General features: G+C 37.7%; 48 protein-coding genes and 1 other RNA gene (2 of these 49 cut by a window edge). 35 read left to right on the top strand and 14 right to left on the bottom strand.

Features of this window, described 5'->3' with window-relative positions; genetic code table 11:
- From ACFIKU_RS03125 to gshB, 7 genes are all read right to left on the bottom strand, one after another.
- Nucleotides 1-784, bottom strand: partial view of a cell wall hydrolase gene (locus ACFIKU_RS03125; protein ID WP_375641596.1) — the 5' portion only. The gene continues 53 nt to the left of window position 1, outside the view; 784 of the gene's 837 nt are visible here — the first part of the coding sequence; its start codon is at nucleotides 782-784; its stop codon lies off the left edge, out of view.
- A gap of 588 nt (nucleotides 785-1,372) precedes the next feature.
- Nucleotides 1,373-2,095 (bottom strand): phosphate signaling complex protein PhoU, encoded by a 723-nt coding sequence (gene phoU / locus ACFIKU_RS03120; protein ID WP_375656651.1) that lies wholly within the window; start codon nucleotides 2,093-2,095, stop codon nucleotides 1,373-1,375.
- A gap of 21 nt (nucleotides 2,096-2,116) precedes the next feature.
- Complete coding sequence (gene pstB / locus ACFIKU_RS03115; protein WP_375625677.1) at nucleotides 2,117-2,875, bottom strand: phosphate ABC transporter ATP-binding protein PstB; 759 nt, start codon at nucleotides 2,873-2,875, stop codon at nucleotides 2,117-2,119.
- 50 nt (nucleotides 2,876-2,925) lie between these two features.
- The gene (gene pstA / locus ACFIKU_RS03110; RefSeq protein ID WP_375641598.1) at nucleotides 2,926-4,215 is read right to left on the bottom strand and encodes a phosphate ABC transporter permease PstA; all 1,290 of its coding nucleotides are present in this window, start codon (nucleotides 4,213-4,215) and stop codon (nucleotides 2,926-2,928) included.
- A complete protein-coding gene (gene pstC / locus ACFIKU_RS03105; RefSeq protein ID WP_375656650.1) occupies nucleotides 4,212-5,672 on the bottom strand; it encodes a phosphate ABC transporter permease subunit PstC in 1,461 nt (486 codons plus the stop codon). The genes pstA and pstC overlap by 4 nt, the downstream gene beginning before the upstream one ends.
- A gap of 75 nt (nucleotides 5,673-5,747) precedes the next feature.
- Nucleotides 5,748-6,794 (bottom strand): PstS family phosphate ABC transporter substrate-binding protein, encoded by a 1,047-nt coding sequence (locus ACFIKU_RS03100; protein WP_375641600.1) that lies wholly within the window; start codon nucleotides 6,792-6,794, stop codon nucleotides 5,748-5,750.
- A gap of 143 nt (nucleotides 6,795-6,937) precedes the next feature.
- A complete protein-coding gene (gshB, locus tag ACFIKU_RS03095) occupies nucleotides 6,938-7,876 on the bottom strand; it encodes a glutathione synthase (RefSeq protein ID WP_375641601.1) in 939 nt (312 codons plus the stop codon).
- Between the two features lie 87 nt (nucleotides 7,877-7,963).
- Between gshB and ACFIKU_RS03090 the strand changes: the two genes are divergently transcribed.
- Nucleotides 7,964-8,719 (top strand): molybdopterin-synthase adenylyltransferase MoeB, encoded by a 756-nt coding sequence (locus ACFIKU_RS03090; protein ID WP_375641602.1) that lies wholly within the window; start codon nucleotides 7,964-7,966, stop codon nucleotides 8,717-8,719.
- A gap of 945 nt (nucleotides 8,720-9,664) precedes the next feature.
- Here ACFIKU_RS03090 and ACFIKU_RS03085 read toward each other — a convergent pair.
- Nucleotides 9,665-10,228, bottom strand: coding sequence for a c-type cytochrome (locus ACFIKU_RS03085; protein ID WP_375641603.1), 564 nt, complete (start codon nucleotides 10,226-10,228; stop codon nucleotides 9,665-9,667).
- Nucleotides 10,229-10,332: 104 nt separating this feature from the next.
- Here ACFIKU_RS03085 and ACFIKU_RS03080 point away from each other — a divergent pair, with 104 nt between their 5' ends.
- From ACFIKU_RS03080 to truB, 24 genes are all read left to right on the top strand, one after another.
- The gene (locus ACFIKU_RS03080; protein WP_375656649.1) at nucleotides 10,333-11,064 is read left to right on the top strand and encodes a 3-deoxy-manno-octulosonate cytidylyltransferase; all 732 of its coding nucleotides are present in this window, start codon (nucleotides 10,333-10,335) and stop codon (nucleotides 11,062-11,064) included.
- Nucleotides 11,061-11,924: a prephenate dehydratase gene (locus ACFIKU_RS03075; RefSeq protein WP_375656648.1), complete on the top strand. Its 864-nt coding sequence runs from the start codon at nucleotides 11,061-11,063 to the stop codon at nucleotides 11,922-11,924. Before ACFIKU_RS03080 ends, ACFIKU_RS03075 begins: the two co-directional genes overlap by 4 nt.
- A 537-nt stretch (nucleotides 11,925-12,461) precedes the next feature.
- Complete coding sequence (locus ACFIKU_RS03070) at nucleotides 12,462-12,869, top strand: hypothetical protein (protein ID WP_375656647.1); 408 nt, start codon at nucleotides 12,462-12,464, stop codon at nucleotides 12,867-12,869.
- 1,602 nt (nucleotides 12,870-14,471) lie between these two features.
- Nucleotides 14,472-14,569, top strand: an RNA gene (gene ffs / locus ACFIKU_RS03065) — signal recognition particle sRNA small type.
- A gap of 222 nt (nucleotides 14,570-14,791) precedes the next feature.
- Nucleotides 14,792-16,720 carry a DNA polymerase III subunit gamma/tau gene (locus ACFIKU_RS03060; protein ID WP_375656646.1) on the top strand — a complete coding sequence of 643 codons (1,929 nt, stop codon included), beginning with the start codon at nucleotides 14,792-14,794 and terminating at the stop codon, nucleotides 16,718-16,720.
- A 14-nt stretch (nucleotides 16,721-16,734) separates the two neighbouring features.
- Complete coding sequence (locus tag ACFIKU_RS03055) at nucleotides 16,735-17,058, top strand: YbaB/EbfC family nucleoid-associated protein (RefSeq protein WP_375656645.1); 324 nt, start codon at nucleotides 16,735-16,737, stop codon at nucleotides 17,056-17,058.
- A 29-nt stretch (nucleotides 17,059-17,087) separates the two neighbouring features.
- Nucleotides 17,088-17,693, top strand: coding sequence for a recombination mediator RecR (gene recR, locus ACFIKU_RS03050; protein ID WP_375656644.1), 606 nt, complete (start codon nucleotides 17,088-17,090; stop codon nucleotides 17,691-17,693).
- 49 nt (nucleotides 17,694-17,742) lie between these two features.
- Entirely contained in the window at nucleotides 17,743-18,771 is a 1,029-nt protein-coding gene (locus tag ACFIKU_RS03045) for a YeiH family protein (protein WP_375656643.1), read from the top strand.
- A gap of 547 nt (nucleotides 18,772-19,318) precedes the next feature.
- Entirely contained in the window at nucleotides 19,319-20,005 is a 687-nt protein-coding gene (gene tsaB / locus ACFIKU_RS03040) for a tRNA (adenosine(37)-N6)-threonylcarbamoyltransferase complex dimerization subunit type 1 TsaB (RefSeq protein ID WP_375641676.1), read from the top strand.
- Nucleotides 20,005-20,487 (top strand): ribosomal protein S18-alanine N-acetyltransferase, encoded by a 483-nt coding sequence (gene rimI / locus ACFIKU_RS03035; protein WP_375656642.1) that lies wholly within the window; start codon nucleotides 20,005-20,007, stop codon nucleotides 20,485-20,487. Before tsaB ends, rimI begins: the two co-directional genes overlap by 1 nt.
- 40 nt (nucleotides 20,488-20,527) lie before the next feature.
- Nucleotides 20,528-21,904: a tRNA (N6-isopentenyl adenosine(37)-C2)-methylthiotransferase MiaB gene (miaB, locus tag ACFIKU_RS03030; protein WP_375656641.1), complete on the top strand. Its 1,377-nt coding sequence runs from the start codon at nucleotides 20,528-20,530 to the stop codon at nucleotides 21,902-21,904.
- A 158-nt stretch (nucleotides 21,905-22,062) separates the two neighbouring features.
- Nucleotides 22,063-23,199: a PhoH family protein gene (locus tag ACFIKU_RS03025; protein ID WP_375656682.1), complete on the top strand. Its 1,137-nt coding sequence runs from the start codon at nucleotides 22,063-22,065 to the stop codon at nucleotides 23,197-23,199.
- Nucleotides 23,196-23,687: an rRNA maturation RNase YbeY gene (gene ybeY / locus ACFIKU_RS03020; RefSeq protein ID WP_375656640.1), complete on the top strand. Its 492-nt coding sequence runs from the start codon at nucleotides 23,196-23,198 to the stop codon at nucleotides 23,685-23,687. Before ACFIKU_RS03025 ends, ybeY begins: the two co-directional genes overlap by 4 nt.
- Nucleotides 23,688-23,771: 84 nt before the next feature.
- The gene (locus ACFIKU_RS03015; protein ID WP_375632292.1) at nucleotides 23,772-24,797 is read left to right on the top strand and encodes a hemolysin family protein; all 1,026 of its coding nucleotides are present in this window, start codon (nucleotides 23,772-23,774) and stop codon (nucleotides 24,795-24,797) included.
- Nucleotides 24,760-26,394: an apolipoprotein N-acyltransferase gene (gene lnt, locus ACFIKU_RS03010; protein ID WP_375656639.1), complete on the top strand. Its 1,635-nt coding sequence runs from the start codon at nucleotides 24,760-24,762 to the stop codon at nucleotides 26,392-26,394. Before ACFIKU_RS03015 ends, lnt begins: the two co-directional genes overlap by 38 nt.
- 148 nt (nucleotides 26,395-26,542) lie before the next feature.
- Nucleotides 26,543-26,956 (top strand): helix-turn-helix domain-containing protein, encoded by a 414-nt coding sequence (locus ACFIKU_RS03005; protein ID WP_012754634.1) that lies wholly within the window; start codon nucleotides 26,543-26,545, stop codon nucleotides 26,954-26,956.
- Nucleotides 26,957-27,085: 129 nt separating this feature from the next.
- Nucleotides 27,086-28,354 carry a methionine adenosyltransferase gene (metK, locus tag ACFIKU_RS03000; protein ID WP_375656638.1) on the top strand — a complete coding sequence of 423 codons (1,269 nt, stop codon included), beginning with the start codon at nucleotides 27,086-27,088 and terminating at the stop codon, nucleotides 28,352-28,354.
- Nucleotides 28,351-29,052 carry a tRNA (guanine(46)-N(7))-methyltransferase TrmB gene (locus tag ACFIKU_RS02995; RefSeq protein WP_375656637.1) on the top strand — a complete coding sequence of 234 codons (702 nt, stop codon included), beginning with the start codon at nucleotides 28,351-28,353 and terminating at the stop codon, nucleotides 29,050-29,052. The genes metK and ACFIKU_RS02995 overlap by 4 nt, the downstream gene beginning before the upstream one ends.
- A 127-nt stretch (nucleotides 29,053-29,179) precedes the next feature.
- Nucleotides 29,180-29,830: a ribosome maturation factor RimP gene (rimP, locus tag ACFIKU_RS02990; protein WP_375656681.1), complete on the top strand. Its 651-nt coding sequence runs from the start codon at nucleotides 29,180-29,182 to the stop codon at nucleotides 29,828-29,830.
- Between the two features lie 47 nt (nucleotides 29,831-29,877).
- A complete protein-coding gene (nusA, locus tag ACFIKU_RS02985; protein ID WP_375656636.1) occupies nucleotides 29,878-31,509 on the top strand; it encodes a transcription termination factor NusA in 1,632 nt (543 codons plus the stop codon).
- Complete coding sequence (locus ACFIKU_RS02980) at nucleotides 31,510-32,145, top strand: RNA-binding protein (RefSeq protein ID WP_375641620.1); 636 nt, start codon at nucleotides 31,510-31,512, stop codon at nucleotides 32,143-32,145.
- Entirely contained in the window at nucleotides 32,142-34,661 is a 2,520-nt protein-coding gene (gene infB / locus ACFIKU_RS02975; protein WP_375641621.1) for a translation initiation factor IF-2, read from the top strand. Before ACFIKU_RS02980 ends, infB begins: the two co-directional genes overlap by 4 nt.
- A gap of 121 nt (nucleotides 34,662-34,782) precedes the next feature.
- A complete protein-coding gene (gene rbfA / locus ACFIKU_RS02970; protein ID WP_375656635.1) occupies nucleotides 34,783-35,190 on the top strand; it encodes a 30S ribosome-binding factor RbfA in 408 nt (135 codons plus the stop codon).
- Nucleotides 35,191-35,194: 4 nt separating this feature from the next.
- Nucleotides 35,195-36,157, top strand: coding sequence for a tRNA pseudouridine(55) synthase TruB (truB, locus tag ACFIKU_RS02965; RefSeq protein ID WP_375656634.1), 963 nt, complete (start codon nucleotides 35,195-35,197; stop codon nucleotides 36,155-36,157).
- 456 nt (nucleotides 36,158-36,613) lie between these two features.
- Here truB and ACFIKU_RS02960 read toward each other — a convergent pair whose 3' ends face one another.
- Complete coding sequence (locus ACFIKU_RS02960; protein ID WP_375656633.1) at nucleotides 36,614-38,242, bottom strand: MFS transporter; 1,629 nt, start codon at nucleotides 38,240-38,242, stop codon at nucleotides 36,614-36,616.
- Nucleotides 38,243-38,560: 318 nt separating this feature from the next.
- Here ACFIKU_RS02960 and rpsO point away from each other — a divergent pair, with 318 nt between their 5' ends.
- The 3 genes from rpsO to ACFIKU_RS02945 all read left to right on the top strand — a co-directional run bounded on the left by rpsO (nucleotide 38,561) and on the right by ACFIKU_RS02945 (nucleotide 42,343).
- A complete protein-coding gene (gene rpsO, locus ACFIKU_RS02955) occupies nucleotides 38,561-38,830 on the top strand; it encodes a 30S ribosomal protein S15 (protein WP_005774142.1) in 270 nt (89 codons plus the stop codon).
- A gap of 249 nt (nucleotides 38,831-39,079) precedes the next feature.
- On the top strand, nucleotides 39,080-41,275 hold the full coding sequence (pnp, locus tag ACFIKU_RS02950; protein WP_375656632.1) for a polyribonucleotide nucleotidyltransferase: 2,196 nt from the start codon (nucleotides 39,080-39,082) through the stop codon (nucleotides 41,273-41,275).
- A 72-nt stretch (nucleotides 41,276-41,347) separates the two neighbouring features.
- Entirely contained in the window at nucleotides 41,348-42,343 is a 996-nt protein-coding gene (locus tag ACFIKU_RS02945; RefSeq protein ID WP_375641626.1) for a class I SAM-dependent methyltransferase, read from the top strand.
- Between the two features lie 19 nt (nucleotides 42,344-42,362).
- Here the strand turns inward: ACFIKU_RS02945 and hslU are convergent, their stop codons facing one another.
- The gene (gene hslU, locus ACFIKU_RS02940) at nucleotides 42,363-43,673 is read right to left on the bottom strand and encodes an ATP-dependent protease ATPase subunit HslU (RefSeq protein ID WP_375656631.1); all 1,311 of its coding nucleotides are present in this window, start codon (nucleotides 43,671-43,673) and stop codon (nucleotides 42,363-42,365) included.
- Nucleotides 43,674-44,255 (bottom strand): ATP-dependent protease subunit HslV, encoded by a 582-nt coding sequence (gene hslV / locus ACFIKU_RS02935; RefSeq protein WP_375641628.1) that lies wholly within the window; start codon nucleotides 44,253-44,255, stop codon nucleotides 43,674-43,676. It abuts the gene before it with no gap.
- A 220-nt stretch (nucleotides 44,256-44,475) separates the two neighbouring features.
- Here hslV and ACFIKU_RS02930 point away from each other — a divergent pair, with 220 nt between their 5' ends.
- The 4 genes from ACFIKU_RS02930 (at nucleotide 44,476) to ACFIKU_RS02915 (ending at nucleotide 48,995) form a co-directional block, all read left to right on the top strand.
- Nucleotides 44,476-45,465, top strand: a complete 990-nt coding sequence (locus ACFIKU_RS02930) for an asparaginase (RefSeq protein ID WP_375656630.1) — start codon at nucleotides 44,476-44,478, stop codon at nucleotides 45,463-45,465.
- Nucleotides 45,466-45,586: 121 nt separating this feature from the next.
- Entirely contained in the window at nucleotides 45,587-46,585 is a 999-nt protein-coding gene (gene coaA / locus ACFIKU_RS02925; protein ID WP_273722543.1) for a type I pantothenate kinase, read from the top strand.
- Nucleotides 46,586-46,598: 13 nt separating this feature from the next.
- Entirely contained in the window at nucleotides 46,599-47,972 is a 1,374-nt protein-coding gene (locus ACFIKU_RS02920) for a M17 family metallopeptidase (protein WP_375641631.1), read from the top strand.
- A 159-nt stretch (nucleotides 47,973-48,131) separates the two neighbouring features.
- Entirely contained in the window at nucleotides 48,132-48,995 is an 864-nt protein-coding gene (locus ACFIKU_RS02915) for an NlpC/P60 family protein (RefSeq protein WP_375641632.1), read from the top strand.
- A gap of 1,592 nt (nucleotides 48,996-50,587) precedes the next feature.
- Here the strand turns inward: ACFIKU_RS02915 and mutT are convergent.
- The 3 genes from mutT to ACFIKU_RS02900 form a co-directional block, all read right to left on the bottom strand.
- Nucleotides 50,588-51,001: an 8-oxo-dGTP diphosphatase MutT gene (mutT, locus tag ACFIKU_RS02910; protein WP_375656629.1), complete on the bottom strand. Its 414-nt coding sequence runs from the start codon at nucleotides 50,999-51,001 to the stop codon at nucleotides 50,588-50,590.
- A 125-nt stretch (nucleotides 51,002-51,126) separates the two neighbouring features.
- The gene (argJ, locus tag ACFIKU_RS02905) at nucleotides 51,127-52,359 is read right to left on the bottom strand and encodes a bifunctional glutamate N-acetyltransferase/amino-acid acetyltransferase ArgJ (protein ID WP_375656628.1); all 1,233 of its coding nucleotides are present in this window, start codon (nucleotides 52,357-52,359) and stop codon (nucleotides 51,127-51,129) included.
- Between the two features lie 131 nt (nucleotides 52,360-52,490).
- The gene (locus tag ACFIKU_RS02900; protein ID WP_375641635.1) at nucleotides 52,491-53,444 is read right to left on the bottom strand and encodes a peptidylprolyl isomerase; all 954 of its coding nucleotides are present in this window, start codon (nucleotides 53,442-53,444) and stop codon (nucleotides 52,491-52,493) included.
- 442 nt (nucleotides 53,445-53,886) lie between these two features.
- Here ACFIKU_RS02900 and secA point away from each other — a divergent pair, with 442 nt between their 5' ends.
- The 3 genes from secA to prfA form a co-directional block, all read left to right on the top strand.
- Nucleotides 53,887-56,604: a preprotein translocase subunit SecA gene (gene secA, locus ACFIKU_RS02895; protein ID WP_375656627.1), complete on the top strand. Its 2,718-nt coding sequence runs from the start codon at nucleotides 53,887-53,889 to the stop codon at nucleotides 56,602-56,604.
- Nucleotides 56,543-57,034, top strand: coding sequence for a Fur family transcriptional regulator (locus ACFIKU_RS02890; RefSeq protein ID WP_375641637.1), 492 nt, complete (start codon nucleotides 56,543-56,545; stop codon nucleotides 57,032-57,034). Before secA ends, ACFIKU_RS02890 begins: the two co-directional genes overlap by 62 nt.
- Before the next feature lie 222 nt (nucleotides 57,035-57,256).
- Nucleotides 57,257-57,671, top strand: the beginning of a protein-coding gene (gene prfA, locus ACFIKU_RS02885; protein ID WP_375656626.1) for a peptide chain release factor 1. 662 nt of this gene lie beyond the right edge of the window; only the first 415 of its 1,077 coding nucleotides appear in the window; the start codon lies at nucleotides 57,257-57,259; its stop codon lies beyond the right edge, outside the window.

Genomic DNA, 57,671 nt, shown 5'->3' with positions numbered 1-57,671 from the left:
CTGATGAAGGCAAAGTCATAATCGTTTTATTTTCCTCTTTCCTAGCTAGATTTTGAGGTGCATAGGCAGGGATAGGAACTTTATCAAGCTGTACCATAGCAAAAGACGCAGGATATGCCGTCTTGGACTGTGCTACTTCTATCGAAGGAGATGCACTTTTCTCTGCCTTTGCTCCTCTACTTTCTAAGCCTTCATCTATAAAGCTTGGCGCATGACCAGAACGTTCTTGAGCAAAAGCATAAGCAACATCATAAGGGCGATTATTTGTAGGAACTTGAAGTTCTCCATCACGTGATCGTTTTTCATAAAAAGCATTTCCCCCTGCAACCTGCACATAATGCATGTTTTTATACGGAAAAGACAAACCAGCGGTATGAAAAAACTTAGCGTGTCTAACTTTCTTATCTCGCTCACCCCGCAAAACAGCATCAGCCGCCTCTCTTACACGAGCAACAGATGCTTTCTCCGTCATAGGACGCGTTAAAACGCCAGGAGCAAATTGCCTATATTGACCAACAACACCACAAATCGTCTTAGGATAAGCGGTTGAATTAACACGATTCATAACAACCGTCCCAACAGCAATCATTCCTTCACGGCTTGTGCGATTTGATTCAAAATACATCGCTCGCATAAGACATTGACGCTCTGTCAATGGATACGTAACTGTTTTTGTCTTATTATTACTTACTTTTCCAGTCTCTAAATGATTTGAAGCACATCCCACAACAACTAACGGCGCTACACAACAGGTAACAAAAACATTCCAACGATTTTTTTTCATCTTATGCAACACATTCCTATAATCTCTGAGCTACTCAAATTTTGAAATGAGCTTTAACTGTATCTCTCAATAAAGTACATAGCTAACTGTTACCACTTAGTAAAATTTTAATACAAGAGGTAATCAAAAAGTATTTATGCAAAATAAAAAATAAAAAACTCTTAATTTACAGATCAATATTGTTATTCTTCATGGTCCAATATAGGCCATAATAACCCACACATTCCAATGACAATAAAGTAACACTATCCACTTCTTCTACATACGAAAAAATTTGGATACCAAAACTCTTTGCATCGATATTGAAAAAAACAATACAGATATCCCCTTTAATATAAAATTTTAACAAAATGATCTGAAAGGAAATTCCCCTAGAAAACTCCCCTCCGTCCAAAATGTGAGCAATGATATCATCCAATATACAAATATGTCAAACTAAGAGTTAGCAATCTTCCATGCTTCTCTGAAAAAACTCTTCGTTGCTTCTTTGTGCTTTTCCATAAGATGGTTATCTTATTCTTTCTATAGCTGCACTGTAAGAAAATACTCATATATCTACAAACTGATTTTATATATATAAGAAAAATTTTAATCTATTTTCTTCTCACCTACCCCAACTTTATAAGTAAGGTCATCGCGAGGACGATCAGAAGACATATGGTAACCCGTTATGATATAATGCAGCATTTCAGCAATATTCGTAACATGATCACCAATTCGTTCAATATTCTTTAAACAAAACAGTAAGTGCGTACAAGCCGTAATATTGCGCATATCTTCCATCATATACGTCAAAAGTTCACGAAAAAGAGAAGTATACAAAGCGTCAATCTTCTCATCACGCTCACGCACAGCGTCAACACGCTCTAATAGGCGACTCGTATAAGCATTTAAGACTTCTTTTAATTGATTGAGCGCTAAAGCTGTAATTGTTTCAAGCCCATGATAAAGAGAAGCAGATTGACGTATTTCTGAAAGTGCAACAGTCCTTTTAGCAATGTTTTTAGCCATATCCCCAATCCGCTCAAGATCAGAAGAAATACGAATGGCTCCAATAATTTCACGCAAATCAACAGCCATCGGTTGGCGTTTGCAAATAATAGCAACCGCTTTTTCATCAATGTCACGTTCTGCTTCATCTAAAAACACATCATCGGCAATCACTGTCGTTGCAAGTTGAAGATCACTACACACAATCGATGCGACAGAACGTTCAATCATCCTTTCTGCATGGCTCCCCATTTCTATAATCCTTGCTTTTAAATATTTTAGTTCTGCATCATAAGAACGGACAGTATGGTTCATAGACATATCTTACACTCCTCAATTCACCTATCCAAAACGCCCCGTAATATAATCTTGCGTCCGTTGCTCTTTTGGTGAGGTAAAGATCATTTCCGTCGCACCAACTTCTACTAAATGCCCTAAATGAAACATAGCCGTATATTGAGAAACACGTGCGGCCTGTTGCATGGAATGCGTTACGATAACAATTGTATAATTTTGCCGTAATGCATCGATAAGCTCTTCAATCCGTGCCGTCGCAATGGGATCAAGAGCTGAACAGGGCTCATCCATCAAAATAACTTCAGGACTCACTGCAATAGCACGCGCAATACACAAACGCTGTTGTTGCCCCCCTGATAAACTGGTTCCAAGATCATGAAGACGGTCTTTTACTTCTTCAAACAAACCTGCCTGCCTCAAACTCTTTTCAACTACATCATGCAATTCAGAGCGCGTTTTAACTAAACCATGAATGCGTGGACCATACGCAACATTCTCAAATATGGATTTTGGAAAAGGACTAGGCTTTTGAAAAACCATTCCAACACGAGCGCGCAATTCTACAACATCAATCCTCTGGTCATAAATATTCTCCCCATCTAAGGTAATAAGACCGGTTGTTTTAGCGCCTTCAATCGTATCATTCATACGGTTAAAACAACGCAAAAAAGTCGACTTTCCGCATCCTGATGGACCAATCAGAGCTGTTACTTGATGTTCAGGAATATCAAGTGTAATACCATGGAGTGCTTCTTTGTCTCCATAAGAAACCTTCACATCCTGACCTCGCATTTTAATCTTCATTACAAAAATTCACCTTACAAAAATCTTATCAAAGCTGTTGTTTATTAAAATTACTGGCGGCGTTCAAATCGTCGACGTAAAAAAACCGCAGAAACATTCATGATCGCAAGAAAAATCATTAATACAATAATAGCACCTGACGTCTTTTCAACAAAAGCGCGCTCTGCTTCACCCGCCCACATAAAAATTTGAACAGGCAAAGCTGTTGCTGGATCCATGGGGGTCGTAGGAATATTAACAACAAAAGCAACCATTCCAATCAAAAGCAAAGGCGCTGTTTCACCCAAAGCCTGTGCGACTCCAATAATTGTGCCTGTCAAAATACCAGGCGCAGCTAAAGGAACAACATGATGAAAAATCATTTGTGTTTTTGATGCTCCCAGTCCTAAAGCTGCTGCACGAATAGAGAGAGGAACAGCACGCAAAGCAGAACGTGTTGCAATAATGATCGTGGGAAGAGTCATGAGCGCTAAAACAAGACCACCAACAAAAGAGGCTGAACGTGGTAATCCTAAAAAATTAACAAAAAAAGAGAGTCCTAAAAGACCAAACACAATTGAAGGAACAGCTGCAAGATTATTGATGTTAACCTCTATAAAATCTGTAAATTTATTTTTGCGTGCATATTCTTCCAAATAAAGAGCCGTTGCTATGCCTATCGGAAGTGAAACTAATAAAACGATGCCTATCATATAAAGAGAACCAATGATCGCAACACCTAATCCTGCAGTCTCAGGACGACTTGAAGCGCCAAATGTAAAAAAACCAATATTAAATGTTTTATAAAGCGTACCATCACGCGCTAAACGCTTTATCCATTCTACTTGTCGATTAGAAACCTTACGGTTTTTTTCTGCTACGCGCAAATCAATCTGTCCCTTATAAGCAGAATCAATATCCGCAGATGCCAAAACTTTGATTTTTTGCGTTGTGCCAATCAGTTTTGGATTCTTTGTCACCATTTCACGCAGTTGAACGCGGACACCATTTGAAAACATACGATTAATGTCCAGAAGAGAGGCTCGATCATTTTGATCTATATTCAGTTTCTTTACTAAAGCATTGCGTACAAGAAGTGGATAATTCGCCGTCATGAGTATTTGCGGTTTTGTTTTACGTTGACCACTTGGATCAATGATCTTTTCATCCAAATAAATCGATAATGTCATTTCACTTTGAAAAAAAGCTGTATAGCCTTGACTAATGATAGACCATAAAAGCGTAAATAAAAAAAACAAACCAATAAAAATAGCAATCAAACCATAGGCGCGAAAACGACGTTCAGCCCAATACCGACGCTTGAGGCTAATATTGCGACGAGGAAAAAAATCTTCATTCATTCATATTGTTCCCGATATTTACGCACAATATAAAGAGCTAGAATATTCATCAAAAGTGTCATAACAAAGAGCGTCATCCCTAAAGCAAAAGCCACCAGAGTTTGTGGAGAATTAAACTCAAAATCACCGGTCAATTGATTAACAATCTTAACAGTCATCGTAGTCATTGCTTCGAAAGGATTGAGTGTTAAGTTTGCTGCAACACCTGCCGCCAAAACCACAATCATTGTTTCTCCAATTGCACGCGATGCCGTCAACAAAATGGCCCCCATAATCCCTGGAAGCGCTGCTGGTATAACAACTTTTTTAATTGTTTCAGATTGCGTTGCGCCTAAACCATAAGAACCTTCACGTAAAATGCGTGGTACAGCCGTAATAACATCATCCGATAAGGAGGAAACAAAAGGTATCAACATAATTCCCATCACAACTCCAGCGGTCAAAACACTTTGTGCCATAATAACCCCCCCCCCCTCTGAGAGAGACGCAGAGAGATCACGTAAAAATGGTCCGACAACCTTTAAAGCAAAAAAACCATAAACAATGGTTGGGATGCCAGCAAGAACTTCCAACAATGGTTTTACAATTGCTCGCAATCGCGCAGAAGCATACTCAGCCATATAAAGAGCTGAAAATAGTCCTATCGGTACAGCAAAAAGCATAGCGACAAATGCAATATAAAGCGTACCAGCAAGAAGCGGTATTAAACCAAATTGTCCTATTTCATCGCTTGAACCGCTCGCGGAAAAACGCGGATCCCAAACTGTCCCTAAAAAGAAATTTGAAAAGGATACAGACTGAAAAAAGCTTACTGCCTGAAAAAGCATAGAAAGCGCAATGGCTATTGTTGTTAAAACTGCAACAATAGATGCACAAATTAATCCAATAATAATAAAAGATTCAACCTTATTGCGCGCACGTTGATGAGGCGCAATTTGCATCATTCCACAGATAAAACCAAAGGACGCAATAGCAAAAAGGAAGCCATAACCTATAAACTTAAGCTTTTCAGAAGAGAATACCCACGACTGTGCTATTTTGAACACATCATCCGATGCTTCATGAGGTAAAATCAATCCCTTCGCGAGTAATTGTGCCTGCACTTCCTTATAGGAAGAGGTAGAAAGATTCCCCTCAAAGCGATAAATCTTTTTGACGAGACTTCGAAGTGTCTCCCAAAGTAGATCGTGATTTACAGGCCCTGTTACATGCGCACTATACGCCCCAAGTTCTCGAGAGGCATTATATTCTAAATAAATTGTACTCCCAGCATCCCAAAAAATTAAAAAAATAAAAGCTGGAATAACAGTAATCAAAAATGTCCACCAGCCATAATAATACGCACGAGAATGCATTTTATGCTGTCTATATTCAAGAGTGCGTGCTCGCATATAAGAAATACAAAAGCCACAAAATCCAAAAATCAATAATAGCAAAATAATGAAGGAAATGCGCATTTTATCTTTCAGTTTTTATAAAAAATAGCACCAAAATTTCCTATCCCAGAAATCCAACAAATTATTCCCTGCAAATTATTTCAATGTCATTATTCGACCAGCAGAAAAATCAGAACGCTGTGCTTGACGCTCCTTTTCAGGAGAAACAATCAAACCATATTCAGCCAAAGGACCCTCTGGACCAATCATTTGATCAGAAAGAAAAAAGTCAACATATTCTCGCAAACCTGAAACAATACCTAAATGTGCTTTCTTAATATAGAAAAAAAGCGGACGAGAAACTGGATATTGTCCACTAGAAATCGTCTCAACTGTTGGCGCAAAACCGTTAATATCGGCAACCTTTAGCTTATCAGCATTATTTTGATAAAAAGACAAACCAAAAATACCAACCCCTGTTTTATTAGAAGTTAGACGCGCAAATGTTTCAGAATAATCACCATCAATATCAACCGCTTTTCCATCCTTACGTACCGCAATACAAGCAGTGTGTATCTCCTTATCATCCATTCCTAAAGACTTCATCACCTCAACTGCCCCACTCTCTTTACACCCTTCAGTAAGTAATTTTTCCTCAAAAACTTCACGCGTCCCATGCTTCTCTCCAGGAATATACGCTGCTATCGTCCAATTAGGAAGATCACTATTAACTGCACTCCATTTCAAAACATTATTTGGTTGCAATTTTCCGTCTATAATAATTCGAGCAGCAAGGGCTTTATAAACATCTACTGGCTGTAATTTCCAATCAGGACCCTTAATATCTGTTGCAAAAACAATGCCATCATACCCAATACGTATTTCCTCAACATCTTTTACACCAGCATCAAAACAAGACTGTAATTCACTCGGTTTCATTGCTCGCGAAGCATTAACAATATCAACGGTGTTCTCCCCAATACCACGGCAGAATTCCTTAATACCAGCTCCTGTTCCACCCGATTCGATAACAGGAACCTTAAAATTGGGATAAATTTCTCCAAATGTCTCAGCAACAATCTTTTGATAAGGTAAAACTGTAGATGAACCAGTAATCTGTATTTGATCGCGCGCATTGCCTCCATTTGCTGACAGCAGTAGCGCAAAAATCAATCCCACTCCAATTGATAATACTCTGTTCATCTATAAACTCCCTAAAAATTGAGGACAAAGCCTCTTAATTCATATCATACAGTCATTGTAGTTCACATTTGCAACATAACAAATATAAAAAAGCAACATGGATCATTTTTTTAAAACCATGTTTTGGTCCTCTGTCAAATAAATTAATTTGAACACTTGAACTCAATAACATCCCAAAACAAATGAGCAACATCTGTACCGCAGAAGCGTTTAATTTCACGAATTCCCGTAGGAGATGTCACATTAATTTCTGTTATATAATCTCCGATCACATCAATCCCCACAAAAAGAAGACCACGTTCCTTTAAGGCTGGACCAATGCGTTCACAAATCTCATAATCACGTTTTGTTAACTCAACATTTTCCGCACGACCTCCAACATGCATATTAGAGCGCACATCTGTTTCTGTCGGAATTCGATTGATAGCTCCAACAGGTATACCATCAAGCAAAATAATCCTTTTATCTCCTTTTCGTACTGCCTCTAAATAGCGCTGAACAATAAAAGGTTCGTGATAAATTTCTGCAAACATTTCCAACAATGATGCTAAATTGCGATCATCTTGTTTTAAATAAAAAATACCAGCGCCCCCATTTCCATAAAGTGGTTTAACAATAATATCGCCAAATGTCTCTCTAAAAGCTGTTATTTCTTCAATATCTTTGGTAATTAATGTTTCTGGCATCAGATCGGAAAATTCAGTAACAAAAATTTTTTCTGGACTGTTGCGTACCCATGCTGGATCATTCACAACAAGTGTTTTAGGATGAATACGTTCTAACAAATGAGTCGTTGTGATATAATTGAGATCAAAAGGTGGATCTTGGCGTAAAAGAACCACATCCATATCTGTTAATTCCGTGCGAACAGACTTTTCTAATTGATAGTGGCTTCCCTCTTTATCATGTACAATCAATGGCTCTAGTCGTGCAATCACACAACCATCGTATAGAGATAAACGATCTGGTGTATAATGGAAGAGAGAGTGTCCACGTTCTTGTGCTGCTAAAGCGAGTGCAAATGTCGTATCTCCTTGAATCCGAACTGTTGAAATATGATCCATTTGAATGGCAATTTTCATAAATAAATCCTCCCTATCCTAAAAGCAGACTAGTCTATGCACCATAAACTTAGTAAACAATAAAAGAACTATGACAAGAGAAAATTTATGACACAAGAAACAGATATAAAATTAAACAACAAAGAAATCGAACGCTATGCACGCCACATCATTTTGCCTGAAATTGGTGGTGCAGGGCAACAAAAGCTAAAAAAAGCACGTGTTCTTGTTGTAGGCGCTGGTGGTCTTGGTACTCCTGTCTTAATCTATTTGGCTGCCGCAGGGGTTGGAACCCTTGGAATTGTCGATAACGACATCGTTTCACTTTCCAATTTACAACGCCAAGTTATTCATAAAACAAATGCAATAAACAAAAGCAAAACAGACAGTGCTGAAACCACTATAAAAGCAATAAATCCCCATGTTGTAGTTGAAAAACACACTCTACGCTTAGATAAAAGTAATGTGGATAAACTGCTCAATGCTTACCACATCATTGTTGATGGAAGTGATAATTTTACGACACGCTATCTTCTTGCTGATCACGCTGCCCAATGCAAAAAACCTTTAATAAGTGGTGCTGTAGAACGTTTTAATGGCTCATTAACCGTCCTTATGCCGTATAAAGACAATAATCCTCACTATCGCGACTTATTTCCCACCCCTCCGGCTCACGGAACTATCCCAACATGCGCTGAAACTGGAATCATCGGTGTTTTACCTGGTGTTATTGGAACCCTACAAGCAATGGAAGTTATTAAAATGATCACAAACATCGGAGAGCCATTAGTAGGAAAAATTCTTCTCTATAATGGATTATTAGCGCAATTTAATATTATTACTTATAAACGCTCAAATTATTAAAGAAATGCCATAGTTATTAAGAAGCCTGGAGAATCATGATTATGTCCCCTCTCCTAATAATTTTGGCACTCTTGCAATATGTATTGAAATAATAATATTTTATCGTAAGTCATCGAAACACTGTAACCAATGAAAATTATTTATCACAAATATGGAAAACCGTTTGTGAAAAAATAATTCTCTATAATGAATTATCAGCATAATTTCATGTCATCGTCTATAAATGGACAGAGACTCGTGCAAACTTAGCTGCTATCAGTATTCTTGTGTAAAAAATTTTCGAAGTAGATAAAAATACAATCAGCAGAACTCTATTCAACTATTTTACTATTCACACATAAAAATTGCCTCACATGAAAGTGCTTACTTAAAACCATAACCTACAAATAAATAATCCCATAACCTATAAATAAATAATCTAAGTCATATTTTAGTGATCGATACTATAAAAGGTCAATGATTCGTACTTACACCTCTAATCTCAAGAGAAAACGTCTATTCATCAAGCATCGTAAAATGCAGCTTAGGATTATTGCACGTATAAGAACAATTAATTGTCTCTTTTCATAAGAAAAATACATGGTGTATAGAGAAGGATTAAGATAAACCTCAGAGCGCTTTAATTACATAATTATTGCGTTCAGAAACAGAAAGCTGCGGCTCATGAATTGATAATCCTTCAACAATAATTTCACAGACAATCATATGTAGAAAAAGTGAAGCAAACAAATCTTAAAAACCAATCTGCAGATGATAGCGTAAGGAGTACATTTTTATAAAAGATCTCTTTAAAACAAGCGCGTAAATATGCAACGTTAAATGTGTTCTGTTTTGCGCGAGGGGCGTTTCCCTAACACAACATCAATAAGAGCTCTTTTGATAACCGTAAAACTAAAATTACAAAAAAATCAGACTTCTTTCTAAAATTAACATCTATGGTATAAGTTAATTTGGCTCTTTCGCTTTATTATTATCCATTGGTAAAGGAACGGGATGATCGGATAAACTGCGTAAATAAAGCAAAAGATCGGCACGATCTTGGTCATTTTTAATTCCACGAAAAGACATAATGGTCCCAGGAAAAGCTTCACGTGGAGAATGTAAATAACGATCTAACGTTACAAAATCCCATTTTTGATCAGAATGAGCACGCAATGCCCGTGAATAAGCAAAACCTGCTGCTGATGCCAAAGGGCGGTTAACAATCTCCCAAAGAACTGGACCAACACGCCCTGCTTCATTGCGTCCAGAAGTATGGCATATGGCACATTGGCGAAAAATTTTACGGCCATTTTCAAAATTTCCTTGTTGAAGACGGCTGTTTAGTGATAGGGAAACATCAGGTGCTTTTTGTTTTTCTTTAAATGTATCATTCTTGGCAATTGTATGATAATATTGGACTGATGTAGGATGGTCGTAAATGATATTGCTGAGTGTGAAAATCCCCACAATAATGACCAGTACACATAAACAAGCACAAATAAAATAAATAAATCTCAGGCGATTCATAAAAACTCAAATATTCACGGTTTCATTACCATTTTTAGTTTAAGCTTTTTCTTTATAACACACAACATCATAAATGCATCACAGATGACATTTGGAATCTTACAATGACTCTTGAACCAATTATTCTTATTCCTGCCCGTATAGGCTCAACCCGTCTTCCTCAAAAAGCTCTCGCTGAAATTGGCGGAAAACCGATGATTGTTCATGTCGCAGAACAAGCCAAAAAAGCTGCAATAGGGCGTACAATCGTTGCAACAGATCATAATGATATCGCTAAAGCTGTTGCAGATTATGGGCATGAATGTATCATAACACAAGGCGATCATAAATCTGGATCTGATCGTATTTATGAAGCTTTAATGCGTATTGATCCGAAACAACGTTATAATACCATTTTAAATATACAAGGTGACTTACCAACAATAATGCCTTGTGAAATCATTCATGCTTTACGCCCTTTAGAAAATAGCTTTACTGATATTGCAACCTTGGGTGCTCAAATCATTGAAGAAAATGAAAAAAGAGATCCCAATATCGTCAAAATCGTTGGTACACCGCTTTCTCAAAATCGCCTTCGTGCTCTTTATTTTACGCGCACCACAGCACCTTATGGAGATGGTCCTCTTTATCATCATATTGGAATATACGCTTATCGGCGCGAAGCACTTGAGAAATTTGTATCATTCAAACCCTCTACACTTGAGATGCGTGAAAAACTTGAACAATTACGTGCATTAGAAAACAATATGCGTATCGATGTGGAAATAGTCGATACAATTCCCTTAGGCGTAGACACACAACATGATCTCAATAGAGTTCGTGAGATTTTAGCATGAAAATACTTCAAAAAACCAATAAAATTTCTTTCCAAGGAGAATACGGCGCTAATTCCCATATTGCTTGCTCCAATATGTTCCCCAATATGGATGCTGTTCCCTCTGCTACTTTTGAAGACGCCCTTAATTTAGTGGAAAGTGGCCAAGCTGATCTTGCTATGATTCCTATTGAAAATACTCTTGCGGGACGCGTTGCAGACATTCATCATCTTTTACCGCAATCATCTCTTTATATTATTGATGAATATTTTTTACCTATCCATTTTCAATTAATGGTTTTGCCAGGCGTTACATATGACGAAATTAAAACCGTCCACAGCCATACGCATGCCCTTGCACAATGCCGAAAAATCATACGAAACAACGGTTGGAAACCTGTTGTTTCTACAGACACTGCTGGAGCTGCAAAATTTATTAAAAAAAATGCTAAACGTTCACAGGCTGCCTTAGCTCCTCTGATCGCAGCAGAACTCTATGGACTTGATATTCTTGAAAGAGATGTTGAAGATAACCCTCATAATATTACCCGTTTTGTCATCCTCTCACGCTCCAAACGACATGTTCCCAAACCTCAAAATGGCGAAAAAATCATCACCAGTCTTCTTTTTCGAGTGCGCAATGTTCCCGCTGCTCTCTATAAAGCTATGGGAGGATTTGCAACGAATGGTATCAATATGACAAAATTAGAAAGCTATCAAATTGGTGGAAATTTCAACGCAACACAATTTTTTGTTGATATTGAAGGACATCCTGAAGACCCGATGATGAAACTTGCCTTAGAAGAATTATCTTTCTTTTCTGCAGAACTGCGTATTATCGGTACTTATCCAGCACAAAACGATCGAACATCGTATATATAAAAGCAATTAAACTGCCATCATTCTTTGCTGATATCAAAGAGCATCGTAAAAATTTCATGATGCGACGCATCTTGGAAGAGCTCGTTTTTTCTACTCAACACCCTTCATAAACACTGAAGAAGAAAAAACAGCTCGTAACAGAATATATAAATTATTTTCATAATATTTTTTCACAAATTATATCATGATAAAAAGCAATTCAACTTGCATCAAAACAAATGTAAAAAACACAGTAACCCAAAATAAAGACGCTTGTACCGTCTATTTCCCTTTATATATTAAAGGGAGCTTCTTGAGAAAAGTCATTTCCTCTGATAATTTATTCCAATAAAGATAACGAATTTCTAAATTGGCTCTCAAAACAATTCAAATTATTATACATAATAGAGCATTCAAATCTCTTAGACTGATATCATTCTGAACATGGTTTAAAGCTAGAAAATGCAACTTAGTCCTGCTTTTAGCATTAAGTTTGAACTTTCATTTTTATAAAAACTGATTTATGATTCATCTCACTTTAGAAAAAAGGAAAGGATAATGAAAAAAATCTTCGCGCAAGGATTATTAGCCGCAAATATTCTCGCCTACTCTAGTGTTGCATTTGCTGGCTTTGGTGAGAAAAAGTGGAATTTTTCGCTGGATGAAAGTGTTGTGATAACCCCATCCGATATTGTCCATCAAGGAGTTGAATACTCTTGTAGTACCTTTAAACCGAATAAAGTATCCTTCACTTTATCGTACTCTACTCCTTCTGATCTAAACAAATTGAGAATTGTTGTTGATGATGAAAAGAAAATAACCCATGATAAAGAAAAGAAGGTCTTTACACTAAAAAATATAAAATCTCTTCACATAAGTTTTCCTTCGTCAGGACATTATATTTTTAAAAATATTACGAAGAAAAAAGTTGTTGGAACAAATTGTGACACAGGAGATTATGATTAATAATATTTCTATAACATCTAAACTTGAGTAGAGTTATTCTTTTTTCAGGCGTTTTTTCAAAATACGGCATGATAGGCTATTAAAACTAATCGCTGAAGAGGTGTTTTATACTAATATGGAAGAACCTTAAGCTGCTCAGAACATTAGGTATTGAAGGACTTTTGCAAAAACTAAAAGACTAAAATTCAATTGCTCTGTATTTTCTACTATCAGAGCTATTTTTAAAATAATAAAACTTTTATCTTCACAATTGCTTCATTTTAGCACTATAAAGCACATCGTGCCCAAATCACTTAGATAAACAGAAAAGTAAAATTTGCTCTATAGATGCATTATAGATGCATTATAGATCATACTCATTCAGCTTTTGTAAAAATTCATCTTGCTTTTCCCTCCTTGTTAAAGGATATAATTATTTGAAAATATAAAATGTCGTTTATATAGAATAAGAACCTTTTTATGCTTATAAAATTAGCACCGCCTTATTTCTATAGCGTTTAATGTCGCCTCTTCTCTTGCATGAGTACAGCCCCTTGAAAAATATATGAAATCTTTTCTCAAATAATGAAAATTTATATATTGATTCGTCTTGTGATGAATATCAATGCTTTTTAATTAAAAGAACAAGCACTCAAAAAAAGAGTGATAACATCTACTCAGTATTTATATTCGTATATGTTAAAAGAAAAAATATTACGTATTTGATATTCTCATTCATTATAGAAATGAGGTGCTGACCTTATAAGATATTTAAGATATTGACTTATCATTATAAGACTTTGATTTTTTGATACTGAATTACAACCGCAAATAAAGTAAGATCCTCCTAGCTTAAATCTTCATATTAAATCAATTAAAATCGTTTCCTTGAAAGTTACAAATGGGAGTGGTGTGTGAGTAAAAACAATTAAAAAAAAGGAATAAAAATGCTTCTTATAAAGCCTCTCAGGTGCAAGGGATCGCAACATTGGGATTTGTTAAATAGTATGAGGGCTCAAATGCATGCTTTTATTAAGTGTAAAGAGAGTAGTGCACAATGGATTTATACCTCAATGGAAGGGATTTATACCTCAAAGAAACCATGTATACTATTACGAGCGGGGTTTGAAATAGAGTATTGAGCAATAGCTCTTTAAAAAGCCTGTGAATGTACAACATTAAGTTATTCTGTTTGAGATGTTCTGTTTTTTTGTGAGAGAAGCAACACCATTAAAGCTATATTTATAATTATTTAAATAGCACTCTCCCCCCTAATTTTCGAATGTTAGCCAATTACATGCTCTATCTGCTTTATTTGCTTCTTTGACTGTTGTAAATTTTTGATGGTTCAATTTCGTAAGTTTTAGAACAAACGTATCTACCTTAAAACTCTTACATATTTCAGCGAATGAAAATAATTATACATTCAAATTATCCTAAGCGAAAAAATATTTTCATACCAAATAAATATAAAGAGCTACTGTTATGAAAACTGATAAATCCACAGTCTCTTTGTTGTTTATATGTCAATAAATTAAACACAAAAGAAAATTCTTCATCGTTCTTAGGATATTTTTCGTTTCTGAGCTTGATTTTTCATTCCAAATCGACAATATGAACTTGGGAGGTTGGTGGTGGACGAACTACTCGCCAACTGGGTCAGGTCTGGAAAGAAGCAGCCCCAACGAGTTCTGGTACGGGTCATCGTTCCAGCCTCCTATTTTGCTGAAGAAATTATTTTTTATGCTGTCTTTTAGCGAGGTATTTTTAATCTTCAGAGCGGCATTTGTATGCAGAAAATGAAGGGGTTTGATTATTTTTAAACAAATTATCCTATAAATAATTTGATTAAGAAAAAATCCTTTTATATGAGACTACAGTATTGATCTATGCTTTTGTATATCAAAATGTACGCATAAAAAACTTCGAAGTTGGAAATATTCATGGAAAATGTACCGGTAGAAACAGCCTATCGTGTTCTTGCTCGTAAATATCGACCTCAAAACTTCTCTGACCTCATTGGTCAGGAAGCTATGGTGCGTACTCTCACCAACGCCTTCGAAAAAGGTCGTATTGCACAGGCGTGGATGTTAACAGGGATTCGTGGCGTAGGTAAAACCACAACAGCACGTATTTTGGCACGCGCGCTTAATTATAAAACAAAAGATATCGACCAACCAACAACCGTATTGGACTCTCTTGGTGAACATTGCACACAAATTATCGAAGGACGCCATATTGATGTTATAGAAATGGATGCCGCTTCTCATACGGGCATTGATGATATTCGTGAAATTATTGAACAAATACGCTATCGTCCTGTTTCTGCACGTTATAAGGTTTATATTATCGATGAAGTACATATGCTCTCAACACAAGCCTTTAATGGTTTATTGAAAACTCTTGAAGAACCACCATCCCATGTGAAATTTATTTTTGCCACAACAGAAATTCGCAAAGTTCCTATTACAATCCTTTCGCGTTGCCAACGTTTTGATTTGCGACGGATTGAATCAAAAACTTTAAGTGCACATTTGCACCAAATTGCGAAATATGAAAAGGTAGAAGTAGAAGATCAAGCACTCTCTATGATTGCCCGTGCTGCAGAAGGATCTGCACGTGATGCATTATCCATTTTTGATCAAGCGATCGCCCATAGCAATGGCAATGTCAATGCCATTGCGGTGCGTACAATGTTAGGATTAGCGGATCAAGCACGTATTATTGATCTTTTTGAATTTATCATGAAGGGCGATGTTGTCAATGCATTACATGAATTACGCAGTCAATATGAGGCAGGTGCTGATCCTCTTACTGTATTGACAGAACTAGCCGATTTTAATCATCTGGTTACACGTTTACGTTTTACACCAGAAATAGTGGAAGATTTCTCACTGACTGAAGAACAACGTTTAAGAAGCTTAAACTTTTCAAAAAAACTTTCCGTTCCTGTTTTATCCCGAAACTGGCAAATGTTACTCAAAGGTTTACAGGAAGTTAATCAAACTTCACGCCCGCTTCAAGCCGCTGAAATGCTTTTAATTCGTCTTTCTCACACAGCTGACTTACCAACTCTTGATGAAGCTTTAAAAAAGCTTTCACAAGAAAAAACACCTCTCACACTGGTTAAAAACTCTTCTCATCAAGAATCTACAAATGCAAATAATATAACAAAAGAAACAATGGTCGAAGCCCATGCTTCCTCGAGCATTTCAAATACATTACCAGATCAATCAGATTTAAAAAACCAATTAGATCATTCCTTACAATCAGAGAAATTTGTTAAAAATAAAACGCCTGACAACACAAAAGCCCAAGAAGTAGCAGAAAGTCTTGAAACTTCTCAATCTATTGATCTTTCTGAAAAGATTGCAAATTTATCGCATGCTGTCACGCAAACAACAGAAAAGATTACTCAACCTAAAACTCTAGTGATTAATTCTTTGCACGATATTGTTCAATTAGCCGAACAGCATAATGACACTCCTTTCAAACTCCTTGTTAAAGAATTTATTCATCCTGTTTCTTTTGAAGCTGGGCATATTACCTTAAGACTTTCTGAAAATACCCCACAATTTCTTGCTCATGATATAGAAAAAAAGATATCTCAATGGACTGAGAAACGCTGGACGATAACTTTTGTTAATGAAGGAGGTGGACCAACCTTACAGGAGGAAAGTATAGCGATTCAAAAGACTCTTTTTTCCAATGCAGAAACAGATCCTGATATCGCGAAAATCCTCAACCATTTCCCAGAAGCAAAAATTGTCGATATTCGACTCAATAAAGAAGAAAATGATCTTGATTTACTCCCCAATACCTCTAAAAATGCTGATGTTTTTAAAAATAAAAATGATATCAATGATGAATAAGGATACCTATTCCTATGCGTGAAATGATGAGCATGATGAAAAAAGCCAAAGAAATGCAAGAAAAAATGCAGAAGATTCAGGACGAAATAGCTAATCTGCAAGCTACCGGTACCGCAGGGGGTGGTCTCGTCAATATCACTTTAAGTGGCAAAAATATTATAACAGCAATTCAAATTGATCCTTCATTACTCAAACCTGAGGAAGCTGAAATTCTTGAAGATCTCATTATGGCAGCTTATAATGAAGCCAGAACAAAAATCGAAGTCGCAATAGAAGAAAAAACCAAAAGTATAACGGCAGGACTACCGCTCCCATCAGGTTTAAAGCTTCCATTTTAATGAAACGGATTTTTCCGTGGGACAAAAATATGTCTAAATACATTGCAGGACCTGAGATTGAACGTCTCATTCAGATTTTATCACGTATACCAGGTCTTGGTCCACGTTCAGCGCGTCGTGCTGCGCTTCATCTTATCAAAAAAAAAGAGACATTGCTGGAGCCTTTAGGAGCAGCTATACAAGCAGCTATAGAAAAAGTCGGCATTTGTTCTGTTTGTGGAAATGTCGATACCATTGATCCTTGTTCAATTTGTACAGATCCTCGCCGCGATGATACAACAATTATTGTTGTTGAGGATATTGCTGATTTGTGGGCTCTTGAGCGTGCAAAAACTTTAGCCGCACGTTACCATGTATTGGGTGGACGACTCTCCCCCTTAGATGGAATAGGTCCTGACGAACTCAACATTGCCACCTTAATACAACGTGTTGTACAAAACCCCATTACGGAAATTATTCTTGCTGTCAATGCAACCGTCGAAGGTCAAACAACTGCTCACTATATCACCGATCAGCTTTCCAATTTTTCAGTTAAAATTACGCGACTTGCTCATGGTGTTCCTGTAGGAGGCGAACTTGATTATCTTGATGATGGAACTTTAGCAGCTGCTGTACAAGCACGAACAAATCTTTAACACTTTTTCTTCTTAACCTTTAGCTCTTTAATGACGGGGGAATATTCAAATGCTAAAGAAAAAACTCTTATTTTTCAACGACCTTGGTCCTGGTATTTTAGTATGTTTATTCATATCAGCTTTAGCGTATGGTTTAGAAGTCGTGGAAAAGCAGCTTTTTGGGCAAGCATGGCTTGAAAGTCTTGTTTTAGCAATTCTCTTAGGATCTGTTACCCGTAGTTGTTTTACTTTGCCAACATATTTTCAAAAAGGTATAACTTTTTGTGCCAAAACACTTCTTGAAATTGCTATCGTACTTCTAGGAGCAAGCATTAGCATTAACGCAGTGCTTTCAGCCGGTTGGAATTTACTTTCTAGCATCATATTCGTTATATTCGTAACGATTATCCTTAGCTTTGCCATTGGTCGAATCTGCGGGCTCTCTAAACATTTAGCAATGCTTGTTGCTTGCGGAAATGCTATTTGTGGTAACTCAGCCATCGTTGCCGTTGCACCTGTTATTAAAGCAAAACACGAAGAAGTAGCTGCATCAATTGCTTTTACTGCTCTTTTAGGAGTTGTTATTATTTTACTTCTCCCTTTTTTATATCTATTTTTGAACTTGTCATTTAGTCAATATGGTGTGCTTTCTGGCATGGTAGTTTATGCCGTACCACAGGTCTTAGCAGCAACAGCGCCAATATCTTTCGTGAGCGTTCAAATTGCAACTGTTGTTAAATTAGTACGCGTTCTCATGTTAGGCCCTGTTATTTTTACTCTATCCATCATTTATCGCCGATCAGCACAAACACGCTTACGTCTACACACCCTTGTCCCATGGTTTATCATCGGTTTTATTATCATGATGCTTATTCGTTCAAGCGGACTTATCCCTGAAGCGGCTATAAACCCGATCAGACTTATCGCTCAACTGCTCACGGTCATTTCAATGGCAGCTTTAGGATTAGGTGTTGATATCCGCTCATTGAAAAAAGCAGGATGGCGTGTTATCTTAGCTTCAACCTGCTCCATACTCACCCTTGGAGCTTGTAGTTTTATCATGATAAAATTAATCGATTTAAATCAGATAATATTTTGAAATAGCCCTTAAATACTTTTGCTTTTTTCAATGTAGAACACAATAAACCCCAATATTTGCTAGTATTGGGGTAGCCTTTTCACCAAACTAAGCTAAAATTTCAAAGAATTTGCTATCATTCTATACAAAAAATTTAATGCGCTTTAATATAGTACAGAAAGCTATCAAATTGCTTATAACTAAGTATCATAGTACTGAAATACATCATTCATTAAAAACTCTACTCTAACCAAAATCAATTTTTTACAAAAAGCTAATGAATGTGCTCTTATTGGGAAAAATAATGTGATCTCACGATTTCTTCCCTTCAAATGGTTGTTATTTACTCTGTTATACAACAAAGCATAATGAAAATTAAATCTCCCCCGCATTCAATAAGGAAAAGAATATTAAATATAGACTAGACATAATAAAAAACTTCAAAAAACAGTGTTATCTATTTGTTTTATAAGTGACTTTAACTATTGCAAAATGTACAATAAAATAAAAAAGAGTAAAAAATACAGCAGGCCTTTTGTTTATCATATTATTCAACTACAATATTTTTATGCTTATCCTTGCCATAGACACTGCTTCAATCTATTGCGCTGTTGCGCTTATTCGTCATAAATCTGTTATTGCGCGTATCAATGAGCGCATGAACAAAGGGCATGCTGAAAAACTTATTGGGCAGATTACACAAATAATGACACAAGCCAATATGACTCTTGATCAAGTTGAGCGTATTGCTGTCAATATTGGACCTGGATCATTTACTGGTGTCCGTGTCGGTGTTGCAACAGCGCGCGCTTTGGCATTAGCACTTGAGATACCAGCTATTGGAGTGAGTGCTCTTGAAGCGTTAGCAGCACAAGTAATAAACAGTAAAAGTACAGCATCAGCAATTACTGTTGTCATTGAAGCAGGGAGAGAGATGTTTTACCATCAAAATTTTCATAATGATCTCACACCTTTGGGAGCGCCGGGATTAAAAACAATTGAAAATATCCTCGACGATTTGCCAAAAAAAACCCGACTGACTGGCCCAGCTGCTGATGTCGTGGTGGAGCATATTAAAAACTATAAAATAAATGAAAAAATTGTCTTAGAAAAAATCCCCTGCGAAGCGGCTGATATTGTAAGCTATGCTTATCTTGCTGCAAACAAACAATCAAAAAATTCGCCTCGCCCACTCTATCTACGCAGCGCTGATGCAAAACAACAAACCAATTTTGCTTTACCACAAAAAAAATAATGTCCAAGTTTTCATTGACAAAAAAGAATTTTGGAATTGCTCCGCTACAAGTTAATGATAGTGCTTCTCTTCATCAAATTCATCAACATTGTTTTACCCCTTCTTGGAAAAAACAAGCTTTTGATAATTTCTTAACAGATCACTCTATCTTCGGATACAAAGTTTTTCTCATTAATCGCTCTAATCACATTTTAGGCTTTTGCCTATGCCGTCTCATCCTTGATGAAGCAGAAATCATCACAATTGCTGTTCATCCTCATTATCGTCAACAAGGAATTGGTACCTTTCTTATCGATCGTACAGTTCACCATCTTCACGACAAGGGCGCTATAAAATTATTCTTGGAAGTAGAAGCTACAAACCTTTCTGCTTTGAACCTTTATCAACGCTTTGAATTTCAAAAAATTTCTAAACGTCTTGCCTATTACCCGTCAAAAAATGGTCGTGGTGATGCAATTATCATGCAAAAAACTTTTAAGTAAATAGATTGAGATTTGTGTAAAAAACATTTACACATGCGCTATGAATAAAGTAAATCCTAAAAATACGCCTCCTGTTGCTCCAAAAAAGGTTTTTATCAAAACCTATGGATGTCAAATGAATGTTTATGATAGCCAACGGATGACTGATAGTCTCAGTTCGCAAGGCTATGTGACAACACAAATTCCCAATGATGCCGATCTTATTCTTGTGAATACCTGTCATATTCGTGAAAAAGCAGCAGAAAAACTTTATTCTGATCTCGGTCGTTTGCGCGTTATGCGTCAAGAGCGCACACCTGATAAACCCCTGATGGTTGGTGTAACGGGTTGTGTTGCACAAGCTGAGGGAAGTGAAATCTTGCGCCGTGCTCCAACAGTGGATCTTGTTATTGGTCCGCAAATGTATCATCGCTTGCCAGAATTGTTAGAGAAAGCCAAACAAGGAAAAAAAATTATCGAAACAGACTATGCTGTTGAAGATAAATTTGCTCATTTGCCGCCCCATAATAAACATGCAGTGAGAAAACGAGGTGTTAGCGCATTTTTAACAGTACAGGAAGGTTGCGATAAATTTTGCACTTTTTGTGTTGTGCCCTATACACGCGGTGCTGAAATATCACGATCCGTTGAGCAAATTACTGAAGAAGCCCTTCAACTCATCGAAGCGGGCGTCAAAGAAATTACGCTGCTTGGACAAAATGTCAATGGTTGGCATGGACAAAGTGCTGATGGCAAAACTTGGCGTCTTGGCGATCTGCTTTATCATCTTGCAAAACTCGATGGTTTAAAGCGTTTGCGTTACACAACCAGCCACCCACGTGATATGGATGATAGCCTTATTGCCGCGCATCGAGATCTTGATATGTTAATGCCTTACCTCCATCTTCCTGTTCAATCTGGTTCAGATCGCATCTTAAAAGCTATGAACCGCCAACACAAAAGCTCTCATTATCTTCATCTTATCGAAAAAATTCGAACCGCACGGCCAGATATTGCCTTTTCAGGCGATTTCATTGTAGGGTTTCCAGGAGAAACAGATGAAGACTTTGAAGAAACCATTAAACTTATTCAACAAGTACAGTACAGTTCAGCTTATTCTTTTAAATATTCCCCCCGTCCTGGAACAGTGGGAGCCACAATGAAAAATCATGTTGATGAATCTGTAAAAGATGCCCGCCTTCAACATTTACAAGTCCTTCTCCTTGAGCAACAAAATGCGTTTTTGCGTTCTAAAATTGGTCAAAAAACGAATGTTCTCATCGAAAAATCTGGACGTCACTCAGGGCAAATGGTAGGACGTTCCCCTTGGCTTTTACCTGTTGTCGTCGATACAGAAGCCTCTACAGGTAGCATGATAGAAATTCATATTAAAAATGCAAGCTCAAACAGTTTTGTTGGTGAAGTGACAAATAGATAAACATGCCTCTAAAACCTTGTTCACAATAAATATTTTGGAAAACTCTTTTATTTTAAAAGAAAATGATTACATCTAAAGCGTGCACTTTTGTAAAAAATTGTCTTTTATAAAGTTTACTTAACAAAATGTGCAATATTTATGTAGATATGGAGAATAGGCTGAAAGCTTCAACCGAAAAAATAAAGCGTATTAAAGAAAATGTAAATATGTCCCGTGAAAAGGCTGATACCTTGAAACAAACAAGCGCTTCAGATCTGAGCCAAGTTGTTTTGATTTTCGAAAATAACAAATATGCAAAAGCGGTTTTTGGTAAATTTGACGAAAATCTCGCTTATATCGAAAAAAAACTCGAACTTAGTATTCATCCGCGTGGTAATGAAGTCTTAATCCGTGGAAATATTTCTGTTATAAAACGTGCGCAATATGTATTGCAGCAACTTTATGAACGTGCCAAAACACATCAAGAGCTCACTTTATCAGATATAAAAGGAGCGCTTGCTATGGCAAATATACCAAAGAAGCAGAAAGAAGACACAATAACTCACAAATCTGCAACAAAACGTATACCAGCACGGTTAAGTACCCATAAAAAAATAATTCATGCAAGAACTCCAACACAAGATACTTACATACGCGCTATGGAGCATACTGAACTTGTGTTTGGTGTAGGACCAGCAGGAACAGGTAAAACTTATCTTGCTGTTGCTCATGCTGCTATGCTTCTAGAACGTGGTATCATTGAGCGAATTATTCTCTCGCGTCCGGCTGTTGAAGCTGGAGAACATCTTGGTTTTCTTCCCGGTGATCTCAAAGAAAAAGTCGACCCATATTTACGACCACTTTATGATGCTCTTTATGATATGATGCCTGCTGAAAAAGTCGAGCGCATTTTAGCTTCTGGTGTCATCGAAATTGCTCCTCTTGCCTTTATGCGCGGACGAACACTTGCCCATGCTGCTGTTATTCTTGATGAGGCACAAAATACTACGCCCATGCAAATGAAGATGTTCCTCACACGTCTTGGAGAAGGCACACGTATGATTGTTACCGGTGACGTAAGCCAAATTGATTTGCCTACAGGGCAAAAATCAGGTCTTATTGAAGCAATTCGCATTCTTTCAAATGTAGAAAATATTGCAATTGTACATTTTGATGAAAAAGATGTTATACGCCATCCACTTGTTGCTGCTATCGTTCGTGCTTATGATCGTGATTCCGAGATAAAAAATAACAAAAAATCATTCGCATGCGATGATGAACATGATACATTAAAAAATGAGTTTGATTCATCATGATTATTATTGATATAATGGTTAAAAGCGCAGGGTGGAATGATGAGAAAATGCTTTATAATATCACTGAAAAAGCATTAATGACGACTATGCATCATGTTTCATTGGAAGATGTTGTAAGCGAGATTAGCCTGCTTTTTACGAATGATGAACATATGGCGCAAATCAATGCACAATGGCGCAACAAAAACAAATCTACTAATGTATTATCCTTTCCTGCTTTTCCACTTAAAGCTGGAAATCGACCTGGTCCCATGCTCGGTGATATTATTATTGCCCGAGAAACTGTTGTTTTCGAAGCAGAGAAAGAAGGAAAAACATTTCAAGACCATTTAACGCATATGATTGTTCATGGTATCTTGCATCTGCTTGGTTATGACCATGAAACTGATGATGAAGCATATAAAATGGAAAAGCTCGAAAGAGAAATTCTTCAAAAGCTTTCCATAAAAGATCCTTACGCAGAATTGTCTATCAATGATAAAATTTAACTTTTAAAATCAGTATTACCAGCATACCATTTAAAGCCTCTTATTTATCTATTATAAAAAGAAAGTCTAGAAGATTTCAAAACCATGGCAAACAAAATAAATGCACAAAATAATAGTCAAGCATCTTCTAATAATGAAAAAGACCCCTCTCAACAGACGAATCATACAGAGAAATATTCCCTGATGAATCATTTATTTTCATTCTTACGTGGTCGTAATTGTGCATCTACATCACTGCGCGACGATCTTACCGTTGCACTCACGACTAACAATGAAAAAGATACTGCCCTCTTCTCACCTGAAGAACGTACTATGCTGCATAACATTTTACGCTTACGTGAAGCACGCGTGGATGATGTTATGATACCTCGTTCTGAAATCGAAGCATTAGAAATAAACACCTCTCTTGGAGAAACCCTTAAATGTTTCGCAAAAATTGGTCATTCTCGCATACCTGTTTATGCTGAAACTTTAGATGATCCGCGCGGCATGATTCATATCCGCGATATTCTTAACTACATGACTCGCTTTATTATCAACCCAACAAAAACCGAACAGAAATCCGATTTGCTTCAATTAAACCATACAGACTTGCATACTCCAATCGGTGAATTGGATTTGATCCGAACAGTTCTTTTTGTTCCAAGTTCCATGCTTGCAAGCAAATTATTAACACGAATGCAAACTACACGAACACAAATGGCTTTAGTTATTGATGAACATGGGGGAACAGATGGTCTCGTTTCAATGGAAGATATTGTTGAGTTAGTCGTTGGGGATATCGAAGATGAACATGATAATGTCGACAATGCTATCGTACGTGAACCAAATAATAAATGGCTCGTTGATGCAAGAACTGAACTAGAAGATGTGGAGAAAGCTCTTGGTCCTGATTTTATCGTAGGGGAATATGGTGATGAAGTTGATACTATTGGTGGTTTGATCGTCTCCATTCTTGATCGCATTCCTGCCAAAGGTGAAATTGTCGAAGCTGTACCTGGCTATCGATTTCGTATTTTAGAAGCTGATAAACGCCGGATTAAGCGATTGCGTATTTTTCGCATTCCAAAAAATGAAAATCTTGAGAACAATGCCATCCCTAAAGAATAGTCCAGCGTTTTTAAACCATTTCATCGTTTTTTTGTCCTCTGTTACCGGTTGGAAGCGCCAAGCATGGATATTTCTGTGCGGTGCTCTTACTTCTTTTGCACTTCCACCCTTTTATTTGACACCTCTTTGCTTTTTAACTTTCCCTCTCTTTATTGTTTTACTTGACTCAATACGGGACACTAAAAACAATGAAAAACATTTCTTTACTTACGCTTTAAGCTGTGGAACCTTTGGTTTTAGTTATTTTATTTGCGGATTTTGGTGGCTATGCAATGCTTTATTAACAGATCCAGATTCTTTTGGTTGGGCAGTTCCATTAGCCATTTTAGGCCCCCCACTCTACCTTTCTCTTTATTGGTTTTTTTCTGGTTTCATTGTCGGTTTATTATGGACAAAAGGAATAGCACGCTTTTTTGTTTTAGCCTTTGCATTAGGATTAGCCGAGTGGTTGCGTGCGTTTTTATTCACAGGATTTCCATGGAATGCTCTTGGCTATACAGCCATGCCAACCCCAATGTTCATGCAATCTGATGCAATAGTGGGACTTTACGGAATAAATATTCTTGCTGTATTAGCCTACAGTTTGCCAACTGTTTTATTAACGGATGAAAAAAAGAAAGCAGCACTTTCTCTTTGCTTATCACTTATATTCATTCATAGTGGTTTTGGGTTTTATCGTCTTCATACTATAGAAAACACAGCTGAAAATCAAAAAAGTTCTTATTGGGTGCGCATTGTTCAACCTTCTATCCAACAAAATATAAAATTGCGTGATAATACACGAGAAGCTATGTTGGAAGCACATCTGAATCTAAGTGCAATGCCAACAACCGATCAAAACTCAGAACCCGATTTTATCGTATGGCCCGAAGCTTCCGTTCCTTACCTTCTCTATGATAACTCATCTATCACAATGCGCATTGCCTCTCTTTTAAAACCTAAGCAATGGGCTATTGTCGGAGCAATACGCGCCAGCAATGATCTACCCCATTCCCAAACACAATATTTTAATACAATTGCAGTCATTAATGCTCAAGGTAATATTTTAAATACTTCCGATAAGCTTCATTTGGTTCCTTTTGGTGAGTATCTTCCGTATCAGAATCTATTGAAAAAAATTGGATTGCGTACCCTTGCCGATAATATTGGTGGATATAGTGCTGCAAGTGTGCGCAAAATTGTTACAATGCCAAACGGATTTTCTTATCTACCCTTGATTTGTTATGAAGCAATATTTCCCCATGAAATGACTTTTAAAGGATCCCCGCCTCAAGCAATTATTAATATTACAAATGATGCATGGTTTGGTGTAACACCGGGCCCCTATCAACATCTTCAACAAGCACAGCTTCGTGCAGTTGAACTGGGAATCCCCCTCATACGGGCAGCCAATAATGGAATATCCGCTGTTATTGATTCTTATGGACGAATCGTTGTAGCTCTTCAACAAAATGCTGTGGGCATTATTGATTCACAAGTTCCATCATCCATTACCCCTATAGGAAGCAATGAATACAGAACTTTCTCTACTTTTATCTTATTCATCCTTATGCTATTGTGTCGTATTGGTTTTGGTTTTACAAAGCAGCTTAAGTGATTCAAGTGCCCCTTGTACGGTATTATGTTGCGTGTACCAGTAATATTGGGAAAAAATATTACATATTATTTTAATTATATGATAAATCAGCTTCGTATAAATATGATGTTGGTTTAGAAGAAAAGTGCTGGAAATAAAGAGTTGCATTATGACCGAAACTAGAAAAAAACCTGACCCTATAGATATCTATGTTGGAACTCGTATCCGTTTACGTCGTAATATTTTAGGACTCACTCAAGAGAAACTAGGCGAAAAATTAGGAATTACTTTTCAGCAAATCCAAAAATATGAAAAAGGAACAAACCGTATTGGTGCCAGTCGTCTTCAAGCGATAGCGGAAATTATGGATGTTCCTGTTTCTTACTTTTTTGATAAAGGTATTACCTCCCAACAAGTAGAGGGTTTTGCTGAAAGTGATCACAATTTTATAGACTTTTGTTCTAGCAGCGAAGGGATTCAGCTCATGCGCGCTTTTACAAATATATCTGATGCTAAAGTGCGTCGAAAAATTATTGACTTGGCAAAAGCACTTTCTGAGGAAGATTTGACAAATAAGCTATAAATTAAAATTATATCTTTCCCCTTTATTCATATAAATTTGCATTGACGATTTGCTGTAGAATTAGCCAATCGTGACAACTTTAGTAAGCAATTAATTAAATCGTTGATTTTCTTTTTTGAAGGAGTTCCTATGCCGCATCAAGATTATCTTTTTACGAGCGAATCGGTATCGGAAGGACATCCTGATAAAATTTGTGATCGTATTTCTGATGAAATCGTTGATATGATCTATAAAGAAGCTGAAAAGACTGGTATTGATCCATGGTTAATACGCGTTGCCTGTGAAACTCTCGTCAGTTTCAACCGTGTTGTTATCGCTGGTGAAGTGCGTGTTCCCGATACGCTATTAAAAAAAGATAAAAATAAAAAATTTATCTATGATGAAACTGGCTTTCCACTCATTAATCCTACGCGTTTTCGTACAGCAGCGCGCCGTGCTATTCGTACTATTGGCTATGAACAAGCAGGATTTCATTGGAAAACTGTTAAAATTGATGTTCTTTTGCGCCCTCAATCAGCTGACATAGCAAGAGGGGTTGATAATGCTACGGATCGGCATGGTGAAGAAGGAGCAGGTGATCAAGGTATCATGTTTGGATATGCTTGCCGTGAAACACCTGATTTCATGCCTGCGCCAATTTACTATGCGCATAAAATTCTCAAACTTCTTGCCGCAGCCCGTCATAAAGGAGAGGGAGAAGCTGGAAAATTAGGACCCGATGCTAAAAGCCAAATAACCATACGCTATAAAAATGGAAAACCGATAGAGGTCACATCCATTGTTCTTTCAACGCAACACCTCGATGAAAGCTGGGATTCCAGTAAGGTGCGTACAGTGGTGGAACCTTACATTCGCCAAGCTTTACATGATATTCCCATTGCGGCTCAATGCAGTTGGTATATTAACCCAACAGGAAAATTTGTCATCGGTGGTCCTCAAAGCGATGCCGGATTAACAGGACGCAAAATTATTGTGGATACTTATGGAGGCGCAGCACCCCATGGAGGCGGTGCTTTCTCAGGAAAAGATACAACAAAAGTTGATCGTTCTGCAGCTTATGCGGCACGCTATCTGGCTAAAAATATTGTTGCTGCTCATTTAGCAGAGCGATGCACCATTCAACTCTCTTATGCAATTGGTATTGCACAACCTTTATCTATTTATCTTAATCTTCATGGAACAGGAAAAGTCGATGAAAAAGTTATTGAAGAAGCCATTCGCAAAATAATGGACCTTTCACCTACCGGCATTCGAAAACATCTTGACCTCAATAAACCTATTTATGCAAAAACAGCTGCCTATGGTCACTTTGGACGTAAACCAAAACACGATGGTTCGTTTTCATGGGAAAAAACTGATCTCGTGAAAACGCTTCAAACAATGATCCAAATCCCATGATTAAACATAATACACGCAAGAGTGAAGCATTTTTTGGACGCAGACAAGGAAAACAGCTTCGAAACAGTCAGCTTACACGTATAGAAATGCTTCTTCCCAATTTTAATATTGATTTAAATGTCCCTCCTCCCTCAAACCTTACATCCTTATTTCCAAGTCAAGTAAGGGAAATTCGACTTGAAATCGGCTTTGGTGGAGGTGAACATTTACTTCATGAAATGGAATATTTTCCAAAAACCGGTTTTATCGGCGTCGAGCCCTTTATCAATGGCATGGCAAAAATATTGTTGTCTCTTGAACAGCATCAAAACCATCAAAATCATCTTCGCCTCTACAATGATGATGCTACACGCCTCCTTGATTGGCTCCCTGATAACTCTCTTGATGGAATAGACCTCTTCTATCCTGATCCTTGGCCAAAAAAGAAACACTGGAAACGACGTTTCATCAACATAAAAAATCTTAACCGTTTTGCTCGTGTTCTTAAAATAGGAAAAATTTTTCGCTTTGCTAGTGATATAGACAGTTATGTAAACTGGACTTTGTACCATTGTGCACAACATGATCACTTTGAATGGAAAGCAGAAAGCCCTCAAGACTGGAAACTCCCTTATCCACTATGGAAAGGAACCCGCTATGAAGCAAAAGCTTTACGTGAAGGACGAACGCCTGCCTATCTTACCTTTATCAAGAAATAAATGATCAAGCGCTTTTCTCATAAACAACTTGAAAAATTTTGAATTTAGGAGTATCAATAGTTAAATTCTTGGTCTTATGATGAAGGGTGGGCCGTTGGACCCGCTCTTTTTTAATATCATAAAACTGATGAAAACAACTTGGATAAAATGTATGAACGAAGCTGAAAAAATAAGCAATCTTGACGAACCACGCCTGTTTGAAGAAGATGGTATCGAAGCACAGGTTGCTGCTCTTGTCATACCACTACTTAAACCTTTAGGTTTTCGTTTGGTTCGTGTGAAACTTCTTGGTCAAAATGGTTTAACACTTCAAATTATGGTTGAACGTGCCGATGGTTCTATGACCGTAGAAGATTGTGAAACTGTTAGTCGAACTGTTTCCCCCCTCCTTGATGTACAAAATGTTATTGAACGCAAATATCATTTAGAAATCTCATCACCTGGAATTGATCGTCCATTGGTAAGAAAATCTGATTTTTTTCATTGGCAAGGGCATCTTGCAAAAATTGAAACCAAAACAACAATTGATGGGCGCCGAAAATTTCGCGGGACACTTACAAATATCACGCAAGATGGATTTATTTTGAATACTGATAAAGCTGCTTATGGAGAAGCCATGTATACCCCTATTTCCTATTGTGATATCATAAATGCACATTTAGTGCTTACCGATGAGCTTATTCACGATGCATTGAAAAAAAATAAAGCTTTAAGTCAACAATTCATTGCCGAAGAGAACGCTAACGACTCTATACAGACGCTCAATTTCAAAAAATAATATCACAGGGGAATACCCATCGTGTGGCACAAAGAAGGAGAAAATTGATGGCTACAAGCGCTAACAGGCTTGAGATTCTGCAAATTGCAGATGCTGTTGCACGTGAAAAGTCAATCGACCGTGAAATTGTCATTTCTGCGATGGCTGATGCTATTCAAAAAGCAGCACGTTCTCGTTATGGTCAAGAAACCAATATCCGTGCTGAAATCAATTCTAAAACAGGTGAAATTAAATTACAGCGCCTGCTTAAAATCGTTGATGTCGTTGAAGACTATACAACGGAAATTACTTTGTCTGATGCTCTCAAACATCAAGAAGAAGCAAAAATTGGTGATTTTTTTGCTGATCTTTTACCTCCTATGGATTTTGGACGTATCGCAGCACAATCTGCTAAACAGGTTATTGTACAAAAAGTACGCGACGCAGAACGTGATCAGCAATATGAAGAATTCAAAAATAAAGTTGGTGAAATTATTTCTGGTACAGTTAAGCGTGTGGAATATGGTAACGTTATCGTTGATCTAGGGCGTGGTGAAGCTATTGTGCGCCGTGACGAATTAATTCCTCGTGAATCATTCCGCTATGGAGATCGTATTCGTGCTTTTGTCAATGATGTACACCGTGAAACGCGTGGACCGCAAATTTTCCTTTCACGCACACATCCCCAATTTATGGTAAAACTTTTTACTATGGAAGTGCCAGAAATTTATGATGGTATTATAGAAATCAAATCTGTTGCTCGTGATCCAGGTTCACGAGCTAAAATCGCCGTTGTTTCACGCGATGGTTCCATTGATCCTGTTGGAGCATGCGTTGGAATGCGAGGAAGTCGTGTACAAGCTGTCGTTGCTGAATTACAAGGCGAAAAAATTGATATTATTCCTTGGTCGCCTGATGCGGCAACATTTGTCGTTAATGCACTGCAACCTGCTGAAGTGTCTAAAATCATCCTTGATGAAGATGCTGAACGGATTGAAGTTATTGTGCCAGATGATCAACTTAGTCTTGCTATTGGACGACGTGGACAAAATGTTCGCTTGGCTTCGCAACTAACAGGATGGAACATTGATATTTTAACGGAAAAGGAAGAATCTGAAAATCGTCAAAAAGAATTTACTGAACGGAGTAAATTGTTTATGGAAGCCTTAGAGGTTGACGAAATGATCGGACAGGTTATGGCATCAGAGGGTTTTTCTTCTATTGAAGAAATCGCCTATATTGATCTTGAAGAAATCGCTTCTATTGATGGTTTTGACCATGATACCGCCGCTGAAATCCAAAGTCGTGCCCGCGAATATCTTGATCATCAAGAAAAAGAACTTGATGAAAAACGCAAAAAGCTTGGAGTTTCTGACGAATTGCGAACACTTCCTGGAATGACAAGTGCTATGTTAGTTGCTGTAGGTGAGGATGGTGTAAAAACAATAGAAGACTTTGCTGGCTATGCCGTTGATGATTTAGCGGGTTGGAGAGAACGTAAAGAAGGTCAAACACAGAATTTTTCTGGTATTTTAACCCCTTTTGACATTACACGCGCGGATGCAGAAGCTATGGTTTTAGCCGCACGTGTACAAGCAGGCTGGATAGACCAAGCTGATCTTGTTACAGAAAATCCTGTAGAAGATGGAAATTCTGCAGAAAATGAAAAAACAGATGATTTGGATGTGGATACACTTTAAATGAATGAACGGACTTGCATTGTGACCAGAAAAAATGCTTCAGCACAAACGCTGATCCGTTTTGTTATTGGTCCCAATAACCAAATTGTTCCCGATCTTAAAGCGAAGTTACCAGGGCGAGGCGTTTGGGTTTCTGCCCATCACGCTGTTATTGAGAAAGCAATCAAACAGAAAGCTTTTCATAGAAATTTTAAAACAGATGTTGAGGTTGCGCCAAATCTTGTGCATGTTGTTGATACGCTTTTACTAAAAGCCGCTCTTTCAAGCCTTTCCATGGCACGAAAAGCGGGAGCAATTGTTATGGGAGCAACAAAGGTTGATGCTGCTATCCGCTCTGGTAAAGTTATTCTTGTACTTCATGCTAAAGAAACAACAGAAGATGGGAAACGAAAAATTGCACAGGCCATTCATTCAATACAACAACAAACAAATCGGACTATAAAAACCATATCTTTATTTACAAGTGATGAAATGCGAGTGGCTTTTGGCTCTAATCCTGTAATGCACGCGGCCTTATTGGATACAAAAGCTGCCGAAGGATTTCTCAAAACGACATATAAATTGATCAGCTATCGTGACGACAAGCATAGTAAGCCTAGTGAGATGACGGCACAAGCCGTGAAGGAAGTACAATGAGTGAAAATAACAACGACAAAACAACCGTCAAGAAGACACTAACTCTCAAGAGGTCTGTCTTGGAAACAAGCACGGTCAAACAAAATTTTAGTCATGGCCGTACGAAGGCTGTCGTTGTCGAAACCAAACGGCGTAAAATTACGCGACCTGATGAAAAAGCTGAAACCGCACAGCCCATTACAAAGCCGCACGTGGCCGCCCAGCGCTCTAAACCGCGTTTTGAGAGGAAAAAACCTCAAGAATCTGTGGCCAAAAGCAATCTTTCATCGACTGAAATGGAAGCGAGACTTCGCGCGTTAGAAGAAGCACATATCCAAGAAAGAATAACGCGAGAACAAGCCGAAGAAGAAGCAAGACGCGCTAAAGAGCGTGAAGAAATTTTACAGCAAGAAATTAAAGAAAAAGAAATACATCTCCAACAAGAAGAAGAAATATCACCAGCACAGACTCCACCTGTTCCCCCTCTCATTGAACAGACAGCTATTCCTATTGCGCCTAAAAACACAACCGTGGTTGAAAAACGCAAAATAGATGAAAATAAAGAGGAAGAACGGCATAGTCGACGTGCTAATCCTGCTAAATCAGAAATACGTGTACCAAAAGTTGTCAAAGGAGCTGATGAGCGGCGACGCGGAAAGCTAACTCTGAATAGTGCACTGGATGAAGAAGGAAGCGCACGTGGGCGCTCAATGGCTGCAATGCGGCGTAGACAAGAAAAGTTTAAGCGTGCACAAAATCAAGAACCAAGAGAAAAAATTTCTCGCGAAGTTGTTCTTCCTGAAACGATTACCATTCAAGAGCTCGCACAACGTATGACTGAGCGTTCTGTTGATGTGATTAAATTCTTGATGAAACAAGGACAAATGATGAAACCTGGCGATGTCATTGATGCAGATGTTGCCGAACTCATCGCTGTTGAATTTGGACATACTGTTAAACGTGTTTTAGAATCTGATGTAGAAGAAGGTATCTTTAATATAACAGATAATCCTCAAAACATGCAGCAGCGCCCCCCTGTTGTAACCATTATGGGCCATGTTGACCACGGAAAAACTTCTCTTTTGGATGCTATTCGTAAAGCAAATGTTGTTTCCGGCGAAGCAGGAGGTATTACGCAGCATATTGGTGCCTATCAAGTAGAACAAAACGGTCAAAAAATTACCTTTATTGATACACCAGGACATGCTGCTTTTACGGCTATGCGTGCACGTGGAGCTCGTGTTACCGATATTGCTGTTCTCGTTGTAGCCGCTGATGATAGTGTTATGCCTCAAACGATTGAATCAATCAATCATGCGAAAGCCGCTGGTGTACCTATCATTGTTGCTATCAACAAAATTGATAAACCAGCTGCAAATGCACAAAAAGTGCGTACAGAACTTCTACAACATGAAGTGTTTGTTGAAACTATGGGTGGAGAAACTTTGGACGTTGAAGTTTCTGCTAAAACTGGTCAAAACCTTGATAAACTTCTCGAAGCTATCCTTCTTCAGGCTGAAATGCTTGATCTGAAAGCAGATTCTCAACGAACTGCAGAAGGCGTTATCATTGAAGCCAAATTAGATCGTGGACGTGGGTCTGTAGCAACAGTTCTTGTTCAAAAAGGTACATTACACCCTTCTGATATTATAGTTGCCGGAAATGAATGGGGTCGTGTGCGTGCTTTGATTGACGACCATGGCCGCCATGTCAAAGAAGCCGTTCCCTCTACACCGATTGAAATTTTAGGCATGCAAGGAACACCACAAGCCGGAGACCGTTTTGCTGTTGTCACACATGAAGCAAAAGCACGTGAAATTTCTGAATACCGTCAACGATTAGCGCGCGATAAAGCTGTTGCGCGGCAAACTGGTTCGCGTGGTTCTCTTGAACAGATGATGACAAAATTGCAAACGACTGGTGTTAAGGAATTTTCCCTTATTATAAAAGGGGATGTGCAAGGATCAATTGAAGCAATCGCTTCAGCATTGGAAAAACTCGGAAATGATGAGGTTCGTGCGCGTATTGTACATGCTGGTGCTGGAGGAATTACCGAAAGTGATATTTCTCTTGCGGAAGCTTCCAACTCTGCTGTAATTGGTTTTAATGTTCGAGCCAATAAGCAGGCACGTGATTTTGCTAAAACACAAGGAATTGAAATTCGTTATTACAACATCATTTATGATCTTGTTGACGATATCAAGGCTGCCATGTCTGGATTACTCTCACCAGAACAGCGTGAAACTTTCCTTGGTAATGCTGAAATTCTAGAAGTCTTTAACATTACAAAAACTGGAAAAGTTGCAGGATGTCGTGTTACAGAAGGTAAAATAGAACGAGGAGCCGGTGTTCGCCTTATCCGCGATAATATTGTTATTCACGAAGGAAAGCTGAAAACACTCAAACGCTTTAAGGATGAAGTCAATGAAGTGCAAAGTGGCCAAGAATGTGGAATAGCCTTTGAAAATTATGAAGATATGCGCGCAGGAGACATCATTGAGACCTTCCGTATCGAACATATTAATCGCACATTATAAAATAATCCAACAACTTTACTTTGTTGTAAAATGAGAAAAGTTATTAGATTTTATACACAATATCTTTTTTTCCTTATCTGAATGGTCAAAAAAGAGATCTTGTAGCAAGGATAAAACTTTGATGAAAAATGCAGGGCCATCACAACGGCAACTTAGAGTAGCAGAGCAAGTGCGTCATGCAATAGCGCATATATTACAGCGTGATATTTTGCTTGATGATATTTTGAAAGATATTGTTATTTCTATCTCTGAAGTACGCATGTCACCAGATTTAAAAATTGCTACTTGCTTTGTATCACCTCTCAGCACTCTTAAAAATGCTTCTCATACCGATGTTGTTGATACCCTCAATAAACATAGTCGTTTTCTCCGTGGAGAAATCAGTCATGCGTTGCGACAAATGAAATATATGCCAGAACTGCGTTTCCGACTTGATAATAGTTTTGATAATTTTTCAAAAATTGATGCCCTCCTTCGCTCGCCTGAGGTTGCACGCGATCTTCACCATAGTGATAAAGATGAGGATTAAAGATATGGCGCGGCAACACAAAAAAAAAGGGCGTCCTGTTTCTGGCTGGGTCATATTTGATAAACCAAAAGGAATGAAATCAACAGAAGCTGTCTCACAAATCAAATGGCTCTTTCATGCACAAAAAGCAGGACATGCGGGTACGCTTGATCCTCTTGCTTCTGGTCTCCTTCCCATTGCATTGGGCGAAGCAACCAAAACCGTCCCTTACGTGATGCAAGGCAAAAAAACTTACCGTTTTCATATCGCTTGGGGACAAGAGCGTTCAACAGATGATCTAGAGGGAGAAATAACGAAAACTTCTCTCAAACGTCCAACACAAGAAGAAATACTTGCTCTTCTTCCTCAATATACAGGTGTTATTTTGCAAACACCTCCACAATTTTCAGCAATCAAAATTGCCGGAAATCGTGCCTATGATTTAGCTCGTGAAGGGGAAGTTGTTGAAATTCCGCCCCGTGAAGTCGAAATAGAAACTTTCAAGTTATTAGAAATGCCTACCAAAGAGCACTCTGTCTTTGAAATAACCTGCGGAAAAGGAACTTATGTGCGCTCTTTAGCACGCGATATAGGACGTGATCTAGGTTGCTATGGGCATATTGCTGATTTAAGACGTATTTCCGTCGCACCTTTTGATGAAGAAGATCTCATTACATGGGACGAACTAAAAGCGGCCATTCCGCTAAATAAAAACACTACAGATGAGAATAATCGTTCTTTTGAAAAAAATTTCACAACACTTGATGAGCTCTTAATTGAAACAAGCGCCGCATTGGATTGCCTCCCTCACTATATCCTTAATGATACTCAAGCGCAGAGAGTTATAAAAGGCCATTCTATCCTCTTGAGTCATCACAAAATACCTCTTGATAAAGATGAGATTTTTGTCCTCTATAAGGAACAACTTCTTGCCATTGGCACACTCGACAAAAGTTTATTTAAACCGAAGCGGATTTTCACAATTTAATCGATTCTTTTCCACAACCACCTTTGCGGAAAGATATTTTTCTCTATCAATTAAGAAAAATATGGTGCTTTTCATTGTCTATATTTACCGTATTCATATCAAAATTTAAGTCCGTGCTATAAGCTAACACCACTACACACTTTTTCCTCTTAATGTCGCAACAATCCTTGCATTTGAAAGGATTCATAAGAGGCTTTTTATTTCTTTTTCAATCGTTTTTTACTCACACTTTAGCCCTCGTTTGTAATGTGCAAGCGAAGATTTGAACTGATTTACTCTAAATAGATTTGAAACGAGAAACACTTAAGATTTTCAGGACTATCATTCAACATGAAAAATAATCATTATAAATCAATTTATTAACTATTTAATCCGTAGTTTTTTGTTATGATTATGCTAACAAATTGAACGAAATAATATTAACATATTTAATATTTTACAAAAACTGTTTTAACCCTAAGGGAGATGATCAGAGGAGACTTTTAAAAGCATCTCATTGGCTTGGGGTATTGTTTGGCGTTCAATCATACGGTGCACTCTTATGCCGTTAGGAGCACAATTTAAATGACGCAAACGCTTATTGACTTCTGCATCCGCTTTTGTACGACGATGATTATGGCGTAAATAATCTACCCATGTTGGCATATGATAAGCCTCTGTCCAATATTCAGGTCTTTCAAGATCTCGTAAAAGGACCCACTGACGTGCACCATCACGTAACCGAATATGGCGTCGACGCGTCATCACTTTAAGAAACTCTTCGAGATCATTTTCATGAATTTGATAATCAATCATTATCATGATCGGGCCACTCCTTGCTTTGAGGTCGAGTAATAATTCCGGCTCTCTAAAATGATCAAGAGGATTTAAATCTATTTGAGGAATTTCTTGAATTCTAAATTTTACTCCCGCAAGAGCACCAAAAATCAAGAATAGAGAACAAACACTTAAAGCAATTGTTGGAGAATAACCATCAGCTAAACCTCCCCAGATTGCACTTCCAATAGCCATCCCCCCATAAGACGCCGTTTGATAAAGTGCTAAAGAACGTGCAACAACCCAGCGTGGTGTAGAGAGTTGTACAGATGTATTAAACAATGATAACGCCAAAACCCAACATAAACCTGCAGGAAATAAAGCAATATGGCTTATAATCAGTGAACGGCTGCTTCCCAATAAAAAGCAAGAAAAAGCGAAACCAATAAATGCACTTGCAATAATTGTTTCTGAACGAAAATGATGCCGTACAACTGCATTAATAATACCTGCTGTCATGGCTCCTAACCCAAAACAACCGAGCAGTGTACCATAAAGAAGGGCACTTCCTCCAAGAACTTTATGCGCAACAATTGGCAAAAGTGCTAAAATCGAAATTGCTCCTATACCAAAAAGGAACGCTCGAACCATAATACTCAGTAGATTAGGAGACATCGCAACATAACGCAAACCATCTGAGACAGCTCCTAACAGCCTTTCTCGTGGCAATGGATTGTTTTTATAATTCGACTTCCAGAAAAATAACGCACCAATAAGAGGAATATAGCTTATAGCATTAAAGAAAAAAGCAGCCGATGCCCCCAAAGTTGCAATAATAGCACCACCAATAGCAGGACCAACACTCCGCATCAAATTAAAGCCGACACTATTCAAACTAACAGCAGCAGGAATATTTTCCCTGCTCACAATATCTCCTATCGTTGCTTGCCAAGAAGGATTATAAAAAGCTGTGCCACATCCAATCAAAAACGTAAAACATAACAAAAGCCAAGGTGTTAGAAATCCCATATAGGCTAAAACAGATAAACTCATGGATATGAGCATCATCATAATCTGCGCACACAACATAATTTGACGCCGATTAAAATTATCAGCTAATGCCCCTGCCATCAAAGAAAACATAACTAGAGGTAATGTTGTAGCACTTTGAACAAGCCCAACCATGGAATGCGAAGAACTAATCAACGCCATTAACCACCCTGCTCCAACAGCCTGTATTAGTCCCCCTAAATTAGAAATAAGAGTAGATGACCATAAATTTCGAAATACCGAATTACGAAAAAGTTTTAATGTTGAAATGCTCTGCATCTTTTTCCTCCAAATCGGTATTTATCACTTTTATTACCACGCACGCGCTCATAATCTTTGTTTGTATCAAAAGGATGCATAATTCTTTAAAAAACTTCTCATAAAACTCTATTTAAATCAATATTTCAAAACAAAAGCTTTTATTTAAAGAAAGAATTCAAAATGCTGTCAAGGACTAGTATTTTAACCTTCTTTCCTATATAAGGACGGAAACAGGTAAGAGTCTTAGACTTTTCTTGTTTCCTCACAGACCCTTGCTGAACGACATCTCGGCTATGGGTGACTTTATGTTTCTTCGTTTTTGGAAAGGATAATACGATGTCGATTACAGCTGAACGTAAACAAGCTCTTGTCGCAGAATACGCAAACAAAGTTGGTGATACAGGATCACCAGAAGTACAGATTGCTGTACTTTCTGAACGTATTTCTAATTTAACAAACCACTTTAAATCTCACAAAAAGGATAACCATTCTCGTCGTGGTCTTTTGAAGATGGTGTCTCAACGCCGGCGCCTTCTTGATTATCTTAAAGGAGTTGACCAAAATCGTTATCAGACACTTATCAAGAAGTTAGGTTTGCGTCGCTAAAAGAAAAATGGTGGTGGTGTTAAAAAAACCACCCATTTTTTCAACGTGTTGCTTTTAATTAAAAATTTTAAAAACTGATAAGTTATTATGGGATAGGACTGCTCATCGTTTCGCATTTAAGCAGTTTACTTCTCTCTTATTGCAACAAAGATAAAAAGTATGTTGTCCACCCCAGATCTTGGAAGTATGCTACGCAAAACCAGAATGTGAGCAATCAAAGACTTAAACACTGGTCATTAAGGATAAAAAATGTTCAAAACGCACAAGATAGAAATTGAATGGGCCGGGCGTCCACTCACCCTTGAGACAGGGAAAATAGCACGTCAAGCTGATGGTGCAGTGATTGCTACCTATGGAGAAACTATTGTCTTAGCAACCGTTGTATCAGCCAGAAGTCCAAAACCAGACCAAGATTTTTTTCCACTCACTGTTAATTATCAAGAAAAATCCTATGCTGTTGGTAGAATACCTGGGGGCTATTTAAAACGTGAAAGTCGACCAAGTGAAAATGAAACTTTGGTTTCACGTTTGATTGATCGCCCAATTCGTCCCCTTTTCGTTGAGGGATATAAAAATGATACACAAGTCATTGTTTCCGTTATACAGCATGATCTCGAAAATAATCCCGATATCCTTGCGATGATTGCATCTTCTGCCGCATTAACCCTGTCAGGTGTTCCTTTCATGGGGCCTATAGCTGGTGCTCGCGTTGGCTATTGTAATGGACAATATGTTCTCAATCCTCATATCGATGAAATGCCTGAATCAAAACTTGATCTTGTTGTTGCTGGAACAGAAAGTGCTGTTTTGATGGTTGAATCAGAAGCACAAGAATTACCGGAAGATATCATGTTGGGGGCCGTAATGTTTGGTCACAAAGGCCTTCAACCCGTCCTTGATGCCATTATAAAGCTTGCTGAAGTTGCTGCAAAAGATCCCCGTGATTTTGTTCCTGAAGATCTTTCTGAACTTGAAAAAGCAATGCAAAAAATGGCAGAAAAGGATATACGAAAAGCTTACACAATTACTGATAAGCAAGAACGTTATGCTGCAATTGATGCACTAAAGACAGAAATCCTCAATAAATTTATGCCAGAAACAGAAGAAGACTGTAAGTTTAGTGCTGATCAAATTGCAACCGTATTTAAACAGTTGCAAGCAAACATTGTTCGCGGGAACATTCTTGATACCCAAAAGCGGATTGATGGACGCAATCTTTCTACCGTACGCCCTATCCAATCAGAAGTAAGTATTTTACCCCGCACACATGGATCAGCACTCTTTACCCGCGGAGAAACACAAGCTATTGTCGTTGCAACACTAGGAACTGGTGAAGATGAACAATATGTTGATTCCTTGACAGGGATGTATAAGGAAACATTCCTTCTCCATTACAATTTCCCACCATTTTCAGTGGGTGAAACGGGACGCCTTGGTTCTCCTGGTCGTCGTGAAATTGGACATGGCAAATTAGCATGGCGGGCCATTCACCCCATGTTGCCAACGAAAGAATCTTTTCCCTATACCATTCGTGCTGTCTCAGAAATCACTGAATCCAATGGCTCTTCTTCTATGGCAACGGTTTGTGGAACCTCACTTGCTCTTATGGATGCTGGTGTTCCTTTAGCACGCCCTGTTGCTGGTATTGCTATGGGCTTGATTAAAGAAGGAGAACGCTTTGCTGTTCTTTCTGATATTTTAGGGGATGAAGATCATCTTGGAGATATGGATTTTAAAGTCGCAGGAACAGAAAATGGTATTACTGCCTTGCAAATGGATATCAAAATTGATGGTATTACCGAAGAGATTATGGAAATCGCGCTTGAACAAGCCAAAGGTGGCCGAATCCATATCCTTAATGAGATGGCGAAAGCTTTAACCAGTGCACGTGCTGAGCTGAGTGAATTTTCTCCACGAATCGAAGTTATGAATATTTCTGTCGATAAAATCCGTGATGTTATCGGCTCTGGTGGTAAAGTTATTCGGGAAATCGTGGAACAAACTGGAGCAAAAATTAATATTGAAGATGATGGTACCATTAAAATTGCTTCTGCTGATGCTAAAACCATTGAAGCAGCAAAGCGCTGGATCCATTCTATTGTTGATGAGCCTGAAGTTGGTGCTATCTACCAAGGAACAGTTGTAAAAACCGCAGAATTTGGTGCATTTATAAACTTCTTTGGTTCTCGTGATGGACTCGTTCATATCTCTCAGCTTGCATCAGAACGCGTCACCAAAACAACCGATATTGTAAAAGAAGGTGACAAAGTTTGGGTTAAATTAATGGGCTTTGATGAGCGTGGAAAAGTTCGGTTATCCATGAAGGTCGTTGATCAAACAACCGGAAAGGAAATCACCGGTGATAAAACGATGAATGAAGAAAAGTGCGTTGATGAAAAAAAACAACCTGAAAATAAGCGCCGCCGTAAGAAAAAAGAAGAGTAAGTTTTTCCTCTTAGCGTATCATGAAATGCCATCCCAACATTGGAGTGGCATTTTTCTTTGAAAGAGTCATATGTGTTATTATTTTTGCCTTTTGAAAATCATGAACTCCCGTATCCTGATCCAAACCAATGTTGGCTAAGTTTCGGTTTAACAGAAATTCCCGCTCCAGAATGGGCACAAAATTTAAAAGTTATTACGCCTTGGCGACCAGATTTTTTAAAATTTGTCGATACTCAATTTCACTGCTCTCCTCAAATAGACAAAACCTTCAGCTATGATGGTGCATTTTTACATTTGAGCAAATATCGTGGTTTTAACCAAAATTGTTTTCTTGATTTATTAGAATGCGTTAAACCCAATGGATGGATTGTAATCAGTGGGAATAAAACTGCTGGTGCTGCTTCAATGATGAAATGGGTCAAAACAATTGTGCCCATCACCAATAAATTATCTAAAAATCATGGTCTTGTATTTTGGTTGCAAGTTCCTCAACAAATTGAGAGACATAACATTGCGCAATTACGCTCACCACCGCTCAATTTTGGTAAATTTCAAACCACTTCTGGTATGTTCTCACACGGACGTATTGATCCAGGATCTGCTGCGCTTGCTTCTTATATGCTCAAAGTTATTTCTGGAAAAACGGCTGATTTTGGTGCTGGATGGGGCTATCTTTCTCACGTTGCACTTGAAAGAAGTGAAAAACTCACCACTCTCGACCTTTATGAAGCAGACTACAACGCTTTGACAGCAGCAAAACAGCACCTGAAATCCATAACAGCTCCTTTTTCAATTCATTTTTATTGGCATGACCTTGTGCATGAACCTATCACAAATCTGTATGACACAATCATTTCAAATCCACCGTTTCACACACAACAAACGACAGATGTTTCATTAGGAAAAAATTTTATTATAAATGCTGCAAAGTGCTTAAAACCAGGCGGACGTCTGCTTTTTGTTGCAAACCGCCACCTGCCTTATGAAACATTATTAAAAAACATTTTCCGCACAGTGTTGATACATGAACAAGCCCATGGTTTCAAAATTATTGAAGCGCGTAGATAAAGAAAACAAGCGATAACTTTCAAAGAATAAAACGTGAAAGATCGATATCAGCAGCAAGCTCGCCAATAGATTTTCTCACATAATCGGCATCAATTGTAAACGATGTTCCAGCTTTATCAGGTGCCGTGAAAGAAATTTCATCCAAAACGCGCTCCATCACTGTTTGCAAACGACGTGCCCCTATATTTTCAATCCTTGCATTTAAATCTACAGCAATATCTGCTAAAGCATCAATTGCATCATCAGTAATTTCCAAATGAACCTCTTCTGTTGCCATAAGAGCAATATATTGCTTAATCAAACTAGCTTCTGGTTCTGTTAGAATGCGCCGTAAATCTTCTCTTGTTAAAGGGTTGAGCTCTACACGGATGGGCAAACGTCCTTGAAGTTCCGGTAATAAATCAGATGGCTTAGAAACATGAAATGCACCTGAGGCAATAAAAAGAATATGATCTGTTTTGATTTGCCCATATTTTGTACTAACCGTTGTTCCTTCAACCAAAGGCAAAAGATCACGTTGAACGCCCTCACGCGAAACCGCAGCACTAACTCCACCATCTCTAGTTGCAATTTTATCAATCTCGTCAATAAAAACAATCCCGTCATTTTCAGCAACACGAAGCGCTTCTTGAATAATTTGCTCCTGATCAAGGAGTTTTTCAGATTCATCATCAATGAGCGGCTTAAAAGCATCCCTTACTGTTGTCTTACGGACTTTTGTACGACTGCCCATTTTGCCCAAAATATCTGATAAATTCATAATACCCATTTGTGCCCCAGGCATCCCAGGAATATCAAAGGTTGAAGCACTATTGCTATTATTATCGGCGACTTCAATTTCAATCTCTTTCTCATCCAATTCACCTTCACGCAATTTTTTGCGAAAACTATCACGGGTAGCGGGGCTGGCTGTTTTACCAACAAGGGAGTCTAAAACGCGCTCTTCAGCATTCACGTGAGCCTTTTCTTTTATTTCATCCCGTTTCTTTTCACGCACAAGAGAAATAGAAATTTCAACAAGGTCTCGAATAATTTGCTCAACATCACGTCCCACATAACCAACTTCAGTAAATTTAGTCGCTTCTACTTTAACGAAGGGTGCTCCAGAAAGTTTTGCTAAGCGACGTGCAATACCAGTTTTACCAACACCTGTTGGCCCTATCATTAAAATATTTTTTGGCATAACTTCTTCACGCATCGGCTCATCAAGTTGTTGTCTACGCCACCGATTGCGCAGTGCAATAGCTACAGAGCGTTTGGCATCATTTTGGCCAATAATAAAACGATCAAGTTCAGAAACAGTCTCACGAGGGGAAAATACAACACACATTTAAATAGCTTTCTCTAAAGAAGATAATTCTGTATCCAATGTTTCAATCGTAAAATGATCATTGGTGTAAACACAAATTTTAGCGGCAATAGCCATAGCTTTACGAGCAATAGTTTCTGCATCCAAATCTAAATCCATAAGTGCACGTGCTGCTGAAAGAGCAAAATTTCCTCCAGAGCCAATTGCCATAACCCCATCTTCTGGTTCTAAAACATCACCAAGCCCTGTTAGAGCCAAAGTTACTTTCTTATCAGCCACGAGCATCATTGCTTCGAGACGACGCAAATAGCGATCTGTTCGCCAATCTTTTGCAAGTTCGACACATGCACGCATAAGCTGATCAGGATACTGCTCAAGCTTTGTTTCCAATCTTTCCAGTAATGTGAAAGCATCTGCCGTAGCACCTGCAAAACCAGCAATAACCACTCCGTTCTTTCCAAGACGACGCACTTTACGTGCATTGCCTTTCATAATTGTCTGTCCAAGAGAGACCTGACCATCACCGGCCATCACGACTTTGCCACCTTTTCGTACCGTAATAATTGTTGTACCATACATTATGTCTGGCTTATGTTCTGTCATAAGGAAACTCCTTAATATTAACTTTACTTTTTAATATTGATTTCTTTTCATACAATGTAAAACTCAATTACTATTGTCCTATTTAAGAACATATACAACAAAACACAATGATTCAGCATAACTCAATTTGTTGAAAATGGAAAAATGATATCATTGTTGTCAATGTAAATTACTGCTAAATAGCTTTATATAAACAGTTTGTGCCTTTTAGAGGAAAATTATGAAAAAAATAGCCATAGGAACCTTAGGTGGAACAATTGCAATGACTGCTGATCGTTTTGGTCACATGCAACCGACTTTAACTTCAGATAACCTCATAAAAAGTGTTCCTGATTTAAATAACGTTGCTGATATTCATGCACAAACATTAACGCAAATACCAAGTGGATCTTTATCGTTTCAAATTCTTTTTGAAATAATCGAGTGGGCAAAACAACAAATAAAAGCTGGTGCAGAAGGTATTGTTTTAACACAAGGGACTGATACTCTAGAAGAAACAGCTTTTTTTCTTTCTCTTTATTGGAAGGAAGCTGAACCACTCATCATAACCGGCGCTATGCGCATGCCTCATGAAGCAGGTGCGGACGGCCCCGCTAACATTTTAGCAGCCACTCGTGTCGCAGCAGCCACACAAAGTCGTAACAGGGGCGTTCTCGTTGTTATAAATGATGCAATTCATTCACCTTATTGGCTCTATAAAAGCCATACCGTCAAAGTCGAAACATTTCAATCAGGTCTTGCAGGTATTTTAGGAACTATTTTAGAGGAAAAACTTATTTATTTCAATGATCAAAAACTTTTTCCGACAACGTTTGATCTTCCCCAAAACCACGATCATCAAATTGCACTCCTCTATTCCTCTTTATCATCTGGTGCACAATTAATGAAACTATGCCTCGAAAGTGGGTATTATGCTGGAGTTGTTATTGCTGGTTTTGGTGCAGGACACTGTAGTTTTCAAGAAGCAGACCTTGTACAACAATATGCACAAAAAATACCAATCATTATTGCTAGTCGTTGTTGTAATGGATCAACAACTCGTATAACTTATGGCTATAAAGGCTCAGAAATCGATATGATTGCTTCCGGTGCTCTCATGTCTGGTTATTTGTCAGCCGTAAAAGCGCGTCTACTTTTATGGGCTTTTTTAGCACAAGGGCACTCATTAGCACAAATCCGTGCGGACTGGAATGACTGGACTATAAGTTAATGAAAAATGATCTATTATCTTAAAGAAGAGAGCATGCAAAACAAAACTTATTTGAAAATCAAGCCGCTCATCTGTCTACTTTTAATCGATTGCTGCGGCAAAAAATTCTCGACCAATACAAATGATTGATACGACTATACAAAAAATTAATCAGGAAGATAATCTGGTTAAATCCGTTTCTGACCGATATTCGCCCTATCGTGTTTTTACTGCACAAGAATGGTCAGAGTTTCGTGCAGACACACCTCTTACTTTGACTTTTGATGAAATTAAGCGTTTACGCTCTATTGATGATCCTATCGATCTTAAAGAAGTCCAACGGATTTATCTTTCTTTATCGCGTCTGTTATCATGCCATGTTGAAGCAGTACAGGAACTTTTTCACAAACGTCAGCAGTTTCTCCATCAAGAAGAGAGTAGAAAAACGCCCTTTATTATTGGAATTGCTGGTTCTGTAGCAGTAGGAAAATCAACCACAGCTCGCATTCTTCAAGAACTATTGAAAAGATGGACATCCAGCCTTAAAGTTGATCTGATCACAACGGATGGTTTTCTCTACCCTAACACAATCTTACAGCAAAAAAATCGTATGAATCGTAAAGGATTTCCTGATTCCTATGACATTAAAAAATTGCTGTGCTTTCTTTCGGCTATAAAAGCAGGTATCGGAAATGTTCGTGCACCGCTTTACTCACATATGACCTATGATGTTCTAGAAAATCAGACAATTACCATTGATCGTCCTGATATTTTAATTATTGAAGGTATTAATGTATTACAGGTCAGTGATCTTCCTAAAGATGGGAAAGCTATTCCTTTCGTATCAGATTTTTTTGATTTTTCAATCTATGTCGATGCTGAAACAGAAGTCATTCGTCACTGGTATTTGGAGCGCTTTAAACGTTTGCGTAAAACAGCTTTTCAAAATCCTGAATCCTATTTTCATCGTTATGCTCTGCTCAGTGAAAAAGAAGCCTCAAAAATCGCTGAGGATCTTTGGCAAACAATCAATTTAAAAAATTTACAAGAAAATATATTGCCAACACGACCACGATCCAATCTCATTCTACGAAAAGGAAAAAATCATTTGGTCGAGTATGTCGCACTTAGACGACTATAAGGAACTCATAACTATGCAGCACTATCACGTTCATTTTACCTCAACGCGTATCGATAACAGTTGCCCTATCATCTTGGTAAACCAAAGAACTCTTGCCAACCTATCACTTGATGCGTCAACAACAGCATGGATAAAAGTTAATGACTTTACTGGTAAAGCAGGACAAATACTCTTTGTTCCTCATGAAACTGGGCATTTAAAAAAAGTTTTATTTGGAGTTGGCAATGGTAACGATCCCTTTATTACAGGACTGCTTGCTCAAAAACTTCCTGCTGGTCAATGGCATTTAGAAGGTACAACCTCTGATGAAATAAATGCTTATCTTGGATTAGCATTCGGTAGCTATCAATTTAATCGCTATCGTCAAAATTCTTCTTTCAAATCATTATCCATCCATGTCAATGAGGCCGTTGATCTTAATGAACTCCAACGAATTTATGAAGCTGTCTTTTTCGTCCGTGATCTCATCAATATTCCAGCCAATGATATGACCCCTGATGCTCTCGAAAAAGAAGCACGAAAACTAGGAAAAACTTATGGTGCTCATGTCCAAAGTATTTGTGGAGATGCTCTCTTAACCCATAACTTTCCAATGATTCATGCCGTAGGACGAGCAGGCAGTACTTCACCACGACTGATTGAATTACATTGGGGGCAAGAACATCATCCTAAAATAACGTTGGTAGGCAAAGGAGTAACTTTTGATACGGGAGGACTCGATATTAAATCAGCCAATAACATGTTGCTTATGAAAAAAGACATGGGGGGTGGAGCAAACGTTTTGGGATTAGCTAAGCTTATCATGGATGCCAAATTGCCTTTCCGTCTACGTGTTTTGATTCCAGCTGTAGAAAATGCAATTTCTGCCAATGCTTACCGACCAAGTGATATTCTCAAAAGTCGTAAAGGCTTAAGTGTTGAAGTAGGTAATACAGATGCTGAAGGGCGACTTGTCCTTGCCGATGCGCTCGCCTATGGTGATGAAGAAAGTCCACAATTCATGCTTTGTATGGCTACTTTAACAGGGGCAGCGCGTATAGCATTAGGACCAGATCTTCCCGCATTTTATTGTAATGATTCAATATGGGCACAAAAAATTTCTGAATCTGCTCACACTGTTTTTGATCCTCTTTGGCAAATGCCCCTTTGGAAACCTTATCAAGAGATGTTATCATCACCAATTGCTGATCTTAACAATGTAACTGGAAATAGCTTTGCTGGCTCTATAACGGCTGCTTTATTTCTTAATTCTTTTGTTGAAAAAGCTGAACATTTTGCACATTTTGACCTTTATGGATGGGTTCCAAAAGAAAAACCAGGATATCCTATTGGTGGATCAGCACAAACTATTCGTGCCCTTTATAATATTTTTAAAAATGAAGTTTGACACACAATATCCACAAAGATAAACAATTTTGCAGCTTAAAGAACAATTGCTATCGTCTGAAACGGTGTTCTTAGTTTTATTTGATAATAAAAACCTTACTAATACAATTTTCATAAGTTTGGTTAAAAGGTAAGAAGTAACAAAATGAAAAGAAAAAAGATGATCTCTAAAGACCCAAGGCTTTACGCATTCAGAGATGATCTAGCGGACCAACGCCTTGAAACAGAAGTTATAGCTCAGCGCTTTGTTCAAGGTGAAAAAAGACGTGTTAATACAGCGATTGCTGGACTTTTTAAAGAAAGTAGCAAAAAAAGTGAAAGACAAACAGAATGCTTATTGGGAGAAGAACTTCTCATTTTTGAAGAAGGCGAAACGATGTCGTGGGGGCAATCACTCAAAGATGGTTATGTTGGTTATATTGATACAACAGCCCTTTGTACATCAACTGTAAAACAAACGCATGTAGTTTCAGTACCACGTACATTTAAATATTTACACGCCGACTTACGTGGACCAATAGTGTCTCCGTTATCTATGGGAAGCAAAGTCAGTGTTGTTGATGAAATTGAAGTCCGTGACACAATGTATTCTATTCTTGAAAATGGAACAGCAATTATTACGAGCCATCTCAGCCCCATTGGACGTGTATATGAAGATTATGTCACAGTTGCAGAAACCTTTATCCGTACACCTTATCTTTGGGGTGGTGTCAGCGGTTTTGGAATTGATTGTTCGGGACTCATTCAGCTCTCTATGATGATGACCGATCAAATAGTTTTACGTGACACAGATATGCAGCAAGAAACTATAGGCAGTCCTCTTACAGATACTGATAAACTTCAACGAGGCGATTTAATTTTTTGGAAAGATCATGTTGCTATTATGGTTGATCACGCAAATATTATTCACGCAAATGGTTTTTCTATGGACGTTATGATCGAGCCCTTGGAAGAAGCAATTACCCGTATCGCTAAAAAAAATCAATATCCCATCGCAAAACGCCGTCCAATTCAAGAAACTTAATACATGCCTCCTATAAAAAATAATTAATTGAATATTTTTGTTATATAATAAATTGATTTATAAGGATAATTATCCATTATTCATTCTGTGTCAAGCATTCTAAATATCTTAAAATTCTCTCATTTCAAATCTGTTTTTATGTTGAAGCAATCAAATTTTCTTGCTTGTTCATCACAAACGGAATTGATGTATAAGTAAAAATGATTACGAAAAAAAATATCCCATCTGAATGCTCTCAAATGCCAAGAACTATCGTAACATTGCGACCGGCTTACTCCTTCATAAGCGTAAAGACAGGGCTCTCAATAGATTTTACATTATTTCCATGGGGGCTTTAACGTTATACTATTCACTAGTACCGGCACGAAATGGACTTTGGAGCGTTTCGAGATGCCTCTTTTAAATAAGCTCATGAATATGCAACACAATGCCGTTCTATATTACGTAAAGAACGTACCTCTCTCAATCAAAAGCGACATTTTTTGATCTTTTCTCGTAAAGTTCATATTCATTTAGAAATCTTTATTAATATTCGCCTACCTTTAAATACTGAGAAAACTCTTCAACCGGCTTACTCAATAACATTCTAAAATATCATATAGCAATCATAAATCGTATTACATAATTTGAATCAGAATTCTTGATATTATCATATTTCACTGTTTCAAATACCTTTATTACAAACCAATAGAGAAATAAGCGTATTCTTTTCAAAAAAAAATAGAAATAGAAATTATTACGCAGCTTTATCATTTCTTTTCCATTCAGTTTTATGTTTTTTTAATATAAAAAATAATATATTTCTCTTTTATATACTTACTTAGGTAGCTTTTTTCTTCATCTCTCATACCATAGAATGTATAATACATAATTCCCTGAAGAAGCCTTCTGTTCATGTTTTTCTTTTATATTTAATAATTCATTAACCGTATGTTTTATTTGTTTTAAAATTGTTGTTTAAATTACATACCACTCTTTTATTCGCACGTTATTGAACATTTTTTTGATTGACAAATCGTATAGCATCAAGAAAAATAAAAGGAAATTTATAATTATAAAACAATATGTTATTATATAATCATGTATTACAATGATGATTGAACCTTTGATCATGTAAAATAATCTCTAACAACAAACACAAAGCATTTTTTTAAGAATTTTTTGAAATTTTTTCTATTATCGATATCTCAACAAAATAAATACTCCCGATATCTCTCAGTGCATCCAAACCCATCTCACAATGATACGCGTGGAAAGTATAACATACATTATCTATCATTACTTTATGCTTATGAATCGTGAAAAGACATCATTACACACTTTGGCAATTCTCAATGTTACGATGCCCCTTGACTATTGGAAAGTGTTCTTTCAGCACGTATTTTATTTCTTTCTTAAATAATTTTTATCCACATAACTTTCCCCGCTTGGAATGTGCAAAAGAATGGTCTTGATTAATTTAACATAAAACACATTTGAAATGAAAAAAATTTACGTCTTTAGGCCTTTCCATTCAACATAAAAATTATAAATTATCATTTTAAATCAATATCTTGAATTGTATTTAAACAATATTTCCTACTTATAACACATTAAAGAAGATGATTTTTCAATACCTTAACCAATGGTTTATCAGCATCAGGCATCGGATATTTATCAAGATAACCAATAAAAACCCATTCTAAGTTTTGGCCCTCTCGTCCTTGCGCAACGCCCTCATAATGGTCACAAAGATACAATGGCATCAAGAGATGAAATGTTTTATAGCTATGACTTGCAAATGTTAAAGGGTGTAAATTATTTGGTTGAACATAAATACCAAGCTCTTCCTCTAGTTCACGAATCAATGATTCTTCCGGAGTTTCACCTTGCTCAACCTTGCCACCAGGAAACTCCCATAAACCAGCCAGTGATTTTCCTTCAGGACGCTGTGTAAGCAAAACACGATTATTCTGATCGAACAATGCGCATGCAACAACAAGAAGAATGGAACTTTTTATACACATATCACTCCCCAATAGGGAACATAAAGATAACTGTCTTTTCTATCATATCCCCTCTGTTCCTAAAAGAACTCACATACCCTATTTTCTCTGAAAAATAATAAGCTGTTAAATATAAAGTGCATCCATTAACTTCTGTAATCGCTATTGATCATAACGTACTCTTTTGTTAAATCGCAAGACCAAACCGTCGCCGTGCCCTTACCCAAACCGATATCAACACGAATTGTGATGTGTTTACCTTGCATATAAGTACCTATTGCCTCTTCACAATATTCAGGATCTCGTACGCCATTTACAGCCACACGATGCTCACCAAACCAAATCGTCAATAGATCACGATCGACTTCAACACCAGCCTTCCCAACTGCCATAACGACCCGCCCCCAATTCGCATCTTCACCAGCAATAGCTGTTTTTACAAGCGGTGAATTTGCAATTGATAAAGCAATCGTTTTCGCTGCATTGTTTGTTGTAGCGCCCATCACATTAACCTCAATTAAATGACGAGCACCTTCACCATCGCAAACAATTTGTAGTGCAAGTTCATGTAGAAGTGCACTCAATTGTTTCACAAAAACCCCATAACGCGGATCAGATTTACTTGTAAGACATGGAAAATGTTCTTTTCCTGTCGCAAACAACATAAGCGTATCTGAAGTTGAGGTATCACTATCAACAGTAATTGAATTAAAAGACCCCTCAACTGCCTCTGATAACATAGATTGGAGTGCATCCGAAGAAATAGCAGCATCACTAACCACAAACGATAGCATCGTCGCCATATCGGGTGCAATCATACCAGCACCTTTTGCAATTCCATTAATGGTAACACACTCTCCCCCACAGTCAAAAGTGCGCGTCGCAAGTTTTGGAAATGTGTCCGTTGTCATTATGGCTTTTGCAGCCTCCAACCAATTTCCCTCTTCTGCTGTCTCTACCATACTTGGTAAAAGATTGACAATACCCGATGCATCCATTGGCTCACCAATAACACCCGTAGAGGCTATAAAAATTTCATCTTCTCTAACCTTTAAAGCGTTCGCTGCTGCACAGATGATTGCATTGGTTGTGTGCTTTCCTTTGCTTCCTGTAAAAGCATTTGCATTTCCAGAATTCACAACAACACCCCTCGCAACCCCATGAGGAAGCGATGCACGACAATGCTCTACAGGGGCAGATGGACATTTTGAACGAGTAAAAACACCGGCCACACTCACTGGCTTATCGAATATGATGAAAAGAAGATCTGTACGATCTTTGTATTTAATCCCAGCTTCAGCTGTCGCTATCCGTACACCAGATAAGGGAGAAAGCTTCTGGATCTTTTGAGGCATCAAAGGAGAATTTTTTAAAACCACAATATGCTTTCTATAAAAACAAATGAAATGACTGCAGATCAATAACCTCTCATAGAAAACTGCTAGGCTTTTTGAACAAACCTAACCTAACAAATTATCTATTAAAGAGGCTATCCACTTATTTTTCCTAGCTATTCCGTATCTTCTTCATCAGATGTCTCATCGGGAAGTAGCGTTCCATTTTGATGAAGTGACTCCATGATTTTTGCAACATTAGGATCAGGATATTTCACATCTATCTTGCTACGCAAATCAACAATCAGTTCTTGATAGCGCTTTTTTATAAGCTGTGTACGCAACATCTCTTTAACATCATCAAATGCAGGCGGTTGTTTTACACGACGATCTTCTAATTTAATAATATGCCAACCAAAAGGACTTTCAACGGGTTGTTTAGTGTATTCGCCAATTTTCAAACCAAATGCAGCATCTTCAAAAGGCTTGACCATTTGACCATGGCTAAAATAACCAAGATCACCCCCAACGGCAGCAGAACCATCTGTTGAACTTTTCTTTGCAATCTCTTCAAAATTTTCGCCTTTATTTAAATGCTTAATGATAGCTTCTGCTTCTTTTCTCGTTTTGACCAAAATATGACGCGCTTTAACCTCATCCTCTTTAGGTAAAGCAGCAACTTCTTGCTTATAAAGGGCTTCCAAATCAGTATCCGATATTTTGTCAACAATTGCCTGTTTAAAATAAAGCTGTTGAAGAACATTGTCACGCATGACTGCCATACGCTTATCGTAAGCTTCTGTCTTATCAAGACCTTTGCTTCTTGCTGCTTTTGCAAGTGCCTGCATATCTAAATAAGCTTTTAGAACCATCATACGGCGTTGCTCATCAGGGAAACGTGCTAAATTAGGATTTATTTCAAGCGCTAAATCATCCAATTGGCCTGCTGTAATATTTTTTCCATCAATGACCGCCATAACATGAGAAGGAGAAACGGCTTTTTCAGAAGCTTTCTCCAAAGTCTTTAAATCATTCGACGATGAATTCAAACCTTCTTGGGCTCTCACCCCTAAACTTGTACTTGCCAATAAAGTTGATGCTAAAAAAAGCGTAATAAAGTTAAATTTCATAAATATACTCCTTAAAAATGAAGGCAGGTTCAAGATTCCAATTTTCTTTACCATAACACTTTAATCTTTAAACATAGAGAAATAAATTAGTAATTTATTTTAAAAAAGCATAAAATTGTCCTTTTATCTCAGTCTCTCCAATCCTATCTAATGCAGATGAAAAACATAATAATAGAAAAAAATGACGTATTGTATCTTAAATTACTTTGTATTGTACCAGTTAAATAGCATACCTAAAGTTGACATAAGGCGCTTAGCCTCTTATCTCTACTTTACAATTAAAGTGAAAAATTGCACACCAGAAAGTATAATGGTACCATCTGCATTTCGTGATTTCATGATGTCTCTAATGATATCAAATAACTTGAAGAAAATGTAGAGTATGGGGAGAGCGTATGAATTACTCAACAAGAGTGACAACAATTAAAAGAAAGGGCCAGAGATGGTCAGTTTAGGTGTTTTTGCCCGTAAGTTTTTTGGTTCAGCTCATGAGCGACGTCTCAAAGCACTCCGCCAAAAAGTTGTACAAATTAATGCTTTGGAAGAACAATTTGTAAAATTAAGTGATGAGCAGCTTTGCCAAAAAACAGATGCCTTTCGTAAACGTCTTAGTGAAGGTGAAAGTGTTGATTTGCTCTTACCAGAAGCTTTCGCAACTGTTCGTGAAGCCGCAAAACGTGTTTATGACATGCGTCCTTTTGACGTACAACTTATTGGTGGAATGGTCCTTCACGACTGCGGCATAGCTGAAATGCGTACTGGTGAAGGTAAAACATTAATGGCAACTCTGCCAATTTATCTCAATGCATTAGAAGGTAAAGGCGTTCATGTTGTGACAGTAAACGATTATCTCGCCAGTCGTGATGCTGAAACAATGGGCAAAATTTTTAGTTTTCTAGGGCTTACAACAGGCGTGATTCTTCATGATCTTGATAGTGATGCCCGCCGAGAGGCCTATGCATGCGACATCACCTATGCCACAAATAATGAACTAGGTTTTGATTATTTGCGTGATAATATGGCCTTCGATCATAGTCAAATGGTCCAACGTGGACATCATTACGCAATTGTTGATGAAGTTGATTCGATTCTTATTGATGAAGCCCGTACACCCCTTATTATTTCTGGTCCTCTAGAAGATCGTACTGACTTCTATAACCTTATTGATACATTTATTCCTGCCTTAACTCCAGAAGACTATGAAATAGACGAAAAACAAAAAACAACGACCTTTACCGAAGTTGGTACTGAAAAAATTGAAAAAATGCTCGAACAAGCTGGGCATCTTAAAGGTGAAAGTCTTTATGACATAGAAAATGTCGCTATCGTTCATCATGTCAATAATGCTCTAAAAGCTCATAAACTGTTTGCTCGCGATAAAGATTACATTGTTCGCAATGATGAAATCGTTATCATTGACGAATTTACAGGGCGAATGATGCCTGGGCGGCGTTATTCTGAAGGACTTCATCAAGCGTTAGAAGCTAAAGAGCATGTTGCTATTCAACCAGAAAACCAGACACTTGCTTCCATCACTTTCCAAAATTATTTCCGTATGTATAGAAAATTATCTGGCATGACTGGAACTGCAACAACAGAAGCCGAAGAATTCAGAAATATTTATGGTCTTGACGTTGTTGAAGTCCCTACAAATTTGCCAATACAACGTATTGATGAAGATGATGAGATTTATCGAACAGCAGAAGAGAAATATCGGGCGATTGTGCGTGATATCCGTCAAGCACACGAAAAAGAACAGCCTATTCTTGTTGGAACAACCTCTATTGAGAAGTCAGAACAATTGGCAGAGCGTTTGCGAAAAGAAGGCATTACCGATTTTAGAGTCTTAAATGCTCGCTATCACGAACAAGAAGCATACATCATTGCGCAAGCAGGAGTTCCTAGAGCTCTCACCATCGCAACCAACATGGCAGGACGCGGTACGGATATACAGCTTGGTGGTAACGTTGAAATGCGCATCCGACAAGAGTTACAGGATATCCCCGAAGGTCCAGAGCGGACAGCTAAAATTGAAGAAATAAAAAAAGATGTTCAGAAGCTTAAAGACAAAGCTTTAGCGGCTGGAGGGCTTTACGTTATCGCTACTGAACGTCATGAAAGCCGTCGTATTGATAACCAGCTTCGTGGACGCTCTGGTCGCCAAGGCGATCCGGGTCGCTCAAAATTCTTTCTCTCTCTTCAAGATGATCTTATGCGTATCTTTGGCTCCAACCGTATGGATAGTATGCTGCAAAAACTTGGATTGAAAGAAAATGAAGCTATTATCCATCCATGGATTAATAAAGCCCTTGAAAAAGCACAAAAAAAGGTCGAAGCACGAAACTTTGAAATTCGTAAAAATCTGCTAAAATATGATGATGTCATGAATGATCAACGCAAGGTTATTTTTGAACAGCGTATGGAGGTCATGAACGCAGATGATTTGTCAGAAATGATCCTTGAAATGCGCAATGAAGTCGTAGAGGATCTCGTAGAGGCTTATATCCCATCAGGGACATATTCTGAAAAATGGGATGTAAAAACTCTCGAAGAAGAGCTTCGACAACTCTTTAATCTTGAGCTTCCAGTGGAAGAATGGGCAAAAGAAGATGGAATTGCCGAGGAGCAAATTTTAGAGCGTGTATCAGATGCTGTTACAAAACTTGAAAATGAGCGTACTGAGCGCTATTCCCCAGAAGTTATGGCTTATTTTCACAAAGCAGTATTGCTCGAAACTATTGACACGTTATGGCGTGAACATCTGGTAAGTTTAGACCATTTACGTTCTGTTGTTGGTTTTCGTGGTTATGCGCAGCGAGATCCACTCAATGAATATAAGACAGAATCATTTGAACTCTTTCAAAGTATGTTGAAAAATTTGCGCCGAATTGTCACTTCTAAGCTTATGCGCTTTGAAATCATTCAACAACCAACAGAACCGACCATGCCTGAGCAAACTGATGCTTCTTCTTCTGTCTTTAATGATCAAAGTCAAGAAAATGCTCCCACTTTATGGGCACGATCACAAGAAAATAGATTTGTTAATCCACAAGATCGTGACCCTAACGATATAACGACATGGGGAAAAGTTGGACGTAATGAGCGTTGTCCTTGCGGTTCAGAGAAAAAATACAAACACTGTCATGGAGCCTTTGTTTGAAAAGCAAACTATGAAAATGAATAAAAAGCGAAATTATGAGCAAGAATTGCGCACAGCTGGTTTAAGAGTAACACGTCAACGACGAGTTATTCTTGATATTTTGACTGATACAAATGACCATCCCAATGCATTTGAAATTTTTCAGCGTGCAAACAAAATAGATTCGAATATTTCACTCTCAACTGTTTATCGAACCATGAAAATATTAGAAGGAAATGGAACAATTCATCGCCATAGCTTTAGCGGTGGTCCATCTCGTTTTGAGCAAGCAGATGGGCAACATCATGATCATCTCATTGATATAGAAACAGGACAAGTTATCGAATTTCATTCTGATGTTATTGAAAAGCTGCAAGAGGAAATTGCAAAATCTCTTGGTTATGATATTATTCATCACCGCCTTGAACTTTACGGAAAAAAAAACTCTTAAAAAATTGACCATATATTATGAGATAAAACACCTCAGGCAAATCAAATTTTATAAAAATTTACCTTTAAAATATAATAGTTTTCATTGGCAAAAAAAAAGAATTGCTTTATCACCCCTTTTTGTATGATGCTATACGGTAATTCATTGCCAATATTATAACAAAAAATCATTGCCACAAAATATTATAAAAATTGTATTATGAAAAATTAGGCCAATATTATCATGGTTTCTTTGCCACAAGATCGTATGAGACAGCTTGAAAAGCGCTTTGAAATAATTGAAAGCCAAATGACGACTAATCCAAATGCTGAAACATATGTCAAATTAGCTTCTGAATATGCAGAACTACAACCTGTTATTGCCTCTATACGCGCATTAAATGCTCTTTACAGAGAGATTACAGAATTAGAAACGATTATCAACGATAAACAAACAGATATAGAGATGCGTAATCTTGCCCAAGAAGAGCTACCATCGTTATATAAAAAAGTAGAGCAATTTGAAAAAGAACTCCAGATTTTGCTTTTGCCTAAAGATGTTGCTGATGAAAAAAACGCTATTGTTGAAATTCGAGCAGGAACGGGTGGATCAGAAGCAGCACTTTTTTCCGGTGATCTTTTCCGCATGTATGAACGTT

Origin of the sequence: Bartonella sp. CM120XJJH (assembly GCF_042194715.1) — a bacterium.
Lineage (GTDB): Bacteria > Pseudomonadota > Alphaproteobacteria > Rhizobiales > Rhizobiaceae > Bartonella.
Note: the sequence above shows the minus strand (reverse complement) of the source record. Positions and strands in the feature narration are given on the sequence as shown.

Excerpts from the sequence above, each read along its gene's own strand:
- rimP (WP_375656681.1), top strand. The coding sequence starts at position 29,180 with ATGAAAACAACTTGGATAAAATGTATGAACGAAGCTGAAAAAATAAGC.
- rbfA (WP_375656635.1), top strand. The coding sequence starts at position 34,783 with ATGAAAAATGCAGGGCCATCACAACGGCAACTTAGAGTAGCAGAGCAA.
- miaB (WP_375656641.1), top strand. The coding sequence starts at position 20,528 with ATGAATAAAGTAAATCCTAAAAATACGCCTCCTGTTGCTCCAAAAAAG.
- rimI (WP_375656642.1), top strand. The coding sequence starts at position 20,005 with ATGTCCAAGTTTTCATTGACAAAAAAGAATTTTGGAATTGCTCCGCTA.
- truB (WP_375656634.1), top strand. The coding sequence starts at position 35,195 with ATGGCGCGGCAACACAAAAAAAAAGGGCGTCCTGTTTCTGGCTGGGTC.
- ACFIKU_RS02960 (WP_375656633.1), bottom strand. The coding sequence starts at position 38,242 with ATGCAGAGCATTTCAACATTAAAACTTTTTCGTAATTCGGTATTTCGA.
- ACFIKU_RS02915 (WP_375641632.1), top strand. The coding sequence starts at position 48,132 with ATGATCTCTAAAGACCCAAGGCTTTACGCATTCAGAGATGATCTAGCG.
- lnt (WP_375656639.1), top strand. The coding sequence starts at position 24,760 with ATGAAAATCTTGAGAACAATGCCATCCCTAAAGAATAGTCCAGCGTTT.
- ybeY (WP_375656640.1), top strand. The coding sequence starts at position 23,196 with ATGATTATTATTGATATAATGGTTAAAAGCGCAGGGTGGAATGATGAG.
- infB (WP_375641621.1), top strand. The coding sequence starts at position 32,142 with ATGAGTGAAAATAACAACGACAAAACAACCGTCAAGAAGACACTAACT.
- ACFIKU_RS02890 (WP_375641637.1), top strand. The coding sequence starts at position 56,543 with ATGAGCGTTGTCCTTGCGGTTCAGAGAAAAAATACAAACACTGTCATG.
- pstA (WP_375641598.1), bottom strand. The coding sequence starts at position 4,215 with ATGAATGAAGATTTTTTTCCTCGTCGCAATATTAGCCTCAAGCGTCGG.
- mutT (WP_375656629.1), bottom strand. The coding sequence starts at position 51,001 with ATGTGTATAAAAAGTTCCATTCTTCTTGTTGTTGCATGCGCATTGTTC.
- phoU (WP_375656651.1), bottom strand. The coding sequence starts at position 2,095 with ATGTCTATGAACCATACTGTCCGTTCTTATGATGCAGAACTAAAATAT.
- rpsO (WP_005774142.1), top strand. The coding sequence starts at position 38,561 with ATGTCGATTACAGCTGAACGTAAACAAGCTCTTGTCGCAGAATACGCA.
- ACFIKU_RS02900 (WP_375641635.1), bottom strand. The coding sequence starts at position 53,444 with ATGAAATTTAACTTTATTACGCTTTTTTTAGCATCAACTTTATTGGCA.
- ACFIKU_RS03015 (WP_375632292.1), top strand. The coding sequence starts at position 23,772 with ATGGCAAACAAAATAAATGCACAAAATAATAGTCAAGCATCTTCTAAT.
- ACFIKU_RS03055 (WP_375656645.1), top strand. The coding sequence starts at position 16,735 with ATGCGTGAAATGATGAGCATGATGAAAAAAGCCAAAGAAATGCAAGAA.
- hslV (WP_375641628.1), bottom strand. The coding sequence starts at position 44,255 with ATGACAGAACATAAGCCAGACATAATGTATGGTACAACAATTATTACG.
- ACFIKU_RS03060 (WP_375656646.1), top strand. The coding sequence starts at position 14,792 with ATGGAAAATGTACCGGTAGAAACAGCCTATCGTGTTCTTGCTCGTAAA.
- ACFIKU_RS03100 (WP_375641600.1), bottom strand. The coding sequence starts at position 6,794 with ATGAACAGAGTATTATCAATTGGAGTGGGATTGATTTTTGCGCTACTG.
- ACFIKU_RS03045 (WP_375656643.1), top strand. The coding sequence starts at position 17,743 with ATGCTAAAGAAAAAACTCTTATTTTTCAACGACCTTGGTCCTGGTATT.
- ACFIKU_RS02930 (WP_375656630.1), top strand. The coding sequence starts at position 44,476 with ATGAAAAAAATAGCCATAGGAACCTTAGGTGGAACAATTGCAATGACT.
- hslU (WP_375656631.1), bottom strand. The coding sequence starts at position 43,673 with ATGTGTGTTGTATTTTCCCCTCGTGAGACTGTTTCTGAACTTGATCGT.
- gshB (WP_375641601.1), bottom strand. The coding sequence starts at position 7,876 with ATGAAAATTGCCATTCAAATGGATCATATTTCAACAGTTCGGATTCAA.
- pstC (WP_375656650.1), bottom strand. The coding sequence starts at position 5,672 with ATGCGCATTTCCTTCATTATTTTGCTATTATTGATTTTTGGATTTTGT.
- nusA (WP_375656636.1), top strand. The coding sequence starts at position 29,878 with ATGGCTACAAGCGCTAACAGGCTTGAGATTCTGCAAATTGCAGATGCT.
- pnp (WP_375656632.1), top strand. The coding sequence starts at position 39,080 with ATGTTCAAAACGCACAAGATAGAAATTGAATGGGCCGGGCGTCCACTC.
- recR (WP_375656644.1), top strand. The coding sequence starts at position 17,088 with ATGTCTAAATACATTGCAGGACCTGAGATTGAACGTCTCATTCAGATT.
- secA (WP_375656627.1), top strand. The coding sequence starts at position 53,887 with ATGGTCAGTTTAGGTGTTTTTGCCCGTAAGTTTTTTGGTTCAGCTCAT.
- ACFIKU_RS02920 (WP_375641631.1), top strand. The coding sequence starts at position 46,599 with ATGCAGCACTATCACGTTCATTTTACCTCAACGCGTATCGATAACAGT.
- ACFIKU_RS02995 (WP_375656637.1), top strand. The coding sequence starts at position 28,351 with ATGATTAAACATAATACACGCAAGAGTGAAGCATTTTTTGGACGCAGA.
- ACFIKU_RS03070 (WP_375656647.1), top strand. The coding sequence starts at position 12,462 with ATGAAAAAAATCTTCGCGCAAGGATTATTAGCCGCAAATATTCTCGCC.
- ACFIKU_RS03085 (WP_375641603.1), bottom strand. The coding sequence starts at position 10,228 with ATGAATCGCCTGAGATTTATTTATTTTATTTGTGCTTGTTTATGTGTA.
- ACFIKU_RS03075 (WP_375656648.1), top strand. The coding sequence starts at position 11,061 with ATGAAAATACTTCAAAAAACCAATAAAATTTCTTTCCAAGGAGAATAC.
- ACFIKU_RS03090 (WP_375641602.1), top strand. The coding sequence starts at position 7,964 with ATGACACAAGAAACAGATATAAAATTAAACAACAAAGAAATCGAACGC.
- metK (WP_375656638.1), top strand. The coding sequence starts at position 27,086 with ATGCCGCATCAAGATTATCTTTTTACGAGCGAATCGGTATCGGAAGGA.
- ACFIKU_RS03005 (WP_012754634.1), top strand. The coding sequence starts at position 26,543 with ATGACCGAAACTAGAAAAAAACCTGACCCTATAGATATCTATGTTGGA.
- ACFIKU_RS03080 (WP_375656649.1), top strand. The coding sequence starts at position 10,333 with ATGACTCTTGAACCAATTATTCTTATTCCTGCCCGTATAGGCTCAACC.
- tsaB (WP_375641676.1), top strand. The coding sequence starts at position 19,319 with ATGCTTATCCTTGCCATAGACACTGCTTCAATCTATTGCGCTGTTGCG.
- pstB (WP_375625677.1), bottom strand. The coding sequence starts at position 2,875 with ATGAAGATTAAAATGCGAGGTCAGGATGTGAAGGTTTCTTATGGAGAC.
- ACFIKU_RS02980 (WP_375641620.1), top strand. The coding sequence starts at position 31,510 with ATGAATGAACGGACTTGCATTGTGACCAGAAAAAATGCTTCAGCACAA.
- coaA (WP_273722543.1), top strand. The coding sequence starts at position 45,587 with ATGATTGATACGACTATACAAAAAATTAATCAGGAAGATAATCTGGTT.